This is a genomic window from Parabacteroides faecalis (genome assembly GCF_022809355.1).
Classification (GTDB): Bacteria; Bacteroidota; Bacteroidia; order Bacteroidales; family Tannerellaceae; genus Parabacteroides; species Parabacteroides faecalis.
Genome location: NZ_JAKZMM010000009.1, coordinates 57,672 through 112,330, shown reverse-complemented (window position 1 = coordinate 112,330; position 54,659 = coordinate 57,672). Strand labels below are relative to the sequence as shown.

Here is a 54,659-nt window from a genome sequence, read left to right as displayed (position 1 = left end):
TAAAACGGACAATTTGAACTCAATACTGAATTTGCGATGACTGATTCCTTTCTTTCCCATTGCTTTCTCTTTTTTTGTTAAATGGGTGTAAAGTAAATCTGTAGCATGACAAACTATTCCATACCAGGGTTCTGTATAATAGCTGTATTTCGATTAATTTCATCTCGCTTAATAGGCGCAAAATATAACTTGTCAGTCCATTTCCGGGATTCACGATAAGTCAAATCTGTAACAAAGTACTGATAGTCCCATGTCTCTGCATCCTGAACATATGGAGCTGAAGCTGTTTTTCCCGGTTTTAGACGAGCTACCACAGCTATACCTGTCAATGGTTTTGACATTACTTGAGGAGCAATCATCCAACGACGGATATCATAATAACGAGAATCTTCGTAAGCCAATTCCGAACGACGTTCCAACCGCAAAAACTCACGCAAATTAGCTTGATTGAAAGCTTGATTACGTACAGTCAGTGTAGCTTTGGTATCCGGACGTCCGATACGTGCACGTAATGCATCCAAGTAGTGTACTGCTTCGTCCAATCTGTTCAGTTCAATACAAGCCTCTGCTGCAACTAAGTACATTTCCGCTAAACGAATAAACGGATACGGACAGGTCTGGAACATCGATTCAGATGCTTCAAAAGAAGTATCAATCAATTTCTTTTCCAGATAACCTGTAAAAGATCCATTCCAATCCTCAACAGCTGAACGACGTGTATCAACCCCATTGACTCCCGTAAATGCAATACTTTTAATTGGATTACCAGCAGCATCAAAGGCAACCTGAGCTTCTACCGGACTACCACCGCTTGACAACTCATAGAATCCCATCTGTAAGGTTCCTAGAGGAGTCGGATCAAATACTTGTGAATCTGACGGACGAGGTCTTCCCCATTCAGCGCCATCATAACCAATCGTGGCATAAAAACGTGGCTCACGGTTTAAGTAAGGATTTACGGTGGCTGTTTCACCCGGATTTAACAATGTAGTGTTAAGAGAACCGTCTTCCATTTCAAAAGACATCACCAAATCATTTGAAGGTGTAACACCAGCCCAATTATGATATCCATTTGGCCCATGACAAAGTGCAGCTCTGTTTCTGACATTATTATCTGCATTCTGAGACTTATTAACAAACTGTTTTGCAAAGATCAATTCCGCATTGTTAGTCGTTGCAATTTCATGGAATTTATCTGCTATTTCTTTGACTGTTCCGGCATTACAATCAATTAAGGAATAAACACCGCTATTAATAACTTCTTTTGCATAATTCAATGCAGATTCATACAAAGCATTCCGATCTCCATCATACTGATTACAAGCCAATGTATTGACTGTTCGATCAGCATACAACGGACTAGCTAGATGTAAACACATACGTGCTTTCAATGCAATAGCAGCTCCTTTGGTTGCCCGACCAAGATCAGCCGAAGATACAGTTTCAGGTAACAATGCAATAGCCTGATCCAAATCCGACAAAATAAATTCCAAACATTCTTTCACACTACTTCGCGGCAACGACAAGGTAGAAGCATCTTCAATCGTATAAACTTTGTCAACAATAGGAACACCGCCAAAACCTCTTACCAACTCAGAATACATATAAGCCCTTAAAAAATAAGTTTCTCCCTTCAACATATTCAAGTCGTATCCTACTTTTTCGGGAACATTATCAATATTCTGCAAAATTAAGTTCGCACGATATATTCCTTTATAACTGTTTGTCCATTTAAAAGGACAGTTATCATCATCATACCATTGCAAGTCACTACCAGAAATTGCAGATTCATTGATTGCCTTCACTCCGTAGTTGTGTGTAAAATAAGCATCATCAGTCAAAGCCGTAGTGCTTACTTCATCTGCACCATGTTTAATATAAGCATAAACATCGTTCACAACAGCCTGAACAAGCCCTGCATCAGACCATACAGTTGCTTCATCATATTGATCCTCAGGTGTTAGATCCATAAAATCAGAACAAGAGGTCATTGCAACAGACATGATGAAGCCTAATGAAAGGGTACTGTATATTTTTTTTACTAACTTTCTCATAAATATTATGTATTAGAATGTTGCTTGAATACCAAAATTAATAATTCGTCTCAAAGGATATGCTTCCAAATTGATGTCTCGCTGTTCTGGATCGGCATCTTTTACACCATCAATACAGAACACATTGGTTGCATTTGAATAAATTCTCAATTTACTCAATCCTATTTTTTGCAATACATTATTATGGAATGTATAACCCAATTCAATGTTCTTCAAACGCAAATAATTAGCGTTACGCAAGAAATATGTATTTCGGTTGGTAATCCAATATTGGTTCTCTCGTTCGTAAGTACGAGGACCTGTTGCGTCTGGATTTTCCGGAGTCCAACGTTCATCATAATAGCTTTTCAAGAAATTACCGATCGTACCAGACCAAGTCTGAATATAGACCTGACCACCTGTTGCTCCTTGGAACAAAGCCATCAAATCCCAACCTTTCCAATTCAAACCTAAAGTTAAACCTCCAACAAACCGAGGTTCTTGATTCTTGTCTGAACGAATACGGTCATCAGCATCGATCTTTCCATCGCTATTCACATCCTTAAAGCGGATATCACCTGGCTGTGCACCTTCCCAATGCGGATAAGCATCTACTTCAGCCTGATCACGGAAAATGCCATCAGCAATATAATACAATTCTGTATCAACCGGCATTCCTGTAGAAACTTGATAAGAGGGAACACCTGGGGTTTCATCCCAGAATAAAATTTCATTCTTAGCATACGTCATATTGAATGAAGCAGAATATTCCACTTCACCAATTTTATCATTCCAACCCAATAACATTTCAAAACCACGGTTTTTCATCTTACCAATATTCTCACGAGGCAACGTAATACCCGTAATTTCCGGCAAAGAAGCGTTTCTTGAAATCAACATATTGGTACGTTTATGATAAAATACGTCCCCCTCCAAACTCAAACGATTATCAAGGAATTTAAAATCCAAACCAACATCATAGGTTGTTCCAACCTCCCATGTAATGTCAGGATTTGGAGTACGAGTTGGGTACAAACGTTTATATTCCACGCCTCCGAAAACATTTCCCGCAGTATTAAAACCATAAGTATTCAAATACTGGATAGAACGGTCATAATTACCATCTGCATCCAACAAAGCGTCATTACCTGTCTGAGAAACGGAACCTCTTAATTTAAAATATTCGATAAAACCAATATTGTCTTTCCACCAATTTTCTTCAGATACACGCCATGCAGCCGATACTCCCGGGAAGAAACCGTAACGTTTGTTTTTCGGGAAACGATATGAACCATCAACACGCCATACAAATTCGAATAAGTAACGTTCCAGGTAGTTGTATGATAAACGGCCAAAGTAATTCAAGCGAGATTCATTCCAAGAATAACCATTAGCCTGTATTCCTTCTTCACCTCCCAAATTCAGTTCAGGCTTTGTATCAGAAATGAAACCTTTACGGAAGGCATAAGTCTCTTCATAATGTTTCTTTTGAGCTTCAATACCGAATGTTACGCCAAAAGTATGTTTGTCAAATGTACGGTTATAATCTATCATTAAGTTGGTCATCCAGTCTGTTTGTTCAATATGTTTACGCTCGAGTTGAGGAGATTCCAACCAACGCTTAGCTCCACTCAAACCAGAACTGTCATAGTGTACACCATCCCATGAATACAGATAAACCGGACGCTCAAATTTATGCCGATTCTGGAAATGGACATCATACGAAGCATTACCACGTAAAGAAAGTCCTTCAACCCATGGAATTTTGATATTGACAGATGCATTATTTTGCACATAATAGTCTTTATAATGATCTTTACCTGCCAAGTCTGTACAAGTTACGGCCGGGTTATCTCCACGCTCCAAATCCGGTCCTGGTTCCCCAGTCGGCCAAAATGCCACCTGAGTTGGTTTACCACGACGGATACCTGAGAAAATACTGGACGCCGCCTTCGCTGGATAATTTGTATTCTCAAAGCGAGCCGTTGATCCAATTTGGAAGTTTACATACTGACTGGTCTTGATATCTAAATTGGTTCGGATACTATATTGATCATAACGGTTCTGTGAATTTTTATATAATCCATCTTCACCATTGGCCGCCAGATTCACATAATATTTAACGATATCGGTACCACCGCTCACACCAACATCTGCTCTATAAACAGGAGAAGCATTTTTTAATACGGTATCAAACCAATCTGTATCAGGATGTCCCCATGGATCTTCACCGGTCTGGAATAATCTTAAATCTTCATCAGACCAAGTTCCTGGATTTATTTCATTGACCATGGTCGCATATTCATAAGCATTACACATTTCTGGCAAACGACTCGGTTGAGAGAAACCTGCACTTGCATTAAATGAAACTGTTGGCTTTCCTTCTTTTCCTCGCTTGGTTGTAATCAAGATTACACCATTCGCGGCACGAGCACCGTAAATGGCAGCAGAGGCATCTTTCAATACAGACATGGATTCAATTTCATTCGGGTTCAAACGGTTCATACCACCCCCTCTATCCGGAATACCATCAATAACGATCAACGGATCTTTACTTCCTAATGAGTTAGTACCACGAATGCGAATGGTAGTACCACCCCCTCCTGGTTCATCAGCTGTTTGGAAACCAATGACACCTGGCATACGACCCACCATCGCATTCGTTAAGTTTGAAGTTGGCGAAGCTTTCAATTCTTCTCCGGTTACACTTGCCACAGAACCTGTTACTGTGACTTTCTTCTGCACGCCATAACCAACTACGACAACTTCTTCTAGTTTTTCAGAATCTTCCGATAAAGTAATGTTGAATTCTGTTTTTGTGCCAACTGGCATCTCTATGGATTTATAACCTATATATGAGATTTGTAATATAGCATCAGCTGGAACATCAGGAATGGTAAACTTACCATCCATATCCGTAATGGATCCCAATGTTGTTCCTTTGATGATTACATTTGCCCCAATAATAGGCATACCTGTCTGATCAACAATTACACCAGAAATCATCTTTCCTTGTTGAGTAATTCCGGTCATAGTCCTATCAGAACTAAATCCACCAGCCTGTACACTGACCACTGACAGAGCCGGTAGTAATAGGCATAAGGTAGAAATCTTTGCAATTTTACCTGAATAGAATAAAGGTTGACATTTGTTTTTCATATAATACTATTTATTAGAATAAGGAAAATAATATTAAGAACACACTCCTCATTTTTTAATTTTAGCATTAGCAATAGTTAACAGTTTACTCGTTCTGAGTTAATCCTCATTTTACTTCCCAAAAAGACTTAACATCTTCACTTTTTAAATCCTTTCTATTTCACACTCTTTTAATTTCCACTGAAATACAGATTTATTTCATTTTACTCAACCTCTCGAAACTTTAAAATGAGAAATATCACATCAGTTCTGTTATTCACATCCATCAAATGCTACATTGAGTGCAATTATATGGATATTTTTTCACATTTCAAAAGATTTTTATCACTTTATACAAAAATATTTTTACAACAAAAATTTACGACTTCCACAAATATTATTTACCTAATATTATACAATTGATAATCAGTGTATAAAACGCACATATTATTCTTTTCCATGTAAATGATAAAAAAGCTGACGTATTTTGATGAAAGGCTAGACATGAATTTACCAAAAGGCCAGCATCTTTTTCTACAAAATAAGTGAGAATCGTTAACGATCCTCTTTGAATTTGCATCCGATCCTCGTTTATTTCAGTTACAATCTTCAACCAGATTTATTATAACAATCTTCACCCTCATCACCACTGTCTTTTCACTCTGCCCTTCTCCTCTTAATCCTATTGATAATCTTTAGTCTCCTTTCCAAACAGTTGATAAGGGCTTGTCCCTTTTGAATCTTGAAACAACAATTCACAAACGGATTGACAAATAGACTTCTCCACATAGTGAAGTTTGTTTTTAAATTATTTCATTTAAATAGTAGTGTGCGCACAATAATAAGTTCAAATTAAAAAAGCTAAACGATTTGATAACAAACCATCTCATTACATATCAGCCTTCTTGACATTTTCAGATTAAGAGATCTGCTTAACATTGTGAATAAAGCGCCAGTATACCCATCAAAGATTGAGAAATTAAAAACGAGTGTGAAGATTTTTTCGTACTTTTGCCCTATAAAATCCTAACAATGCGAAAAATTCATTTGATTTCAATCACGGATCCCCTGGTTTTAGAGCTAGCCCATGCTATCCACGACAAAGGATATGAGGTCAGTGTCTCCGGTACCGAAGTTTCTTCGGAACTGGAAGAAGAGTTGGAACAGGATGAAATTACCTGCTTTGGTAACGGATGGTTCCCGGAGAAATTGGCAAAGAATACATATTCGGTGGTACTAGGGAGTAAAGTAACACAAGATAATCCGGAATTTCAGCGCGCGAAAGAGTTGGGGCTGTTAATCCAATCAATACCGGAATTCATATATCAGCGCACAAAGTCAAAAACAAGAGTGGTCATTGCCGGAAGTCGGGGACGAAAGATTATCATCGCTATGATAGCAGCTGCACTGCGCAAGCAAAAAATGGCTTTCGACTATGCTACTACCAGCGAAATACCGGGTTTAGACAAACATCTGCATTTCAGTTATGAAGCTCGTATCGCTCTTATTGAAGGAGATGAACACATCACGTCGGTAATCGAGAAACGCTCTCAATTGGAATTTTATCGTCCGCATATCGCCATCATGACGAACTTGAATTGGGATTCATCTCAAGATCATGACTCTCCGGAAGCTTATATGTCCACTTACCGTTGTTTTTCCACTTCTATTGAACGAGAAGGGAAATTAATTTACTACGGAGGTGACCCTGTCATCGGAGAATTAGTTCAGGATATCCGGAATGACATCACAGCAATCCCGTTTGAAGGACATCCGATCGTTGAAGAAGAAGGGCAGGTTTATCTGGACACCCGGTATGGAAAGTATCCCATCCGGATATTAAATCATCATTTTCTGATCAACATCAATGCTGCCCGTCTGGCATGTCGGCAACTGGGCATCAAAGATGCTGATTTCTATCAGGCTGTATCAGAGTTTACTTTAGCATTATCACTATGATTATTGCCAGACAAAAAAGAAAAGAAAATATATGCGAATACCTGCTGTACATGTGGCAGGTAGAAGATTTGATCCGTGCCAATCATTTTGATATGGACGAAATACGGGATAAAGTCATTGCCCGTTATAACCAGCCGGACGAAGTGAAAGAAGAAATAGCCCGCTGGTATGAAGAACTGATTGAAATGATGCGAAGCGAAGGTGTCAAAGAATCTGGTCACATTCAATTGAACAAGAATGTTATCATAACGCTGACGGATCTGCATTTGCGTCTCCTGAAATCTCCGAAAGAAATGATTTATGGAGCGGCCTATTACAAAACGCTTCCTTATATCGTACAGTTGCGTGCCAAGTCAGGCGGAAACGACATTCCGGAACTGGAAACATGCTTTACTGCCGTATATGGATACCTGATGCTGCGGATGCAAGGAAAGGAAATCAGCGCTGAGACATTGGATGGGATAAAACAAATCAGTTCATTCCTCGCTTTGCTGGCAGAGAAATACAGAGCTGATATGAACGGAGAACTTGAATTAGAAGATGAATAAAGATATGAAAACAGTATTGGTTACCGGAGCAAACGGACAATTGGGAACTTCTATCCGTTGTCTTTCCGGAGCATATAACCGCTTTCAGTTTCTCTTTACAGATGTAGATACATTAGACATCTGCAAAGAAGAAAGTGTGGATGCCTTTATCCAAACGCATCCGGTAGATTACATCCTGAACTGTGCCGCTTATACTGCAGTCGACAAGGCTGAAGAGAACCTGGAACTTTGCGAACAGATCAACCGGGATGCGGTAGCCAATCTGGCTCGGGCCGCCCAAAAGTGCCAGGCGAAAGTTATTCACGTATCAACCGATTATGTATTCGACGGTACATCTTGTATTCCTTACCGGGAAACAGACACGACAAATCCCCAATCGGTATATGGCTCTACCAAAAGAGCCGGAGAAGAGGTTCTGCAGGAGATTTGCCCGGATGCCGTCATTGTCCGGACAGCCTGGTTATATTCCGAGTACGGAAATAATTTTGTCAAGACCATGCTTCGTTTGGGAGCTGAACGTGAGGAGATCCGGGTAGTATTTGATCAGGTGGGAAGTCCTACTTACGCAACCGACTTGGCCATTGCCTTATTATCCATCCTGGAACAAGCCGAACAAGGACAATATCAACCGGGAATCTATCACTTCTCGGATGAAGGTGTTTGTAGCTGGTACGATTTTACAGTCAAGATCATCTCGCTGGCTGGTCTGAAGGCCCGGGTAGTCCCGATCGAATCGAAAGATTATCCAACGAAAGCTGTTCGTCCGCATTTCAGCGTACTGAACAAACAGAAAATCAAATCTTCCTATGGCTTAACAATTCCTCACTGGGAAGAAAGCCTTCGGAAATGTATGGAAAATATGAATGTAATCAAGAAATAAGAAGCACAAAAAGAAATGGGTCAATACTCCGAAGAAATTGAAAGAAGAAGAACATTTGCGATTATCAGTCACCCGGATGCCGGTAAGACAACCCTGACCGAGAAGCTGTTGCTTTTCGGAGGTGCCATTCATGTGGCAGGGGCAGTAAAATCGAACAAGATCAAAAAGACGGCAACGTCCGACTGGATGGAAATCGAGAAACAGCGTGGTATCTCTGTAGCTACCTCTGTCATGGCATTCGATTATGCCGACCATAAGATTAACATTCTGGATACACCGGGTCACCAGGATTTCGCCGAGGATACATTCCGAACACTGACTGCCGTAGATAGTGTCATCATCGTGATTGACGTAGCGAAAGGTGTCGAGGCTCAGACGCGTAAACTGATGGAAGTATGCCGTATGCGGAAAACTCCGGTGATCGTGTTTGTCAACAAAATGGACCGCGACGGTAAAGATCCTTTTGATCTGCTTGATGAAATCGAGGAAGAACTGCATATCAAGGTCCGTCCGTTGAGTTGGCCGATCGATATGGGACAGCGTTTCCGCGGAGTGTATAACATTTACGAACAGAAGCTGAACTTATATACGCCCAGTAAGCAATACGTAACCGAGAATGTCGAATTCAAAGATATCAACAGTCCGGAGCTGGAAAATTACATTGATCCGGCACAGGCAGAGAAATTACGTATGGATCTGGAACTGGTGGAAGGAGTTTATCCAGAATTTGATGTAAACACCTATCTTTCGGGTGATATCGCTCCTGTTTTCTTTGGTTCCGCACTGAATAACTTCGGCGTGAAAGAATTGCTGGATTGCTTCATTCAGATAGCCCCGTCTCCTCGTCCAGTACAAGCAATCGAACGAGTGGTAGATCCTAATGAAGAAGCATTCACTGGATTCGTATTTAAGATCCATGCCAACATGGACCCCAATCACCGCAGTTGTATTGCCTTTGTTAAGATCTGCTCCGGTAAATTCGAACGGAATGTCAACTACAAGCACGTCCGTTTCGGAAAGATGATGCGTTTCAGCAGTCCGACAGCATTCATGGCACAAAAGAAAGAGGTCGTAGATGAAGCATACGCCGGTGATATCGTTGGTCTTCCGGATACCGGTAACTTTAAGATCGGTGATACCCTGACTGCCGGAGAAGACCTGCATTTCAAAGGTCTGCCCAGCTTCTCGCCAGAAATGTTCAAATACATTGAAAATGCAGATCCGATGAAAGCCAAACAGCTGAACAAAGGAATCGAGCAACTGATGGACGAAGGTGTTGCCCAGTTGTTTACCAACCAGTTCAACGGTCGGAAGATTATCGGTACTGTAGGACAGCTGCAATTCGAGGTAATCCAATATCGTCTGTTACACGAATACGGAGCACAATGCCGCTGGGAACCTATCAGTCTGTATAAAGCCTGTTGGATTGAAAGTGACAACGCTGCCATGTTAGAGAACTTCAAGAAACGTAAAGCCCAATATATGGCTTTGGATAAAGAAGGGCGTGATGTTTATCTGGCCGATTCTAATTATGTCTTGATGATGGCACAACAAGACTTTCCGGATATCAAATTCCATTTCACTTCAGAGTTTTAACGACGCATGAAACAGATAACATTAGTAGCGATAAGCCTGTTGGCACTTCTATTGGGAAGCTGCCAGCAGGTTTCTCAATCTTATTACACATATAGCGGTCGGCTGCATACTCCGTATCATATCAAGTATCAATATGACAAGCCGCTCGACAACGAAATCAAGGCAGAACTGGATCGTTTTTATTACCTCTTCAATGCCTTTGATTCCACCTCTATTGTCTCTCAGATCAACCGGAATGAACTGACTCAGGTAGAAGACAGTACTTTCCGTTCGCTTTTTCGTACAGCCATGTTGGTCTCTGCCTATACGAACGGAGCCTACGATATAACCTGTGCCCCGTTGATCAACCTTTGGGGATTCGGTTTCAGTAAACAGGACAGTATTACTCCACAACATATCGACAGTATCAAACAGTTTGTCGGTTATCAGAAAGTTCAGCTTAAAGGCAAGGAGATCGTAAAGGAAGATCCCCGTTTAATCCTGAATTGTTCTTCGCTGGCCGATGGAACGGTATGCGACATGATTGCCGATCTGTTCGACAAAAAAGGTATTCAGAACTACATGATTGAATTTGGAGGCGAGATCGTTACCAAAGGAATCAATCAGCGGGGTGAATACTGGAAACTGGGAATTACCCGTCCGGTAGACGACAGCACAGGCCTGAGTCAGGACTTACAGGCAACAATTCATCTGTGGCCCAAAGGACAAACGGCCGAAACAGCCCGTAACAACGGACGCCGGGGTATGGCTACATCAGGCAATTACCGGAACTTCTACATCAAAGACGGAAAGAAATATGCCCATACCATTGATCCTCGGGAAGGATGTCCGGTACAAAGGGATGTGTTAAGTGCGACAGTAATTGCTCCGACAGCGATGTTGGCTGATGCCTGTGCTACGGCTTGCATGGTATTAGGTTCAAAAGGAGCTGAAGAATTGAAGCAGAAATTGCCCGAAATCGAATATTTCCTGATCTGTTCGGGTGATTCCACCGGATACAATATCATGGAATCGTCCGGTTTTTCGAAGTATTTGATTTCCATGAATCCATAATCGAAAATAACCCGGTATGGGTCCTCTACACAAAAGAGACGAATACCGGGTTATATATATTTCCATACGGAATTAAGACCAGGTTAAGGTTCCATCTTCAGAAGCTCCAAGACTTCATACACACCATCATATTCAGCCGCAAAACCTTCATCCGATTTACCCAAATACTTGACCTTCATCTCTACCCGCACAGGTGTATAGTTTTTCATTCCATCAGGAACAACCCGTTCATACTCCTGCTGAACAGTACCGGAACGGTCAATAAACCAATATTCCACCGAATCCCCATCCATAACGAAAGAACGGACTTCATGCCCGATAACTAACTTTCCTGTAACGACTGAGATTGAATCGTCTGTTGTAATCGTCTCTTCAGTCAATACATCTTTTACTGGATAATCAAGACCTTGTACAGTTTTCCCTTGTTCCCGATTTGTACAGGCTATACAGGTGGCGAATATCACCATCCATCCAAAACTTTTCTTTACCATAACACACACTCTCCTTTTTAATAAACATTTGTCTAGCCGGCATAGCAAATAAATAAATACTTTCTCTCTTTGCTTTCATTATAATGAACAATTGCAAATATAGAAAAATATTTTATCGCGACCTTTACTTCCACAAAAAATTACAGGTAAATGAAAAAAGGTGCGATAAATCCTCATCGAAAAGGAGTTTATCGCACCTAGCTACATTTATCTGACCAGATGAACTACTTAATTTCCCAAGTCTCACCACTTCTCAGGAACTGATCCAGTGTGCGGCTTGGCATCTTTTCCTGTACTTCCTTCAACTGTTCGTGAACGGCTTCATCGTATGTAGGAGCGTCCACATCACGAATAATACCCAAAGCTACCGGCATATCACCACCCATCATAGCCAACATCATGTGCAGGGTATTGTCTTTACAGTGGGCATCATGAACCAGCACATCATCCAATGTATAACCATCCTGACCGATAGTAACTGATTTCAGTTTCAGTCCATCCAAAACGATACCTTTATCGTTGTTGGCTCCGTAGATCATCTTTTCACCGTGACGCAAGAAGATCGTCCGATCTGCCCGGAATTCCTTATCGGTGATCTGCTTGTGGATACCGTTGTTGAAGATCACACAATTGACCAATACTTCCGTTACAGAAGCTCCTTTATGACGAGCCGAAGCCGCCAGGATCTCTGTCGTATTCTTCAAATCCACATCGATGGCACGGGCAAAGAAGTTACCCCGTGCGCCCAAAGCCAGTTCTGCCGGGATAAACGGATCTTCTACCGTTCCGTAAGGAGAACTCTTAGAAACGAATCCACGATCGGATGTAGGAGAATATTGCCCTTTCGTCAGTCCGTAAATCTTATTGTTGAACAAAACGATATTCAAGTCGATATTACGACGTACAGCATGGATGAAGTGGTTACCACCAATTGCCAGACAGTCGCCATCACCGGTAATCAACCATACGCTCAAGTCCGGACGAGCCGTCTTAACACCTGTAGCGATTGCCGCTCCACGACCGTGAATGGTATGGAATCCATATGTATTCATGTAGTAAGGCAGACGGGATGAACAGCCAATACCTGAAATGACAGCCATATTGTGTGGCGCAACACCTACCTCTGCCATCGCTTTATGTAAACAATTTAATACGGCATGGTCACCACATCCCGGACACCAGCGAACGTACTGATCGCTTTTATAATCTTTCGGTTGATATTTTATTTCTTCTGTTGCCATTATCTTATGCCTCCAATATTTTAGTAAATTCTTCTACCAGACGAGATACAATGAACGGCTGACCTTTGATACGGTCGAACTTATACGGATTGAAATCGTCTACTTTACTTCTCAGATAGTTGGCAAACTGTCCGTTGTTCTGCTCAGCTACCACGACTTTCTTATACTTCTTCAATACCTCAGCTGTATTCTTCGGCAGCGGATTGATAAACTTGAAGTGTGCCAATGCCACTTTCTTGCCTTGCTCTTGCATCGTTTCCATGGCTTCATACAAATGACCGTATGTTCCGCCCCAGCCTACGATCAGCAGATCAGCATCCTCATCTCCTACAACTTCCAGTTCAGGGATATAATCAGCGATCTTATCGATCTTAGCCTGACGTGCCTTCACCATACGCTGGTGGTTCATCGGATCTGTAGAAATGGCACTTGTGTCATAGTCTTTTTCCAGACCACCCAAACGATGGGTAAATCCTTCTGTACCTGGGATAGCCCAATAACGAACCAAGCTTTCCGGATCGCGGCGATAAGGTTTCCATGGCTTATCTTCGTGATAATTGGTAATATAATTCGGTTTGATTTCCGGATATTTATCCAATTCCGGCAAACGCCATGCAGAAGAGCCGTTGGCAATAAAGGCATCTGTCAGCAAGATAACCGGTGTCATATGTTCAACAGCCAGCTTTCCTGCCCAGAATGCAGCATCGAAACAGTCGGTCGGTGTGCAAGCTGCCAAAACAACAGCCGGACATTCACCGTTACGTCCATACAATGCCTGCATCAAGTCGGTCTGTTCTGACTTCGTCGGCATACCTGTTGACGGACCACCACGCTGTACATCAATTACAACCAGAGGAACCTCTGCTATCACTGCCAGACCAATTGCCTCACTCTTCAAGGCCAGACCCGGACCTGAAGTAGAAGTTGCAGCCAAGCAACCGGCAAAGCTGGCTCCGATAGCCGTACAAACACCGGCGATCTCATCTTCTGCCTGTACCGTAATTACACCTAAATCCTTACGTTTGGATAATTCATGCAAAATATCCGTAGCCGGAGTGATCGGATAACTACCCAAGAAAAGACGTAACCCGGCTTTTTCTGCAGCAGCAATCAATCCGTATGAAGTAGCCTTGTTTCCATTGACATCCATATATGTACCCGGAAGCGCTTTCTTGCTTTCAATACGATAGGTTGAAACACTGGCGTGGATATTATGTCCGTAGTTGTAACCGTCGGTCAACGCCTTGATATTAGCCTGGGCAATCACCGGTTTCTTAGCGAACTTGTTCTGAAGCATGTGCATAGCTTCGTCGAGTGGGCGTTCGAACAACCAGCATACCAGACCCAAAGCGAACATATTCTTGCAGCGCAATGCTGATTTATTGTCTAAACCGAAATCAGTCAGGCCATCACGCACCATGGTAGAAATAGGTGCTGCTACTACCTGTACTTGAGTCAATCCTAATTCTTTAAACGGATCATCGGTCGTGTAAAGGGCTTTTTCCAGGTCGCTTTTCTGGAACGAATCCGTATCAATCAAGACAATGGCGTTAGGTTTGATGTGCTTCACATTAACCTTCAAAGCTGCCGGATTCATCGCAACCAATACGTCAGCTTTTTCACCAGGGGTAAAGATTTTCTTAGATCCCAAATGTACCTGGAACCCAGAAACACCGCTCAATGTTCCTTGCGGAGCTCTCACTTCTGCCGGATAATCGGGGAATGTAGAGATTTCATTTCCGAATACAGCCGACAGATTTGAAAAGATAGTACCTGTCAACTGCATTCCGTCTCCTGAATCACCAGAGAAACGTACCACTACCTTTTCTAATGTCGTTACTTTTGTTTGTTCTGTCATGATATTTTTCACTTAATCGCTGTTATCAATTAAAGACCTACAAAGAAAATAAGAAAGAATGAAATTTCCTAAAAAGCGGTCAAATAGATATCAATATTATTTGATCGGAGATTAAAATGATTGGATATGTAATCATTTACCGGCTTTCCGGAATATAGATAAATTCCCTGTTTGACTCCGGGATGATACTGGATCAAGGCCTTCAGACTTCCCATATCTCCTATTTCCGTCAGCAAGGGAACAAGTAGGTTGCTGAATGCCATCGACGCAGTCCGGGCCACATAGTTACTGATAAAGGGCTTGCAGAAATGCAAGACTCCGTGCTGCTCAAAGATTTCCGGATCAACAGCCGACAAACAGCAGGTTGTTTCAAAACAACCACCCTGATTCATCCTGAGGTCAATGATCAAAGCTCCTTTCTTCATGGTCTCGATCAATCCTTCTGCTATCACATAGCGGTGTTGTGGATGGTCGTTGTGCAATGCCCCGATCACAACATCGGCACTCTGAAAAGCATTCCTCAACACATTCGGATGAAAATTGGAAGTAAACAAAGAAGCTCCCAGCGTACGCTGAATCTGACGTAAGCGCTGGATATTATTGTCGAACACTTTCACCGACGCACCTAATGCCAGAGCAGCCCGAGCCGCATTAGTTCCGGCATTCCCGGCTCCGATAATGACAACCTCAGTGGGCGACACACCAGCAACACCTCCCAACAAGATTCCCTTGCCTCCATGATTATTGCTCAACAGATCGGATGCAATACTGATCGATGCATAGCCTTCAATTTCGGCCATGGCACTCATGATGGGCTGATAGAGCAGCTTTTCATCCTTCAGAAAATCGTATGCCAAGGCCGTAATCCGTTTATTCATCAGTACCTGATAAGTTTCTGCTGTCAGTTGCCGGAGCGGAACAAACGAAAAGACGCTGCTCCGTGGACGCATCAAAAGGGCTTCTTCGGGCAATAAAGGTAGGATTTTGACGATCAGATCAGCCTGAAAGATTTCTGCGGGTGTCGCTACAATCTCTGCTCCCGCTTCCGAATAATGGTTGTCTGAATAATTAATTCCCAATCCGGCTCCGCTTTCTACATAAACGTGATGACCATAGCTTGTCAGAATCTCTACTGATTCGGGCGTGAGGGCTACCCGTTTTTCTCCCCGGTTCCGTTCCTTGGGAACCCCAATGACCAGCGTATTCTTCATTTTACCCAATTCCTGTAATAATTCCTGGGGAATGTAGAATTGTTGCGACGGGTTGTCTGTTGTGTTTTTCATATCCAACGGATTTATAATAATTCCACCAATTTATCGGTGATTGTCTGTATATCCTGCTCTGTCATCATCTGTTCGGCATCAAAGACAATCTGTGCTTGCTCATAGAAAGGACGACGGTTCTCCAAGCTGTCAGCAATAAACTGTTTCAGTTCTTCACCGCTCCGGTTCTGGAGGACCGGACGGGTCTGCTTGCAGACTTCCAACCGATTGGCAAGCTCATCAACTGATACTTTCAGATAGACGGTTGTTCCCGCATCGTTCATAAACTCCATGTTGTCGAAGAAGCAAGGAGTTCCACCACCGGTCGATACCAATACATCTTCGAATGAGGCAACTTCGTGCAGCATCCGCCGTTCTATATCGCGGAATGCATCTTCACCTCTTTCTGCAAATAGCTGGCGTATTTCTTTATGATAACGCCCTTCGATATAGTAGTCCAGGTCAATAAATGAGAGATTCAGTTGCTTCGACAGCTTCTTTCCAACAGTTGTCTTACCGGCTCCCATATATCCCATTAGAAAAATACGTTTCATTTTGTTGTCCTTTGAATTTATGCAAAAATAGATTTTTTTTCCAATAGCCTCAAAGTTTATTCGTCCGAATTTGACAAACTTAGCCGTGATGTCTTTCCTGGCTTTCGAATCGGTTTGTGTATCTGGTAAAATTTTAGTAACATTGCAATCATTTCGTTTTCATAATATATGAGCTATGAAGAAGCATTTCTGTCAAACTGCGCTCCTGTCGGTTGTCTTTTTGCTATTCGATCATCCTTTATCGATAGCAGAAGAGGCTGATAGACCGGTAATCATAACGGCTAAACTTTTTGTAAAGGAAGAATACAAAGAGGCTTTTAAGCAAAGGGTTAAGCCCTTAATTGAAGCAACCCGAAAAGAAGAAGGTTGCCTCAGATACGAATTTTATCAGGATGCTTCTGATCCAACGATTTTTTTCTTTTATGAAGTCTATAAAAATCCGGAGGCACAGACTTTTCACGGGAGACAGACCTATCTGGAAGAATTCAAACAGGATCGTAAAGTCATGCTGAAACAACCTCCTGTAACAACGATCTACGACGCGACTCAACGAAAATAGGCTATGGGAAAAACAAGGAAATATTATGTGGTCTGGCAAGGTCTACATCCGGGTGTGTACAACAACTGGGAAGACTGTAAAGAACAGGTAGAAGGACAGTCGGGTGCCAAATACAAGGCCTTTGAAAGTCGGGAGGCTGCCGAAGAAGCATTTGCCAATGGATACGAGAGTTATATCCAAAAGAATCCGACTCCGAAGATGGTCTTTGAAAAGATGATGAAAGAGAAAACACCGGTCATCGGACGACCTATCAATAACAGTCTTGCCGTGGATGCCGCCTGTAGCGGAAATCCGGGAGATATGGAATACCGCGGTGTCTATACGGCTACCGGACAGGAAATTTTCCGGGTCGGACCAATGCCGAAAGGGACAAATAACGTTGGTGAATTTCTGGCCCTCGTCCACGGATTGGCTTTGCTCAAACAAAGAAATTGTTCCATCCCGATCTATTCGGACAGCCGGAACGCGATCTCTTGGGTAAAGAACAAGAAATGCAAGACCTTGCTGGAACGTTTGCCCGAAAACGAACCGATATTCGATCTGATTGCCCGTGCCGAAAAATGGCTACAGGAAAATACATATACAACCCCTATCTACAAATGGGAAACGTCTGCTTGGGGAGAAATCCCAGCCGACTTCGGAAGGAAATAAAGATAAATAATTGACTTATAATTTCAATCGTCAATTGTTCATTATCCATTAATAAAAATCCCCGCTATCCGAAATAGAATAGCAGGGATTCCACACTTTTGAGATTCCACGTTTACCCTTCACAAGGTTACTGGTAGAACATAAACTTTATATTACACTATTATTAATACTAACGCCACCTGTTCGCCTTCGCAGGGTACTTGGCCTTTTCCTTTGATTCTTCGCCCTGAAGGACGAAGCTTTGGATGGCTTGCGTGGACTATTAACTTTTTATATTAATCTATTTATTAACGCCACTTTCGCTCTCACGAGGTACTTATTCTACCGGCTGACTAGTGCCGGAGGTGACCAATTAATTTTATTATATCTTACATTGCGATGGGATTTCTCCCACCGCAATTTTATGAATTGTCAATTGTTAATCTTCAATTGTCAATTATTTTACTACTACCTTGAAGCTTTCGCCGTCAACTGATACTACTACGATACCAGCCGGAGCAGCGATTGTAGCGTTGTCTGAAGAAACTACTTCGTTAGCAACTACCTTACCTAAGATTGTGCTTACGATTACGTTCTTACCTTCAGCACCCTTAACTACTACAGCTCCGTCAACACCTGCAACTACTACGCTTGAAGTAGAGATTTCTTCGTTAGCTGTAGCGGCATTTTCAGTTTCTGACATACCAAAAATTGTAGCTTGGTTCAAACCTTCGTGAATTGGTTCTCCTTCTAAGTTGTTGTGATCGCCATTGTTAGTATAGTTCTTGCGTAATACAGGAATGTTACCATCCAAGCCTACCCAAGCACCTTCGAAACCACCAATCTTAGCTTTTCCATCTTTTCCATCTTCATTATCAAAAGATTCCATCAAGAAGTCTTCATGACCAAATTCAGTACCTTCAGTTGGACCTGTAATATCATCTTCAGTATAACGGAATGACCATACAAAGTTACGATGCTTACTATCCAAGAATTTAACATCAATCAAGTTCTTATCGATAGCTTCTTTCAACTTCTTAGGATTAATATATCCATGACCTTCGTCACCTTGTCCTTTAACGTTAGTGCTAATATCACGAATATCATCCAATGTTATACTATGAAGAACATATACAACTTCAGTATCTTCAGTCGGAACTGATCCTGCAAAATACTTATCAGCACCTTCTTTAGCCAATTCTTCTTTTGTAAAGTTCATATGAACACCTTCAACAAAGCCCAAACGTACACGATTATTATATTTGAATTTGCTAGCTTCGTCCAATTTATTCAACCCGTTATATTTAGCTACAGAGTCGTTGAAGTTAACCAACATACGGCCTGATACATAACCATTGTAATATACAAAGTGATCCATATCATCTTTTTCAGCAGCATCTTTATCTGCGAAATAACCATGACCCGGCATTTCCAGATAATCTTCACAATAGAAACCATCAGCTACTGAGTCATTAGCAACCCACAACATGTACTGAGGCATTGGTATTGGTGATACTGGAGAAGTAACAACACCATCAGCATACATGGCAGTTGTCTTACCTGCTGCCGGCTTGATACCTTCTGAAGTCATACCCAAATAGTTTACATCCTTGCGCCAAGTCAGAGAAGTAGCAGTTGTATACTGGTTCTTTGACATTTCAAACAGTTTCTGCTTAACATCACCCATACCATCACGCTTGTAAATATCGATATTACCATTTACATCACGCACTTCTTCTACTGGTTTGTAAAGCGGACGGATATTAGTTTCCAATGTAAATGCTGTGAAGTCTTTATTCCACTGGTTATCCATGTCATAAGCATACAACTTATCCGGATCATTTACCATTTCCAAAATCTGCCAACCGTTTTCAATGAATTTACGACCATCCCAAAGTTTTGTGCCTTTAACATCTACCAAGTCTGAAATTTCAGTATCCAAGATATTCGGCTGATAGAAAATATCATTATTCAAATTAACTGCATTAGCTGCCTTATCTCCCTTCACATTATCCAAACCACGAGCATCAACCAAGATGTAGGCTTCTTTTGTGCGATCAACATTCACTTCATTTGATTTCAGATAGAATTCTGCGATCTTCACCTTCTGACCATCAACTTGATCCAGCGTACGAACAGCATAACGTTGATTGTTTGTATTATCATCAATTACACAAACATATTTACGGTTGTTATCCACTGTATTGTTGTCGCGAACTTTCAATGCATAAACAGTTCTTACCAACTGCGGTAATTTCTTACCATCTGCATATGTAACATCTTTACCATAGCCATATTCATCAGTAGCGATCTTTTCAATCTCGAACAAGCTCTGTGTTTCATTACCTGAAATGTTATCCGGATTTGTTACGGCCAAATATTTATCAGGATTTTCGAACAAATATTTGAATGTATTTGTCTGTTCTTCATCAGATGTCTTATCATTATAACGCAAGTAATAAGGATGTTCTGCAGAATAAGCTAAAAATTCTGTCGTATCCTTCATTTCATACATACCCAATTCTGCATAGCCATGGAACTGGTCTGTCAAAGCAGCTTCATTTTCAACAGCTTTAACAACCAAAGTATCACCACAAGAGAATGCATTCTTTGTGAACTTACCATCCGTTTTAGCTACATTGTAGTAATCACGATGATTGATCAAGTAAACTGCACCATCCTCTGTTGTGTATAATTGACCTTGGAATACAGGAGCACCCTCTACACCATATTCACGGTTATAAATAGCCACTTCCGGAGTTTTGTTTACATTTACTTCGCCATCAGTTACTTGGCAACGAATTTGCTTAACAACCCATTGAGTTGCAGGCATATTGTTGAAGTCCTGATTTTCATTTTCTGCTGTATAAATCAAACGACCAACATGGTTGTATGCCAAATAAGAACCGTTTTTACGAGCAGCATTACCTGTATATGTCTTATTTGTCTTCAAGTTGATGAAGTACAAGCCATCAGCCACAGTTGTACGTGCCAAATAGTCTGGAGTATAGTTGTACGCCAAACGCAACCACTGCGTACCATCATTTGCCTTGAAATCTGCCAAGATACCTTCATACAGTCCATTGTATGTCAAAGTAGTAGCACTAATATTAACATCCGACGGTACATATTGAGCAGTCATAACAGAATATTTGCTGTAATTGGCATCGGCACCGTTGGTTACATAAGCAGGATTATCACCAGCTACACGCCATTGATTTGTACCTGCGTCCGATCCGTTCCACATCAATCTTTCTGCCAAATCTGGCTCTGTAAATGTTGGATAGCCAAGTGCAGTCATATCAAACTTAGGAGCAGCAGCATATTTATTGTCAGAAATATTCAAAGCGTTCGGACTACCAACTGTCAAGTAAGCTTGTACATCAGCAGCTGCCGGACCAATATTCTGTGCATACAAAGCAACCGGAACTCCTGCAGCTTTATTATATGCCTGAGCTTGTGATGAACTTGGTGTTCCAGTAAATGCAGTTCCCTTATTTACAGTGTTAAAATAATATGCAGGTGAGTTTACTAACATATCATTTTCGTAAGTACTGCGTGAAGCATTTAACGGTTCGAATACCAAACTATCATTTGTTGCATAATAAGTAACCTTCCAGTGGTAACGAGCTATATCTGCATCCATAGCACCCTCATAATTTTCCAAATCATCGTAAGGGTAACCTGCTACGACCAAAGAATTATAGTTTCCTCCTTGTCCTGCTTCATACAATTTGGTCCAAACTTTCAAATAAGTATCTGTTGCTGCATCCATGTTCTTAAACAAGATGTTGTAACCAGCATATGCATTCGCATTAGAACCTGTTGTTGGACCAAAATTTGCAGTTGCAGTTGTTGCTGCAATTGTCTTTTTAGTTGGATCGAAATTGCGACGGTCTAACACATCAAAAGGACTTTCTACAGCCAACCAAGTTGAATCGAATGGATTGTTGTAAACAGTCAACGCTTCATCAGAGTTATGTTTGAAAATTGTATATTTAAAACCCTTCTTATTTTCAACATTTTCTCTTTTATAACCTGGAGTAGTTGATTGAGCTGTAAAATCTAATGTTCCTTTTCCATCCAATACTGAATTCACCTCAGCTGCAGTTAAAACCTTAGCACCTGCAACAACCGGACGAATGTGTAATAATGAAAGATTTCTTTCATTATCAAACAAAGCTGCGTCCTGAAAATCTTTAGCAGAAGCTTTAATCGTCCTTACATAAAGTTGATCATGATCATAAGCAGCAGCAGAAGGTAATTTAACCATAGCTAAAGCCATGATTGAATCTTGAGCTGCAGCCTTGTTTCCAGCGTGGAAATGTGTATAAAGTAATTTATGTTTGAACCGATCTGTAGTTTGTTCTTCATACGAATTCCAAGACCACTGAGTAGCACAACCTCTCACTACTGTAGGATCAAGATCGAATTTTTCATTCGATAAATAACGTAACATTCCAGCTTGGAACTCTGTTGTATTTACATTATTATCTAAATTGCGAAGTTGATCAGCAGTCAATACTTGAGCATCAGTATGGTCTAAAGTCAGCGTATAACCTGTTTCCTTGTTTGTAAATTGGTAATAACCACCATTTACATCTTGACCAGTACGTTCAATTTTCCACAAAGAATGAGACAAAGTAGCATCCTGGATTGGCTTAACTGCTAAATACAAACGACCTGTTGAATAATCACGTTCTTGAGTCAACACATAAGTAACGGAGTTAGCAGCAGCATCATTACCCATATTAACGGTCAACTGATACCACTTATCGCTCTCTATGTTCTTTACACCAAAAATACCCTGGTCCAAAGAAGCACTCTTCACGAACTGCGAACGATAAGGAATCTCACCATTGCCGCTATGAGCATTCTGAGCCACTACCGGGAATGAGCCAGCCAGCAAAGCGGCGGCCATCAAAGTAGAAAACTTTTTGTTCATAATGAATAAAATTAATTGTTAATAAAATAGAGTTTAAATTTCCAACAACTAATTTTACGAAGGGTCCAACAACCCCCGCGAATCATTATGAACGAGCATAAAAAAACGCGGGCTAGTTGTCTATTATCAAACTGAAGGCATCTGGAAATCGCCTATGTACCGATAATAAAACAATAGCCCGCGCTTATACGATATAATACAGTCTGTCCATCTAAGATGGCAAACACATTTTTATATACGTAGTCAGCGCAAGCATTTACTGTCTATTATTCCGGTACATGTAAAAATTTTCCAGATTTTTCAGTTTGGAATAATCTTCGTAAAATGCTTACATCATATGTATGAAACCGCACTCTGCGAACCGCTGTTCGCTACGGAATCACTGCAAAGATAAAGAGGTTTTCTGAATCAACAAGAAAAAACTTGCATTATTTTCCAAAATATATGGATTATAGGACGAAACAAGGTTGTTTCATGTATGTAATCCCCATTTTCTTGAATAAACCTCTATAACAGTAATCTCTATCAAGAGATAGAAGTCATATCTCATTGGAGGCGCAGCACGCTGCACCTCTACTCACATTCCTTTTATAAATTCTCGATTTCCTCGTCAGATAAACCCGTACATAATTTAATTTGCTCAAAAGAAATACCGTTCTGTTTCATCAGGCGGGCGGTTATTAATATACCTTCTGCTCTTCCTTCTGCTCGGCCTTTTTCCAAGCCTCGCTTTTCACCGATTTGGATTCCTTCTCTCCTTGCCGTCGTAACAACATTCTCATTATCCCGGTATATTTTCAAGGCAGCCTCGTATTCTGCCCGTTCCTTCTTGTTCATATTGGCGATGCGTGCCAATTCCTCCAAGCGAACAAACAACGCTTTCTGACCTTTGAATGATAAATGTTCCAACTGTTCCATATGTTTTAAATTATATAACCAGTAATCCAAGGGCGTCTCGCATTCGGCCTCTGTCTTGTTGAATAAGGGGAATTCGATGAAGATTTCCCGAAAGATTTTCTTCAAAACAAGCCTTGCGACAGTAGAGGCGCAGCGTGCTGCGCCTCCAGCAGTCATTGTATCCGATAAGTGACGGAAAAATATAGAACAACATTGTATTAACCCGATATTAAAAAGATTTGTTCCTCCATTTTTCCGCCATTATTTCCTATCCAGTTAGCCGGAGGCGCAGCACGCTACGCCTCTACTATCTTCCTTTCAATCCACAAACGGATTGATAAATACACTCTTTTTCATAGAAAAGGTTCTTAAAATGTTTTGTCCCAATAGCAGGATATGCAAATTTAGGAATAAATAAAAAATGAGCAAGTAAAAGCAAGAATTCATTGTCACAAAACACCCGATTTCAAGTATCACTCAAAAGCCGGCGTAAATTGATAAATTCCCGGCGTGTTTTGATAAAAAGGTAGGCATGAAATAATGAAAACATAGGCATGAATTTTGGAAAAGATACCGACCTTTTTCTGCATCGTAAACAAGAGGCATCAACAACCTTCGTTGGATTAATTTCCGAATCTCGTTTATATCCGACAAGATTTTCTACCTTATTATATAATATACCCCCTATCCGATTTTCTTTTACACCCTTCACACACGCCCCTATTTAGCTCATATTCTGCCATTTCCTGTGAAGGGTGTGAAGACACCTCCTTTACACCAGCTGGAGGCGCAGCACGCTGCACCTCTACTCATATTCCTTTTATAAATTCTCGATTTCTTCGTTAGATAAGCCAGTACCCAATTTCATTTGTTCAAAAGAAAAACCATTCTGTTTCATCAGATGGGCAACTTCCAATAAGCCTTCCTTCCGGCCTTCCATTCGACCTTTCTTCAAGCCTCTTTCTTCTCCAATCAGGATTCCTTCTTCTCTTGCCGAAGTAACAGCGTAGTTCATTACATTTTCATTGTCCCGATATACCTTGAGTCAGGCTTCATATTCAGCACGTTCTTTTTTGTTGGCATCAACTATCTTCTCCAATTCGTTCAGCCTTGCCAAAAGTTTGTTTTGTCCTTCAAATAATTCCTCATCCTTTTTCGGTTCAAACAAAGGATCTTTGAGCCGCCTCAAATAAAGCGCATGCGAATAACAATCACGAAATATATCCCAACCTCGTTCAAATTCTTTTCGCTCCTTTTCATTACTCATGACAATCGGCTCCAACTCCTTAAGCCGAGCCCGGAGTTTACTTTGTCCTGCAAATTCTATTTTCTTCATAAGTGTAACAAATAGATATATTACAAATTCCGTATTTCCTCGTCAGACAGACACGTAACCAATTTAATTTGTTCAAAAGAAAAGCCATTTTGTTTCATCAGATGGGCAGCTTCTAATAGACCTTCTACCCGACCTTCCATTCGGCCTTTCTTCAAGCCTTTTTCTTCTCCAATCAGGATTCCTTCCTCCCTTGCCAAAGCAGCAGCATATTCCATTACTTTCTTATTGTCATGATATGCTTTCAGGCTGGCTTCATACTCAGCCCGTTCATCCTTGCTCAGGTTGTCTATACGCGCCACCTCCTCCAAACGGGTAAACACCGTGTTCTGTTCTTGTTCCGACTGTTCCATATTCCTCAAATTATATAGCCAATAATACAATGATTTCTTACACTCCGATTCGCTCTTATTAAATTTCGCCTTTCTTACCTTGTGAAGTGATCGTGCGACAAAGATAATACAATGCCCGTTCATAAAAATAATCCTGACGGGCATTTTATATAACAGTTATCGCTTTATTTTGACTGTCTCTGTTTGTGTACCGGAAATAATCCGCAGGAAATACATTCCGGCTGACTGAGGTAATGCATATTCACCTTCTCCTTCCAGCAGTCTCATCCGTTTTACCTCCTTTCCAAGCACAGTATATACAATCAATTCTCCTGTCTGGGAGTTCTGTATGTGGATCTTCCCAGCCCGGATGGTATATTGAATTTTACAAGAAGGTTTTATTGCCTGGGTTATCGACGGACTTCCGGGTTCTTTTCCCTGATAAGGAAGCGCCGCATGCTGCAAGATCACTGAAGAAGCCGTATCTTCCTTTCTCTGAAAGAGTAATTCTGTATCCTGAACGGCTTTGACAAAAAAGGCTGATCCTGTAGGAATCGCGTAATCACTGTCAATCGGATAGGCTTCATAATCCTGTCCATTATATAAATAAACATAACCATCCAAATCCGGGTTGGGAAGGATTTCCTGTAAGGACACAGCCGAAGGATAAGGATTTCCACAGAGAATCCATCCATTATTTGCCTCGTCACCGCCTTGCAACGTGTTCGCCTCTAAAGGGACGGATAGGGTTTCCCGAAAAGTCTGGGAGTTATTTGCTGGAGAAGAAAAAGACAAGGTTTGGATATCGGCGGTTTCATCGATAGCCATCAGATATCCTTTTCCCTTTTCCAAAAGGATATCTTCCGGAGAGAAAGCATCCGCAGACAGGACCGTCCAATTCCCATCCGAACGATTATCCTCTGCCCTTCTTCTGCCATCGTAGGTCTGAATATAAAGAATATTATTAACCGGTTCGGTTGTCACGGTTGAGGCATCACCCAATTGGAACCGGCTATCAATTCCTGCCAAAGAAACATCATGCGGGAAAGAGACAAAATACCATTTCCCCTTTTCTGCAAAGGTGTGTAAGGTAGTCATTTGCCGGGTATGCAGCACTCCTTCGGGTTGTATCCGAATCTCTTTCTGATTATTAATCAGATGCAAACATTCGGCTGCCTGGTTGATCTGGACATCTGCATCGATCAACGCGACTCGACGGAGACTCGTATAATCATGCGACCATAAAGAATGATCATGCCAGGTACCTGATTGCTGTAATAAAGAATATTGTTCTATGTTTCCTACCAGGAATAAACTGTCTATGCAGTAATAACCATCACTTGCCGAAGTCGGTTTTGTAACTTTGATTTGAAGTCGGTAGGGAGCAGACCTTCTACCTCTGTAAAAACATTGTCTGCCAGCATATACTTCCCTGAAATACCGGGAGCAGTCATTGCTGATCACCGTGTAGGGATGAGCATCAACTTCCGTATTTCCCGAATAGAAGTAGGTTGTAAAATAGATATCTTCTTCTTTGTTGACATGCTGGAATGCAAAAGGAATATGTATTTCAGCCATTTTCAATGCCGGATAGATCAAGGTATCAATCGTCAATGTACTTCCGGGATAAAGCCGAATCGCCCGACTGTCGGATGCTCCTTGGATGCCTTCTTCCCGTGGATAAAAGAAATCATACTGGCCGGAAACCATATAGTTAATGGAAAGCGGATTGTCTGAATCAAAACTCTGATATAATACGGTATCTCTGATAATCAGATTTTTCTGCGGATCTTGCACCAGCGATTTCCATTGAAGAGGAGAAAGCCACTCGGATTGTGCGATCATCGGGCTGTTGAAAACCCATTGCACGATAGCTATCAAAATAGCTTGAAAAGGAATATTCTTTTTCATAGTCAATTGATTTTAGTTGTATCATTTGGTGATACCTGATTTATAATTCGCCCTAAAGATAAAGAAAATAATTGAAATGATTATCTTTGTGGCATGAAAGAATTTATCATTAGCGAAGCACAATCAGAAAAAGCCGTTCTGGTAGGATTGATTACACCGCAGCAGAACGAACAGAAGGTAAAGGAATACCTGGATGAACTGGCATTCCTGGCCGATACAGCCGGAGTAGAAGCCGTCAAATGTTTTTATCAGAAACTGGACGGACCGAATTCCGTTACATTCGTTGGTACAGGGAAACTACAGGAAATCAAAGAGTATGTGGTTGAGAATGAAATCGGAACTGTCATATTCGATGATGAGCTTTCTGCCAAGCAGCTCCGAAATATCGAAAAGGAATTGCAGGTGAAGATTCTGGACCGTACCAACCTGATTCTGGATATCTTTGCCCGCCGTGCGCAGACTGCCCATGCCAAAACGCAGGTAGAATTAGCCCAATACCGGTATATGTTACCCCGACTCACCCGTTTGTGGACTCACTTGGAACGTCAGCGCGGAGGTGTTGGTATGCGTGGTCCGGGTGAAACTCAGCTGGAAACAGATAAACGTTTGATTCTAGATAAAATATCCCGGTTGAAGAAGGAACTGGTGGATATCGACAAGCAGAAGAGTGTCCAGCGAAAGAATCGCGGGAAGATGGTGCGTGTCGCGTTGGTGGGTTATACCAACGTCGGAAAATCGACTTTGATGAATCTGTTGAGCAAGAGTGATGTCTTTGCCGAAAACAAACTCTTTGCCACACTGGATACCACCGTACGGAAAGTCATCATTGAGAACCTGCCGTTTTTGCTTTCAGATACCGTCGGGTTTATCCGTAAGTTGCCCACCGAACTGGTAGAATCGTTTAAATCAACCTTGGATGAGGTTCGGGAAGCCGACTTGCTGGTTCATGTGGTAGATATCTCACACCCGACATTCGAAGAGCAGATTGAAGTTGTCAACAAAACACTGGCTGAAATAGATGACCGGGAAAAGCCGATGATCATGGTCTTCAACAAAGTGGATGCTTTCACTTTTGTCCCGAAAGATGAAGATGACTTGACTCCGAGAAAACGGGAGAACATCGATCTGGATGAACTGAAACGTACCTGGATGGCGAAGATGCAGGATAATTGTATCTTTATCTCTGCGAAAGAGAAAACAAATATCGAGGAATTAAAAGCTCTGCTGTATGAACGGGTGAAACAGATTCACATTACCCGTTTCCCGTACAACGACTTCCTTTTCCAACAGTACGAGGAAGAATAAACAGTGAAGGTAAATTCTTCTATTTTTCAAGTTTAAATGGCGCATATGAGTTTCAGCGAATCTTGTTATCGAATCTTTGAACAGGCCACCGAGGCTTATCATACAACAGATAATATCAATGCCACGGTGCATAACCCGTATCCGGTCAATAGCTTTGAATTCTATTTGTATCTGAAGCATTGGGTAGACGCGGTTCAGTGGCATTTGCTGAATATCATTCACCAACCGGATCAGGAAGCGGGGAAAGTACTGGAGGTCGTCAGTCGCATCGAGAAGATGAATCAAGAGCGTGTGGACCTGGTAGAACTGATCGACAGCTTGCTGCAAGACCGGTATAAAGGGGTAAAGCCTTTGCCGCAGGCAACGTTGAATACCGAAAGTCCAGCATGGGCCATCGACCGCTTGTCCATCTTGGAATTGAAGATTTACCATACCCGGAAGGAAACGGAGCGGACCGATGCTTCGGATGTTTACCTCGCCCGCTTCCGGAAGAAGCTGGAAATTCTGGAAGAACAGCGAAAAGATTTGTCAACTGCCATTGATCAGTTGTTGCTGGATATCCGGCAAGGCAAAAAACACTTGAAAGTGTATAAACAAATGAAATTATATCGCCCCTGAATCAAAATGAAAACAAATAGGAAATGGTGGGGCCTCATCGTGGCCCTTTTCTGTAGTATATCGGTCTTACAGGCCGAAGAATGGTGGGAAAAACGGGAATTTCTTACCTATTCACCCCGTTATTTTGGTCCGAATGCCTTTCCTTTCCCCGAATTGATGGGCGGGAAACTGCCTTCACGCTGGGAGGTGGAAGTCAGAGGCGAATATCATACCATGCCGGGAGATCAGACACAGGATGTCTTTGCCCGCGTTTATATCCCGATTGCGAAAGGAAAAGCCGGTATCATGGCGAACTGGACCATCGCCGAATGGTACAAGACGTCGGAAGCAGTGCGTGACGAGCGTTCGGCTGTCGAAACCGAACCAGCCATTCCCTGTCATGGTGATATTGTGCTGAATTTCTTCTACCAAGTTCTCCGGAATGAGAAATGGGCCGATATCAGTGTGAGTGCCAACTTAAAGACAGCCAGCGGAAACCGTCTGTGTGATGCCCGTTATACGGATGCCGCCTCTTATTGGTTTGATGTCAATATTGGACGTGACCTCTGGAAGAATCCGGCATACAATTCGTTTGTCCGCATCGAAGGCTTGGCAGGGTTTTATTGTTGGATGACCAATCTGGACGATAACCGCCAGAACGACGCCGTATGTTATGGTGGGGCTGTCAGTGGTGCCTGGAAGAATCTTTCAGCCCGTTGTGATCTGGTGGGTTTCCGCGGATACTTGAATAACGGCGACCGTCCGTTGCTTCTTCGCACAAAACTGGAATACGAGATCAAGAAGAATATCATCTCTTTCCGGTATCGCCACGGTTTACACGATTTCCTATACGACTCTTATTCGCTGGCTTATATCCGGTGTTTTTGACTTTCCTTCTTTCCTAGAATAGGGGTTTTCCGGTATTTCTTGTCTTAGGGATAAAAGAGAACTTTAAAAGACAAGAAATATGAAAAAGAGTTGGATGATTGGAGTGATGTTATTGGGTGCTTTAACAGCCCAAGCACAATGGAAAATTACCCCGGAAGCGGGCTTTAACGTAACGAAATATACAAACTCACCGGCCAAGATAGGATATAAAGTCGGAGCTGCCGTAAGTTACGATTTCAGGGAAAGCGGATTTGCCTTGCAAAGCGGATTATATTATGTGCAGAGAGGAAATGGAAGTTATGATTATGCGTCCATGTATGGAAAAAGCATCGATGAGAATGGGAATGAAATTTCAATGTATTATTCTATCGACAAGGATAGAACTTATACATATTCCTATCCTGAAGAAGGATATTATGCTGGCTATGCTGAAAACAGCCTTGTAAATTCAGGACAACCAATAGATTGGCAAGAAGTGACTTTTGTCCATAAGAATGCCTCCCGATATGGATTCGTACAACTACCAGTCTTGGCCCGTTATACCTGGACTGTCAAACCGAACATCCGGATTCATGTGGCTTTAGGTCCTTATATAGCCATTGGAGTAAACGGAAAGAAGTCTTTGCACGCAAAAATATTTGATCTGAAAAAATCTTCCGAATCAATATATGAGAATAAATCTAATCCCTTTGACTACGGGAATCGCTTCGACTGGGGCGTAGCTGCTGAAACCGGAGTGGAAATCAACCGTTTCTCTGCCAAGTTCAGTTATGATATGGGATTAAGCGATGATTACGGACGGAACAATATAGGTATTGAATATCACACAGCCAGTTTTACGATAGGTTATTCTTTCTAAGTAGAAAATGAGTGTCTAGTCCTAAACAGAGATCTGATCGTTTTAGGACTAGACAAATCATCAGCTTTTATTGTTCGTTCCAATAGCGGAGCCAGCCGTCATATCCATCTTGCAGGTTGTACACCATAAAACCCTTTGCCAGCAATTGCTTCGCTGCGATCCGGCTACGGACACCACCTTTACAATAAACTGCTACCGGCTTGCTTTTATCCAATAGAGAATCGGCCAACGCCAGGAATGAATCTTTCTTGACATCTATATTCTGCGCTGAAGCGATATGGCCTTTGGCATATTCTTCGGCACTTCGTACATCTACCAGTTGTGCTCCGGGATAAGCTGCCAAGCATTGATTGAATGCTGCAGCTGTATAGGTCGTAAAATTCGGATCTTTATCCAAAACTTGTAACGAGTCGGGAATAACGACCGACGAAGCAGCCTTGTTTTGTCCGCTAGCCATGCCGGCAGTATACAGCAAAGTCAATATCATTAGAAACTGTTTCATATCTATCTTTCGTTTAATCAAATTATAAATCCACACCATCGGTTTGCCTGTTGCCCTTATTAACACACCTGCTTATAAACTCAGGAACATATATTTCCATAATGCAGCTGCATGCAGAGACTGACGAATCTGATCCGTACGCAACAAATCGAGTACTTCTTCCCGCGTAAGCAAATGAATAGAAAGGTCTTCTGTGGCTTCCTGATGCGGAGCGGAAATCGGTTCGACATCCGTTGCCAGGAAGGTATAAGTCAGATTATTCATCGTACTGGGATTGGCAGACATAACCATAAACGGCGACCAATGGCCATTTCCGTAACCGGTCTCTTCCCATAATTCACGGCGGGCCGACTCCAGCGGAGAAGCATCTTCCTTGTCGCAGACACCGGCACACAATTCATAACGAACTTCTTCTATCCCATGGCGATACTGGCGGACGAAGATAAACTTCTGGTCTTTGGTAATGGCTATCGTATTGACCCAGTTCGGATATTCCAGGATGTAATAGTTCGGGATAATATTTCCGTTAGGTAATTGTACCCGGTCTTTCCGGGCTGTCAGCCAGGCATCCCGATAGAGATAAGTCCGGTCCAACACCTTCCACAATCGGCTTTTCTCTTTATAATCTTGTTCCATACACCACTGCTATTGTAAAAATTCGACAGCTTAAAAAAGGATCGATAAAAGACAAGAGTTCCGTTTTCAAATCAAATGAGTTTTGAAAACGAAACTCCCGAGTATTGAATTAAAGACAAAGCCTTTTTAGATCCGTTCCAAGACATGCTTGATCAGTTCCCAGGTATGTGCTACAGACTGAATGCTCACCCGTTCGTCCGGAGAGTGCGGATGTTCCAGATCCGGACCAATAGAGATCATGTCCATTTCCGGATAAGCTCCTTGGATAATACCACATTCCAGACCGGCGTGCATCACCTTCACAGCTGCTTCCTTTCCGAATAAGTCGAAGTAGGTTTGTTTCATCAAATCCAGAATCGGCGAATGGATATTGGGTTGCCAACCGTTATAGCCGTTGGTTTCTTCCACCTTGGCTCCTGCCAGGGCAAAGATACTTTCCAGACTGGAGCAGAGAGCTTCTTTCCGGCTTTCTGAAGAGCTTCTTACCAACAGTTTGACTTCGATCAGTTCGTTAGACGATTTGACAATGGCCAGGTTGGACGAAGATTCAACTGTTCCCGGGAAATCATGCAACATGGTGATCACCCCATTCTGACATCCTTCAATGGCATTGATCAGGTCGTCCTGTATTTCTTCCGGGATCAATGTCGCCGGCAGATCCGTCATCTCTGCCGTAAAGCGGATATTCTCTTCGATTCCGGCAAACTCTTCCTGATACATTTCCTGATAATCGGATACCAATTCCCACAAAGCCTCCACATTATCACCCGGAATGGTCACAATCGCAACCGCTTCGCGTGGAATGGCATTCCGCAAATTACCGCCTTCGATAGAAGACAGACGAGCGCCATAATCGCAAACCGCTTCTTTCAGGAAACGGAACATCAGCTTATTGGCATTGGCTCTGCCCAAGTGGATATCCACGCCCGAATGTCCGCCTTTCAATCCCGACAGATGCAGACGAACAGCCACATCACCTTCAGGAATATACGTATCTTCTTTGAACTGGAAAGAGATATTCATATCGGCACCGCCGGCACATCCCACAAACAGTTCACCTTCTTTTTCCGAATCACAATTCAACAGGATATCCCCTTTCAGGAAACCCGGTTTCAGACCGAATGCACCGACCATGCCTTCCTCTTCATCCACGGTAAAGAGAGCTTCCACCGGTCCGTGCTTCAACGAATTATCCGCCAGCACAGCCATCGCCAACGAAGCCCCGATCCCATTATCGGCACCCAAGGTTGTTTCACGGGCCTTAACCCAGTCACCGTCAATCCAGGCATCAATCGGATCTGTCAGGAAATTATGGCTGACCGATGAGTTTTTCTGCGGAACCATATCCAAATGAGCCTGCAAAGTAACCGTCTTCCGATCTTCCATTCCCGGAGTAGCCGGTTTACGGATCAGCACATTGCCTACTTTATCCTGCAAAGTCTCAAGACCCAACTGCTTTCCAAAAGCTACGATATGACGGCTTACTGCCTCAACATGCCCTGTCGGGCGAGGAATCTGGGTGAGCTCATAAAAATAACCCCACACCTGTTTGGGGGATAGTTCCTTAATCTCTGCTGACATAATGTTATTAGTTAGTTAGTTGTTAAGTTGTCGGATTCATGGTTCTTATTTGTGAGCGGCAAAGCAACAACGCCTACCAGACCACAAATACCGGTCCAGGCCGTTTGTACCGTATGTACCACCAAGGCAAAAGCGGCAGCGTCGTTTTCATTGACACCGAAGCAGACCAGCGTGGATATAACCATGAAATGCCACGGACCAATTCCACCCTGCACCGGCACTGCTACACCGATACTGCTCATCGTGAAGGCTATCAAACCTACCGATATGCCCAGATCGCGTGTGAAATCAAACGCATAAAAGGTGATATAGAAATAGAAGAAATAACCAACCCAGATCAACAAGGTCTGTATCAGAAACAATCCTTTGCGTTTCATGACCCAAACGCTCCGGATACCTGTCCAGATATTCTTCAAAACTCCTTTCGCCTTTTGGACCAGCGTAAAGTTACTCAAATATTTGAATACAAACCAAACGGCAAAGACAATAATTACCAAAAAAGCATAAATCCAGATCGAATGGAACATCGACTGGAAACCCACGATCAAATCCGGATTACGACGGAAGAAACTGATGAAAAACTCGATGTTGAAGATAAAGATTGACAAGGTGATCAATCCAACCATGATGGTATCACTCACCCGGTCGATCAGAAGTGTACCCAGTAACTTCGGGAAAGAGATTTTCTCATACTTCGTGATCATACCGCAACGCCATACTTCGCCGACACGCGGAAGAACCAGATTGACGGCATAATTTCCCAATACGGCATAAACAACATTGCTCATCCTGAACTTTTCGTCAAGAGAATGGATCAACAATCCCCAGCGAAACCCGCGGACCGTATTGGCAAACAGCCCGAACAACAGGGAAAAAAGAATGATCCGGTAATCAACCCCTGTCTTGATGACTTGCCAGATCTCTGATATATCCATGTTCCGATACAGGAACCAAAGTAACAAACAACCCAGCAAAAGCGGGAGAAACACCTTAATTATCGTGTGAAATGTGCTTTTTAGATTCATCAGACACTTCTATTCGTTAAATTATTTGTACTTTTGTATCAGGCAAAGATAAGCAATTTTTAATATAAACCCATTACACCTCGAAGTGAATGAGATTCGTTAAACCGAAAAAAGCATTGGGGCAACATTTCCTGAAGGATCTGCAGATTGCCCATCGGATAGCAGACACCCTTGCCGAGTATAAAGGAACACCTGTCCTCGAAATCGGTCCGGGTATGGGTGTACTCACCCAATTCCTGTTGGAAGCCGAACATGATTTGAAAGTCGTAGAACTCGACCAGGAGTCGGTCGCCTATCTGGATCAGAATTTTCCTGACTTGAAAGGACGTATCATTCCCGCTGATTTCCTGAAGCTGGACTTGTCGTCTCTTTATCCAGGACCGTTCTGTGTGATCGGGAACTATCCGTACAACATATCCAGCCAGATATTCTTCAAGGTGCTCGACTACAAGGATCAGATTCCCTGCTGTTCGGGAATGATCCAGAAAGAAGTGGCCGAGCGGCTCGCAGGGAAGCCCGGCAGTAAGGCATACGGTATCATCAGTGTCCTGCTCCAGGCATGGTACGATATCGAATATCTGTTTACCGTGAGTGAATATGTGTTCGATCCGCCTCCAAAGGTAAAGAGTGCCGTTATCAAGATGACCCGTAACCAGCGGACCGAATTAGGCTGCGACGAGAAACTGTTCAAGACAGTCGTCAAGACGACGTTTAACCAGCGCCGGAAGACGTTACGCAACTCTATCAAACCTATTTTGGGAAAAGACTTTCCCGACTATGCGTTACCGGTCTTCGACAAACGTCCGGAACAACTCTCTGTCGAACAATTCATCGAATTGACGTTGCTGGTGGATAACTGGTTGAAATCAGCCAACCGACAGCCGGAAGAATAAAGCTTAGGTAATCTGACAGCCGCTGAAACTGGCGGCTGCCTAACGACAACACTAAAAACGGAGCAGCCATGACAGAACTGACGAAAGAATACATAGACAATCTGAAGAAAATCATCGAAGAGAAAGATGATGTCAAGGCAAGGGAACTGCTGAAAGATCTTTATCCGGCAGATATAGCCGAAATTTATCAGAAACTCGACTTGCAGGAAGCCATTTACCTGTACATGCTGATGGATGGCGAACAGGCAGCCGACGTTTTGATGGAACTGGATGAAGAGGACCGTCATAAATTATTGAAGGAACTTCCGAATGAGTTGATCGCCAAACGTTTCGTGGACAACATGGAGACGGACGATGCGGTTGACCTGATGCGTGAATTGGACGAAGATACGCAGGAAGAAATTCTTTCGCACATCGAAGACGTAGAACAGGCGGGAGATATCGTCGATCTGTTGAAGTACGACGAAGATACGGCCGGTGGTTTGATGGGTACGGAAATGATCGTGGTAAACGAGAATTGGAGTATGCCCAAATGTATTGACGAGATGCGCAAGCAGGCCGAAGAGGTGGACGAGATCCATTATGTCTATGTAGTGGACGACGACGAACGTCTGCGTGGGGTTCTTCCGTTGAAGAAGCTGATCACCAATCCGTCGGTATCGAAAATCAAGCATGTGATGAAGAAAGATCCGATTGCCGTGCGCGACAGTGACAGTATTGAAGAGGTGACACAAACCATCGAGAAATATGACCTGGTGGCTGTTCCCGTTATCGATAGTATCGGACGTCTGGTAGGACGTATCACGATCGACGACGTCATGGATGAGGTACGCGAACAGCACGAACGTGATTATCAGTTGGCTTCCGGTATCTCGCAGGATGTGGAAACATCGGATAATGTCTTTACCCAAACGGCAGCCCGTCTGCCTTGGTTGCTGATCGGAATGATTGGCGGACTCAGTAATTCCATCATTCTGGGAGGATTTGAAAACAGCTTTGCCTCCAATCCCAAAACAGCTCTCTTTATTCCGCTGATTGGTGGAACAGGTGGAAATGTCGGGATTCAGTCGTCTGCAATCGTGGTACAGGGCTTGGCCAACAATACCCTGAAAGAGGGAAATATCTTCTCACAGATTCTGAAGGAAAGCGTCGTATCGGTGATCAATGCCAGTACGATCAGTCTGATTGTATTCATCTATAACTTTTTCATGCTAGGCGACCGGGCTATCACGAGTGCCGTATCACTCAGTCTGTTTACGGTAGTAATCTTCGCCAGTATTTTCGGCACAATCGTTCCTTTGTTACTCGATAAGATGAAAATAGATCCGGCCTTGGCGACCGGACCTTTTATCACGATTTCGAATGACATCATCGGAATGCTGATCTATATGTTCATGGTTTCAGCATTGACCTAAGTTGTCTTTTCGCTTATTTCTGCAATATATCATTTGCCGGATCGAATCCGCCTTCGAACTGATTATCCTCAATGGTGGCATTCGTTACCCGTTCCAACAAGACACGGTGTTTGTTCCAGTGGAAGGGCGGATATGCCTCATTCTGATGAATGGTATTGTGGCGGAACACCAGTCCGTCAACCGATTTGGCATAAAGGATCGGGGCATCGAAGGTTTCAAACTCATTATCCTCGATCACAATACCACTGTGGAAATACTTTTCCTGATGTTCCAGATCTGGTATTTCCGGATAAATGGAAATAACGGCATTGGTAAACTGGAACATATTGGTCAGGGCGTTGATAAAGGTATTATGCCGGATCACGATATCCCGACAAGCGCCGGTCTCATACCAGCCGTTACAGTCTCCACAAAGCAGGATGGCCGTACCAGATGTATAATCGAATAGATTGTTTTCTACCACGGTCTTCTTGGGTGTACTGAACAAACTGCCGCGGGCACGGTTATGACGGATGGTATTATGGGCAAAAACGACTTCCGGAGTCCAGGTCAGGTTCTCTACTCCGATGGATTGTTCGGGAGTAACTTCGGCCGGCAAAGCCTGGGTAAAGGCTATCCGGAACACTTTGGCTCCACATACCGAATTCTGATCTTCCGGACGGATCGAAGCAATCTGATAAGTGCCATCGAGCAGTTCCATCGTCTTGGAACGGATAAACTGAACCGTATCTCCGGCAAATCCCCAGTCAAATCCATACGACTGGGCATGTTCGAACGAGGCCAACAGCGTCTTTTCGTCTATTCGCTGCTGTACCTTTAAATACACTCCATGCACATTGATGGCATCGTCCATCATATTCTCATACAGTCCGTTTTCCGACAGAATCAGTCCCTTGCAGTTGGAGAAATGGGTGGCGTCGGCCTGTGTCGTGAAATAACGTGGATCTTCTTTCCCCTTCAGGCAGACCGAAAAACTGTCTAAGCGGATGTTATCGCATACTTGTGCCAACAAGCCCATGCCTTCCGCATAATGTACCTGTATATTCTTCAGGACAGTATTTGTATTATGCGACAGGAAAACACCGGGAGCCGGTCGTTGCCAGGTACGCATGGCGAGTACCGTACCGGGAACCAGCAACGGATTCTTCCATCCTTCAGCCAACACTTTCCGTCCGCCCAGATCTTTCACTTTCGAGAGGACCATCCGCACATCACTGCTGTTATACACCAGACGGCGGGTTTCGGGCTCGAACGCAATACAAGAGGAAGGACAATGGCGCCAGCCTTCTCCTTTTACATATAAGGTATCGCCCGCAATCTCATACTGAACCCAGGGAGCCAGTTCCAAGGTGATTTGTCCGGCCTTGGTATCATTGGTAACCACCGAAGCCTGGGTGATATGCGGCTGTTCGAAATCGATGGAGAAGTTCTTCAGGGTGCAGTTTTTACTGCGTAACAAAGACACCGGAAGCATCCGGCCGTGAAAGACCAGTTCGGCATCCTGTCCATCGAAAGTAATTCCTTCCATGTCTTCCAATGCCACACCAACTGCCTTGGGATTCGGCTGATCGTGATTGGAGACAAAATAAGTACGGGAAGTTGCCTGATCCGGATAAAAGTCATATCGTCCGGCTGGCAGGAGAATCGTTATTTCCTGTCCTTCGGGTACTTCCTGCCGAATATCCTGAATCGCTTTCGCGATCAGCGGAGAGATATTCTCCTTCGTATCCGGACAGATTCCGTAATCCGCCAGGTTATACACCGTTTTACCGGTGGATTTGCCTGCACACGAAGCCAACAGGAACAGGCAACAGACCAACGGCCAAAGAAAAATAGTTTGTTTCTTCATGATGATTTCTGTTTTAAGATTTATTATATCGAAAATACTTGACAAACCCCTTGACAAAGTCTATCTTTGCACTGTGGTTTTTTCATAATAGTATTAGATTTAAGGTTAACAAAGTTGATTAGGGGTTGTCGTGAGACAGCCTTTAATTGTTTATAGGCCTCTCTTTCCTTTACTTAGAGACTGAAATCCCACAGGAAAAAGGATATTTCAGGTTTTCGGAAGACTGATAATAGACTTCCGCAGCTCCAATCTTCAGCTTGGCACGGATCTTGATGGGAATATGATTTTCATCATCGCCGATCCATACTTCTCCCGCAGCCTTGCTTTGGGTGAATGCCTCATCATACACATCCACATAGAAATGGCGTGTCCGATATTTTACGCCTTCCCGTTCGATGACTTGCTGACCTTCATAACGGAAAGCGGCATGAACGACATCCCGCCCTACGGCTATCAGAAACGGCCGTTCATCTCCCATCTGCAACCGGCTCCAGTCCAACGAACGCAAATACATCGTGGCTGAAAGCATATCGTGTACATTTCCTTCTACAATCAGAGTCGTATCAATTTTGGTACGCGTCGGCGTATAACGTTTGGAATGGATATGCGCCTTATCGTTCTGATAAGCAAAAGTCAGCTCATCCACCGAATAATAATCGCCTTCATCCGAATGTTTGCTACTATACTGCAATAATCCTTTATCGTATGTATAAAAGCACGCCATCGTATCCCGCATCCGGTAGATCCGCTCGAAAATTCCATTCGTCCGGAAAAGCAGGGAATACTGCCACGCCGGCTGGTTCTGGAAGGAAGCCTTGTCTACGGTGAGAGACGCTTCTCCGGCCTTGGCCATGATGAGTCCCCACTTGAAATAAAGCTGATAATTCACCTTTTCTCCCGGCTGGAATCTCGACACCGGAATATCCTGTGCCACCAGCGAGACGCAGCCTAGCAGGCAGCACAGCAGGATCTTCATCCTTCTAGAGAGAAAAACCGCCCAGTCCATTGGATGATGATGATTGTTTGTTACGTCCTTCCTCCCGATAGTCACGCTTCTTCTTGGTCGTTTCTTTCGGTTTGTTCTTGGTGATATCCAGCGGTTTCTGCTTCAACCACGGTGTTTCGCGGATATTCCAGGTCTCTTCTACCTGGAAGTTCTGCATGATGGTGTACATCTTCGGACAGTAAAAGACTTCTTCCGGCTGACGTTTCTCGGCGTAGTTGCCGGTGTCCCAGATTCCGTTTCCGTTGGCATCCAATACCAGACGGGCATAATATTTGTCGGGCTTCAAATCCATGAACAAGACACCGCCGTTCTTGACCGTGGCTTTCCGTACCGGTTCGTCTTTCGTATTCAACAATTCGACATACGCCGGCACCGTATCATTACCCAGGATGTTGATATACAAGTGCCCGTAACTGTCTTCCGGCTTGATCTTGAACTTCGCCTGGAATTTATCGTTCCATTTCCCGTACAAGCTGTAAATGACTGCCGAATCGACACTCAGCTGATACGATTCTCCATATTTCCATTTCCGTTGGATATAATAGCCCAATGAATTGACCGAATCCTGATAGAAGTCGAAATCAACCACTGTCCAGACAGAATCAATCTCCTGTTCCAGACGAAAGACTTCTTTCTTCAGGTCAATGGCGGGTTCGTCGAAGACGACCGAAACCGTATCAAACAGGTCCATATCGCTGGGCGCGTCGATGGTCATATTCAGGAAAACGATCTCCGGCTCATCGCCCTTTTTCTTCTTACGCTTCTGTTCGCCTTTCCGCCGTAAGACGGTCTGGATCGTATCGGTCTGAGGCTGCAAAATTCCCAGAGAATCGCTTTTCGGATAAGTGATTTCCATCTGCAAGGTATCCCGCTTCCAGACGGTCGAGTCGGTTAACCAGAAGGTCACATTCTTGCCACCGTCGGTGGGCTGTTCCATATACCAGTCGGCTTGTTCCGGCTCAAAGTTCAGGGGTTTGGGAACAGGGATGGTATCAACCGGAATATTGAAGTGCAGGATAAACCGGTGTTCGTCCGGACGTTCGGGACGAGTCATGTACTGGCGCTCGAATTTCTCCTTGAACAAACGCAACTCGATGTTATCGGGCAAGAAACGGGTATAAGCAATCGCCTTGATGGTGTCGATCGTCAATGAATCGACCCACGTCGTATCCATCCGCGTGGCCGGCTCAAATGTCGGTACGACTACGGAGTCGAGAAAGGCGATGTCTTCGCCCGGCTGGTCGAACTTATAATCGCGGTTCACGTCATTCAGGGCATAAACCCGATAAGTACCGGGTTTGATGTTGCGCACCGTAAAACGTCCCCGGTCGTTGGTACGTGAAGTCCGGTCGAAAGGCAGTTTCCGGAAAGCCGAGTCGGCCAGGTTGCTGTGCAGACCGATCGAAATACCCGGCATCGGCTCCAGGTTCTCGGCATTCAGCACATACCCCGAAATCTCCAGCGAGTCGATCACATCTCCTGTCGAGAAGGCAAACGAGAAGTTTTCCAATACGTTCTTCTCGTTGTTGTCGGCAATCGAATTGGTGAAGTCGATGGTGTATGTCGTGTTCTCCTTCAGCGTATCCAGCAGTTCCACCTGAATCTTCCGTCCGGCACTCCGGATAATGGGCAGTTCCCGTTGCGGAGGCGTGATGATCACATTCTCCGACGGATTATCGATCTGAATGAGTTCGTCGAACAACAATTCCACTTTCTGTCCCTTGAAATTGGTCGTATTAGGCAATGGCATACTGCCGATAAACTTAGGCGGATCTTCATCATACGGTCCGCCGTTGGGCGAAGCCATATTGGCACAAGCGCACAAGACAAGCAGCAGGCACACGCTTGTCCATCCCAGAAGCCGTTGATAGAAACTGTATCTCATTCTCATTGTCTGTAATAATGTGGGGCAAAAATAGGGAAAAATACTGTGATTCCCACTATCCTGCCTCATAAACCCTCGGAAGAAGAGCGTTTCAGTAACTGAAAGCCCAACCGGCAGTACAGGCATTTCTTCGGTTCGCAGTAGTTCCGTTTCAGCTGGATCAGCGCCTGCGTATCTCCGGCATGGCGGGGAATCATCCCGACCTGACTGAACAACGAGACGATGGCGTTCCGCTCCGGAGGAATACATTCCAGCAGCCGTAAGGCTCGGGCCTTGTGTTCGTCCATCCGGTGATAGACGCCATAGGCAAACATCACGGGAACAACGGTGTTGATCAGCAGGATATGGAGGGCATTCTCGCCCAGCTGCTTCTTCTGCGGCGGGGAAGAACGGACGAAGTTATAATGTGTATCCCAGAACTCTGATGCCTGTACCCGGAAGAAGTCCTTGACCTCACGGGGCGTGCGGGCTGACAGAATGGACGAAAACAGGGTATCGTGCCGGATCCAGATGGCTGCGAGCTGGACGAGCTTGATGTGGGGTGTGGCATTCGGCCGGAGGCGCAGGTTCCGAAAGATATGGGGCTCGAGTGGCTGTAGTCCGTATTTCTTCCGGAGGAATACGTATTCCTGCTGCAAAAGTCGGTAATAATGATGACGATTCTCGTTGGAATCGTTCAGCAAACCTGCTTGTCCGAGGAAGAGGGCTTCGACCTGCGAAACGCTGGGGCGCTGCTTCAGGATGCACTTGAAGGGCAGGCTGCGGGCGAGGCGTTCGAAGGCATCGCTGTTGACACCGAAGCCGAAGTTGCGGCACAGCAAGATGTAGAACACTTCGTTCCAGTCTTTCTGATACTGTTCCAGCCAGTGCAGGATATCGTCCGTCTTCCGTTCCAGCCGTTCGGCCAGCAGGGCATCCGTCCATTGCACGCGAAAGACGGGATCGATGGCGGGCAGGCGTTCCAGACAGGCAATGGGACTGTCGCGGGTCAGGAGCCATTCCATGTTGCTGATCACGGTTTCGGGTACCGGAAGCACCAGCTGGGGTATTTCTTCCTGGTTCCGGCGGAAAATGGTTCCGTCATCCTGTTCCACCACATGCAGGATAACATTGTCATACGCCTTGTCGGCCGAGTGTCTGTGCTGCCACCAGTCGGATGCTTTCCGGTGTATCTCCACGCTGCCCGCCCAGACGGTTCCGTTCAGTTTGATTTTCGCATTGAAGAAGTCGGGTCCGGCATCTGTATTCTCAATACCCGGATCCAGAATTTCGAGTGCATCGCCCCGGGTTGTAACCAGACCGGAAGACCGATAGAGGCGATATTTCCAAAGATAGTGAAGTAGCTGTTCCATTATATCCACAGTTAAGGAATTGTACGTAAGGCAAAGGTAAGGAAAGAAATCGGGATTTTTGGTTACCTTTGCGAAAATATTCATCGCCTATGGATTTATTGAACGAGTGGATTAGCAGTATCAACGACGTCTTGTGGTCGTATATCCTGGTGACGCTGTTGCTGGGATGTGCTTTTTGGTTTACCATCCGCAGCCGTTTTGTGCAGTTTCGGATGATGGGTGAAATGGTTCGCCTGCTGGGTGACTCACCGAAAAAGGCGGGCTCGCACGAAAAGCATATCTCGTCGTTCCAGGCGTTTGCCGTTTCGCTGGCCAGCCGTGTCGGAACGGGTAACCTGGCGGGTGTGGCGACGGCGATCACGGTAGGCGGACCGGGAGCGGTCTTCTGGATGTGGCTCATTGCCCTGCTGGGTTCGTCGAGTGCCTTTGTCGAATCTACGTTGGCTCAGTTATATAAGCGGAAAGGGAAAGACTCGTTTGTGGGTGGTCCGGCGTATTACATGGAAAAAGGACTGAAAGCGCGCTGGATGGGTATTCTCTTTGCCATCCTGATTTCCATCACCTTTGGTTTTGCCTTCAACTCCGTGCAGAGCAATACGATCTGTGCGGCGTGGGAAAAGGCTTTCGGCATTAATCATGTCTGGATGGGGATTGTCCTGACGGCCGTAACGCTACTGATCATCTTCGGCGGTATCCACCGGATTGCCCGGGTGAGCGGTGTGATCGTTCCGGTCATGGCGTTGGGCTATATCGTCCTGGCGTTGGGTGTCGTCTTGTTCAACCTCGGGAAACTGCCGGATGTGATCCACCTGATCGTATCGAATGCCTTCGGCTGGGAACAGGCCTTGGGCGGCGGTATCGGGGCAACGCTGATGCAGGGCATCAAACGGGGTTTGTTCAGCAACGAAGCCGGTATGGGTTCGGCGCCGAACGTGGCGGCCACGGCTCATGTCACGCATCCGGTGAAACAGGGACTGATCCAGGCGCTGGGCGTATTTACCGATACGCTGATCATCTGTACCTGCACGGCTTTCATCATCCTGTTCAGTGGCGTGTCTACCCAGACCAGCCTGAACGGAATCCAGCTGACTCAGGAAGCCCTGACAGCCGAAGTCGGATCGGCGGGCGGTATCTTTATCGCACTGGCCATCCTGCTTTTTGCCTTCAGCAGCATCATCGGGAATTATTACTACGGCGAAGCCAACATCCTCTTCATCACCCGCCGCAAACCGGTTCTCGTCGCATACCGGCTACTGGTATCGGCCATGGTATTGTGCGGCTCGCTCATGAGCCTCGATCTGGCCTGGAGCCTGGCCGACATCATGATGGGACTGATGACCATCTGCAACCTGATTGCCATTGCGATCCTGAGCCGCCAGGCATTCCTGCTGCTCGATCATTACCTGGCCCAGAAACGGAAAGGCATCTCCAGTCCGGTCTTCCGCAAAGAAGACATCCCGGAGCTGGAAGAAGAAGCCGAGTGCTGGTAAGGCATCAGTCGTACATCAGGGTAAACAGCCGGTCGGGATCGAACAGCTCGTTGGCTACCTGCCAGATGCTTTCGGCTGTGACTTCCTGAATCTGCTCAAACACCTCGTCCATCGAATCAAAACGGTTGTAGTGCAGGAAGCTTTTCCCCAGGTTGAGGAAGAGGCTTTCGCGGTTATCTACCGATACACCCAGTTGCCCCAGGGCTTGTTTCTTGGCGGCTTCCAGCTGGCGCTCGCTCAGCTTTTCCGCACGGAACTTGTCGAGCTCGCGGTGCACCAGGTTCATCGCCCGCTTCTTGTTCTTCGGGTCGGTTCCGAAGTAGACGCTGAACACACCCGTATCCGTATAAGAAGCCAGATTCGACTCTACGTTATATACCAGTCCGTTGTGCTCGCGCAGCGACAGGTTGAGGCGGTTGTTCATGCCGGGTCCGCCCAGGATATTGTTCAACAGGAACAAAGAGATACGACGGTCGTCGAACATACTGTATGCCCGGCTGCCGATCATCACATGCGCCTGATGCGTGTCTTTCGACAGCAACCGCGATTCGGGCATCGCCGGTCCCGGTTTTTCGCGGGATAACCGATGGGTCGAAGCCGGGATGTCGCTCATCAGCCCTTCCGCCCATTTCACGATCTTGCCGAAAGGAATATTCCCCATCGAGAAAAAGACCATATTGTCCGGCGTATAGAAACGACGCATGAACGACCGGCCGCTTTCCGGACCGAAGGCCGACAGGCATTCCTCATCACCCAGGATATTATGCCCCAAGGCATGACCCTGAAACAGCAGATTCTCGAAGTCGTCGAAGATCAGCTCCGACGGACTGTCTTCATACGAACTGATCTCATCCCGGATCACATCCGTCTCTTTGGCAATCTGCACCTCCGGAAACGTAGAATGAAATACCAGATCGACCAGCAGGTCGAAGGCACGCTGGAAATGCTCGCGCATGAAGAGCGAATAGACAAACGTCTCTTCCTTCGTTGTATAGGCATTCAGTTCGCCACCCACCGTCTCCATCCGGTTCAGGATATAGTTCGCACGATGGCGCTCGGTACCTTTAAAAATCATGTGTTCCACGAAATGCGCCAGTCCATATTCCGAAGGCTGCTCGTCGCGGGCCCCGGCATTGACGGCAAATCCGCAATACGCCACCGGCGATTCGGATGGCAAATGCACCATCCGCAGTCCGTTGGCCAAGGTATGTGTTGTATATTCCATAAATCTCGTTTTCTTTTTCCGGCGCAAAGGTAGTATAAATATTATTTGATATTTATATCACGGAGATACGCATCCTATATATCGGGAACAATAAAAAACGCAGAAATATTCATCTTGTCTTCGCCGGGAATAAGATTTTCAGAAAAATGTTTTCTAGTTATACAACACCATCTTGCGGCATCGTCCTTGTCGATACGAAAGATGCAGAAAGCGTTTCCGCTTATAGACAATAGCCTGATCAAAAGGCAAGCCGCTGTCGAGTAAGACTTGCAACAAGTGTTCCGGACCCGATGCACAGTAACAGTCGGCGGCTTCACCCTTGGTGTGCTGACTGGTGGGAACGCCGCCCACCAAACGGTTTACTTCCTGATTCCGAAAACCGCTGGTAATGGCAATGGCTTCGCCTACTCGTTCCCGGAGCGGCTGTAATAAATGATCTACTAACTGCTGAATGGCCTCGCGCTGTTCGGCATCGGGTTCATTCAAAATACCCCGTTCGATAGCCATTTGGCTATGGGTAAATTCTGCCAACGTAAAGTTGGGAGATAATGACTGATTGAATATAGTGTTATTAAACATATAAAAAGATTTTCTAAAATTAAACAATTGGTTTATCTTTGTGCATGAAAAGAAATTGAAGACGAATTTAGAAAAGTACAGAAGAATTTTTTTTCATAGTTAAGGTTTTGATAAAAGAGGGAAATCGTTGCGAAATGAGTTCCCTCTTGTTTTTTATATACCATTCTAATTTTCTATTTTCCGCTTATATTTATAATCCACCCCGAATAAAGCACCTGCAAAAGTAGAGGTTTCGCCAAAAGCAACCAATACCGAAGGATCAATCTCGCCTTGTGGCGGTATCCAGAAGCCCAAGAACAGCAAAGTTATTCCTGATAAACATAACAGGGTGGCAATTATTAATTGCAACTTCATATCATTATTTTTGTTTTATCCTCATAATCAAATACTTCATTCAATAGAGAATTGATAATTGAAAATACAGAATAAGAATAATTTATCTACAAAACAAGCCTCTACTCTTATCCCTAATTTTCAATTCTCAATTCTCCATTTTCAATTTCCTAAGGTTCTCCTAAATAACGAAAAACTAACTCTACCTGACGTGGCGTAAACACTCGCTGCCCTTCCATGTATCCGGTTTCAGTCAATTCGTTTTTCAAGGATTCGTTCCGGTCAATCCAACGCTTTAGATGCGTAGTAGCAGCCTTCGGCGTGCTGTTCGCAAAGTACATGGCTGCTAATTCTTTTGTGTATAATGCTTGTGCTTTCATATACACAAATATAATCATTATCAATAAATTAAACAAAATTATCCAGCGTTTTTTATCTGCCTGGCGATTTGTTTTTTATCCAGATCCAGCCGAAAAATAAGAGAAGACTCACCCCAAAAACAGTACCGATTATTGGCCCTTTCCAACCCACATCACGCTCCTGGTGCACCACTTGGTTTTGTCGTTCCTGCTGCCATTGGTTGATCTGGTTCTCATACTGATACACCAATTGCATCAGACTGTCGCAACGGGATTCGACAAACAGAGTGTCGTGTACCAACCGGACAGAAACATTGGCCTGTCCGCTACTATGGTGAAAAACGGCTGCCGGCGGCAAATCGTGCAAAGCCGTTATCGGGATGGCCAAATTCGCTTCGCTCATCGGAACAACCTGCGTCTGCAAGGTTTCCCGAAAAGACAACTGCCCCCAATCCGCTTTTTCTTGGTTTACTACGGTTTCTTTACTAGCGCCACACGCCATCAGCGTAAATGCGCACATCCAAATGGAAATCATATTCGTTTTCATCATGCTATTAATTATGAATTGTTGTTTGATGCAAAGGTAAAATACCGGATTTTGGCATTGTGGATGTATGTGGATCAGTGTGGATCAATGTGGACGAATGGGGATGAAAAGGGATGTATGTGGATCAATGTGGATGATTCTTCAAAAATTTCCTGCCTACCTTTTCTCCAAAATACGCCGGCTTTTTATCAAAATACGCCGGGAAATCGTCAAAATACGCCGGCTTTTCTTTACCTTATTTTATTTAATGTATAAACACGGTATTAACTAAATGAATTTAAATTGAGAAAAACTAACTTTAGTCTTAAAATAATATAAAATGAAAGTAAATCGCTAATTTATATGTTATTTTGTTTGGTATTTAGAAAAGTAATATTTATATTTGTAGTGTTGACAAAGAGATGATGATCTAGAATATTATTAATTTATTTATTTTTAATTTATACAACTAGTATGAAAAGAACGAAAGAAAACAACGCCTTGGCGTTACAGTCTATGGAAAATTTACAGAGTGCCTTGAATCTGTCTGTTGCAACAAACGCAGAACTGAAGAAGCGAGGAGAAGATCTTTTGAAAAACGTAAATGGTGCAGCCAAATCCGAGAAGAAAGAATTTGCGGTTGATTTATCCGAATTCGTACAGGATTGTAAAGGTGAGGTTGCCCGGATGCGCTCGTCCAGAAAACCGATCACCGATCGGCTGATGGCCTTACTGAAAAACTTTACGTCGCTGGAAAACGAGATTGATCCGCTCAAACCAGGTTCAATCGGTGATGTCTGCCAAAACTGTTTACGTGAATTGCTACGTCAGGAATGGGAAGAGAACAAACAGGTAAAAGAACAATTAAGGACGAATTACGAACGCCAGTTGAAGCGGATTGACAAGCGGAAAGTTTCGGACGAAAAGAAAGAAGAAGCCCGGTTGAATGCCCGTAAGAAATTACTGGAAGAAGAACGGAAGCTTTCTAATATTCAGATTCAGAAGCTATCGGTGCCGAACGATCCGTTGGGATTTATCGAACTCTTCAAATTCTGGTGGGAACAAAAAGGACAGTATTTGCCTCAGGATGACATGGAGCGTTTCTTTAAACTTCCGCTTACCTTCGCTCGCCAACAAGCACAAAAAGGAGTTTTTATTGATAGTCAATATGTTGAATACCAAGAAGAACCGCTGTTGCTCAATTGAAAATTGAGAATTGCCTGTTCTTTTCTCTTGAAAGAAAAGAACCAAAAGTTCAAGGCTGCGTCTGCTGAGCTACTCCGTCACTGCGTTTCGCTGTGCGCGCCGCAAACTCGCCTTCGGCTCAGACAGCGACGCTCCGGCCGCTCCACTTCGTTCCTCCGCTTAACGCTCACCAGAACGAGGCCGGGCCCTCAATTGATAATTGAGAATTGACAATGGACAATTTCTTCAATCGGCATATTCAAAAACAAATTTCGTGAAATTCGTACTTAATGAATTGTCAATCGTCCATTGTCAATTGTCCATTGATTTGGCCTAACGGAGAAGGCGTTAAGCGGTCGACCGAGCGGAGCGTTAAAAAATCTCGGCTGTCTGAGCCGAAGGCGAGTTTTCCGAGATTTTAGCGTAGCAACCGAGACCGTAGCCTTCGGAGTGTGAGCCTTGACCTTTTGGTTCTTTTGGGTCAAGCCAAAAGAACGAATACGATCTTGACTTCTTTGGTTCTTTCTGGGTCAAGCCAGAAAGAACGGACAATCACTTATAGCAAACCAAAAAATGAAAAATATACAAAAACAAATTTCTATGATTACAGAAAAGAAATTCATGCTGATCTCCATACGAGATAACAAATTGAAAGTCAAAGTAGATCAGTACAATCCGGAAAACAACGACGCCTTTCAAAACACCTATATGAATGACGCCCCCATCCATGAAGAACTAGGTCTTGCCATGCAAAACTTACTTTTCCATGTAGAACAACTCACCCATAGCAAAATACCAGGCTTATATGTGGACGGGTTTTACCGCCAGCCAAGCGGCAATTCGGAAATTATTAACATCTATGCCGGTTTGCGTACCGACACCACGTGCCCGATCAATCTGGCTGTACGTGTCAACACCGGCAAGGATACGTATGAATGGCTGGAACGCCTGATGGACGACCTCTCATTCTGCGAACGCGAAGCCCTTCTGTATATCACGGAAGGCAAACGGTTTGAATCGGATTCGTTTATTAACGTACTGGCAAATTGAACAGGTGCGAAGTGTATGAATAAAAACACAGAGGCACAAAGCCACAGAGGAATTTATTGGTTTTGAACAAAATAAAAACTCTGTATCTCCGTGCTCTGTGTTTGATACAACATTCAAAACAGTACAAAAAATTGAAAATCTATGGACGACGAGGTTAGAGACCGGATAATGCCCGGTTGTTTGATTGGTACGGCAGCAGCCAGCTGCTTCTTCGATTTGGTGGACGGCGAACGTGGTTCGCGGCGTTATCAGTACAATTCCAAGCAAAACGAATTCGGCTATTTTTATGAGTCATGGCAAGACCGATGGGTTGTTTTCGACAACCGCATGGGAGCACTTTTTGTCACGACCTGTAAAACAGTCGATGAAGCAACTGATTATTTGATCGATGGAGAAGAACTTTTCGCCCCTTGAACGGGAAATCTATAACCTGACAGGTTTGGAAACCAAGCGTGAATACCGCTTTCACCCGACGCGCGAATGGCGTTTTGACTTTGCCATACCGGCAGTCCGCGTGGCGATCGAAGTGGAAGGCGGCGTTTGGAATGGCGGTCGCCATTTCCGGCCCGAAGGTTATTTGCGGGATATGGAAAAGTATAACGAGGCAGCCGCTTGCGGCTGGCTTGTTATACGAACCATTCCGTCCGAATTATTGCGGGTGAAGACGATTCAGCAAATAGTACGGGCATGCAGAAAGAAATTGACAACTTCATCAATTGAAAATTGAGAATTGACAATTGACAATTAATTTGGCACGGATTTCACGGATTACACGGAATTTATTCGTTGAACATACCCAATGCGAGTAGAGGCGCAGCGTGCTGCGCCTCCAGCCAACGCGACAGGATAAAACGACAAATAACACAATAAATTCATTCATTATTTTATTGATTGTCATTTGTTTGCATGAAACGCCGTTTTGAGGCGCAGCACGCTGCACCTCTACAGTCGCGGGGTAAGTTCTATGGATAAATGGAAGAAAAAAACAAACAATAAAAAATTAACAATCTAACAAAAAGAAAAATATGGCAAGACCTATAAAATTGGGATTAGATTATTTCCCAACAGACACCGATATTCTGAAAAACATAAAAATCAGAAAATTAATACGTAAATACAGAGAATTGGGATTTGTTTTATATCTGCAACTCCTGACGGACATTTATCGTAATTCCTACTTCATCGAGTTGAGCGATGAATACATCTTTGACTTGGCGGATCAGTTTCACAAACGAGACAAAACCATCCTGGAAATGATAGACTTTATGGTGGAAGTTGATCTCTTTAACAAAAATTTGCGAAACTCACTCATTTTGACATCGCCTTCTATCCAAAAGCGATATTTTACGGTTAAAGGCAATAGCTACAAGGGATTAGAAAAAGACTTATTGTATATTTTAATCCCATTATCGACCGAAAAACCCCCAGTTATTTCGGAAGAAATGCCACAAAGTAAAGTAAAGGAAAGAAAAGGAAAGGAAAGTAAAGAAAATGAAAGTATAAATTTAATTGAGAGAGAGAGTAACGCGCGTGCGCGCGAGAACGATCAATCGTTAAAAGCTGAATGGGATCAATGGAAAATGGAATTACTGAATGACGAAGACTGGTGCGCTACTTTGATCCGCATTAGCGGAAAAGGATTGTCTTTATTGGATAAAACGCATCAAGCTATGAATTGTTTTGACGATATCAATGTGTTGCGCGCCCTTCAAAACACGGTTCAGACTAAAAAAGAGTACCAATCAGGATTTATCGCCTGGTGGCGCCACAATAATTGGGAAACAGATATGCAAATTTTAAGTGGCGCGAAGTCTGCTAAAAACATGGCGCCGCCACGCACGGAATATAAAAAACCGGCGGCGCGCAAATCGAGATACGAAGAAATGATGGAAGTGGCGGCAGAAGCGAAATTATTAACCAAAAAAATGTACGAAAACAATGGCTTTGGATACACGATTGAAAATAGCCTTGAGGCAACCACCGATTATACAGCTTGACAGTGAGTTTGTAACCGGCAGAATGATTGATCTGTTGTTGGAAACCTACGTATTGTTGGGATTCAAAACGCCAGTGAAGGAAGATGTTTCCGTCTTGGCCGCGAAATTGGTGAGCGATATATACGAGAATTGTGGTTTCTTACGCCTGGAAGAAATCTCAATTTGCTTCGAACTGGGCGCACAAGAACAGTTTGGCGATTACATCGGTTTGAATTACCGGACCTTTCATAAATGGCTGAAAGGCTACAAAAACAGTGACTTGCGCTATCGGGTGATCAAACAGATAGAACAGGAAAAGGAAGTCAAAGCCTTGCCGGCGGTGAGCCGCGAATACAATGAGGAAAAGATGAACCTGCTGATCATCAGACGGTTTCACGAATACAAGAATTGCCCGGACTTGGAAATTCCGTTGGCAAGTATTCTGTATAAAGACTTGCAAAGCCGCGGTTTTATCCGTAACAGCCTGGAAGAAAAACTCAACGCGATGGCACAGTTTTCCCGTTGGCGGCCACAAAACACGCTGCACATCAGCGAAGATGATCGTCAGGCCATGATCAAGCTCAAAGCCCAGGAATGGTTATTGAAACAGTATTTCAATTCATTGGTGCGCTTGCCGTTTGAAAGTTGACAAATACCTACCATTTTGCTAACGTTAGCAAAATGGTAGAATTGGCAAAAGATTCTCAGCATGAGATGAATGACTATAAACAGCGATAATGGGAAATGACTGTAGAGGCGCAGCGCTGCTGCGCCTCTTGCGGGCGGTTTTGGGAGAAATTAGTAGATTTTACAAAAGGCAATGGAAAAGATCAATAAAACTTGATGAGCATAACAAAATCAACTATTTTTGTACAAATTAGAAGATATTTCAATGAACTATAATATAACAGACTATCAGGCAAAATATATTGCAAACCTACTAACAAGAAGACTTCCAGCCAATGACTTAAATAAGTTAACGGCTTCATTACAGGATGCACAGGTAGATCTGACACCGCATCAGGTGGAAGCGGCTCTATTTGCATTTAAGTCTCCCTTGTCTAATGGCGCAATCCTTGCTGACGAAGTTGGATTAGGTAAGACCATAGAAGCCGGTATTATCTTGTCTCAGCACTGGTCTGAACACAAAAGAAGATTACTGGTAATATGTCCGGCCAATTTGCGTAAACAATGGTCAAGCGAATTGTTGGACAAATTCTATCTTCCGTCTGTTATAATGGAATCAAAGTCTTTTAGTTTAGCCGTAGAAGAAGGTTGTTTTAATCCATTCGATACAGAAAATATCGTTATCTGTTCTTTGCAATTTGCAAAGACAAAGGCTGCATATATAAAGCGCACCAATTGGGATTTGGTCATTATAGATGAAGCTCACAGACTTCGAAATGTATATAAACCGCAGAATAAAACAGCGAATGCCATAAAAGCAGCCATAGCTTCAAAGAAGAAAATTCTGATGACTGCTACGCCATTACAAAATTCCATTCTGGAGTTATATGGTTTGGTTTCCATTATCGACGATTATGTATTTGGAGACCTAAAGAGTTTTAAAAGTCAGTTTGGTCATAATTTGACTGAAGCAGAGTTTCATGAGCTAAGAAGAAGATTACAACCTGTATGTAAAAGAACTTTAAGAAGACAAGTTCTCGAATATATCAAATATACCAAACGCATTGCAATTGTTGAAGAGTTTTATCCGACAGAAAATGAACAACGATTGTATGATATGGTTACAGAGTATTTAAGCAAACCTCAACTTTATGCTCTTCCAAATAGTCAGAGGCAATTGATGACACTGATACTTCGCAAACTATTGGCTTCTTCTACATATGCGATTTATGGAACATTCTGTTCACTTATCAATCGTCTACAAGAAATATTGGCTCAAGCTGATTCTTTGTATTCATTAGAGAATGAAGTTATAGCAGAATATGAAGAAGACAATGACCAATGGGTAGATAGAGAGGAAACAGAAATTGAAGAAACAGAAGAGCTTCATCCTGATGATATCGAAGGAATAAAAAAAGAGATTGAGGAACTGAAACAGTTTAGAGACCTGGCTGAGAAAATTAAAAAGAACAGCAAGGCTGAGCATCTGTTTGTTGCGCTTGATAAAGGGTTTGAGCAATTAAAGAACTTAGGAGCTGCGCAGAAAGCTCTAATCTTTACAGAATCTAAACGTACACAGGAATTTCTCTATGAGCTGTTAGAAAAGAGAGGTTTTAAGGGAAAAGTTGTACGCTTTAACGGGACCAATGCTGATAAAGAATCAACAGCTATCTATAATGATTGGCTGACCGTACACAAAGGAACATCCAAAGTAACTGGATCACCAACGGCAGACAGAAGAGCAGCTTTAGTAGATTATTTTAGAAATGAGGCTACAATTATGATTGCAACCGAAGCTGCTGCTGAAGGTATAAATCTTCAGTTCTGTTCGTTAATAGTAAACTATGATATGCCCTGGAATCCACAAAGGATAGAACAGCGAATAGGAAGATGTCATCGTTACGGACAAAAGTTTGATGTTGTGGTTATCAATTTCTTAAACAAAGGCAATGCTGCGGATAAACGTGTATATCAATTGCTTGATGAGAAATTCCAACTGTTTAATGGAGTTTTTGGAGCAAGTGATGAGGTATTAGGAAGTATCGGAAATGGTGTTGATTTTGAGAAACGAATAGCCCAAATTTATAACGAATGTCGGACAACAGAAGAAATTGAAAAGGCTTTTGATACTTTACAAGCAGAATTGCAAGAGCAAATATCAGAAAAGATGATAAAAGCCCGTTCTGCACTGTTGGAAAACTTTGATGAATCGGTTAAAGAAAAACTAAGGGACAATTTGGCCCAAAGCAAAAAAAATCTGAGTCTGTTCGAAAAAAATCTGTGGTTGCTAGTACAA

The 54,659-nt window shown here is 43.6% G+C and carries 47 protein-coding genes (1 of these 47 only partly in view); 21 read left to right on the top strand and 26 right to left on the bottom strand.

The window, feature by feature from the left end; genetic code table 11:
* Positions 1-113: 113 nt before the first annotated feature.
* On the bottom strand, positions 114-2,054 hold the full coding sequence (locus tag MUN53_RS05315; protein WP_243323730.1) for a RagB/SusD family nutrient uptake outer membrane protein: 1,941 nt from the start codon (positions 2,052-2,054) through the stop codon (positions 114-116).
* Between the two features lie 12 nt (positions 2,055-2,066).
* The gene (locus MUN53_RS05310) at positions 2,067-5,192 is read right to left on the bottom strand and encodes a SusC/RagA family TonB-linked outer membrane protein (RefSeq protein ID WP_243323727.1); all 3,126 of its coding nucleotides are present in this window, start codon (positions 5,190-5,192) and stop codon (positions 2,067-2,069) included.
* A gap of 1,011 nt (positions 5,193-6,203) precedes the next feature.
* Here MUN53_RS05310 and MUN53_RS05305 point away from each other — a divergent pair.
* The 5 genes from MUN53_RS05305 to MUN53_RS05285 are packed head-to-tail and all read left to right on the top strand — an operon-like array spanning position 6,204 to position 11,207.
* Positions 6,204-7,130: a Mur ligase family protein gene (locus MUN53_RS05305; RefSeq protein ID WP_022455099.1), complete on the top strand. Its 927-nt coding sequence runs from the start codon at positions 6,204-6,206 to the stop codon at positions 7,128-7,130.
* On the top strand, positions 7,127-7,678 hold the full coding sequence (locus MUN53_RS05300; protein ID WP_243323725.1) for a DUF4924 family protein: 552 nt from the start codon (positions 7,127-7,129) through the stop codon (positions 7,676-7,678). Before MUN53_RS05305 ends, MUN53_RS05300 begins: the two co-directional genes overlap by 4 nt.
* A 4-nt stretch (positions 7,679-7,682) precedes the next feature.
* The gene (rfbD, locus tag MUN53_RS05295; protein ID WP_243323724.1) at positions 7,683-8,558 is read left to right on the top strand and encodes a dTDP-4-dehydrorhamnose reductase; all 876 of its coding nucleotides are present in this window, start codon (positions 7,683-7,685) and stop codon (positions 8,556-8,558) included.
* A 15-nt stretch (positions 8,559-8,573) separates the two neighbouring features.
* Positions 8,574-10,154 carry a peptide chain release factor 3 gene (locus MUN53_RS05290; protein WP_022455102.1) on the top strand — a complete coding sequence of 527 codons (1,581 nt, stop codon included), beginning with the start codon at positions 8,574-8,576 and terminating at the stop codon, positions 10,152-10,154.
* 6 nt (positions 10,155-10,160) lie between these two features.
* Positions 10,161-11,207 carry an FAD:protein FMN transferase gene (locus MUN53_RS05285; protein WP_243323723.1) on the top strand — a complete coding sequence of 349 codons (1,047 nt, stop codon included), beginning with the start codon at positions 10,161-10,163 and terminating at the stop codon, positions 11,205-11,207.
* Positions 11,208-11,290: 83 nt separating this feature from the next.
* Here the strand turns inward: MUN53_RS05285 and MUN53_RS05280 are convergent, their stop codons facing one another.
* From MUN53_RS05280 to MUN53_RS05260, 5 genes are all read right to left on the bottom strand, one after another.
* The gene (locus tag MUN53_RS05280; protein WP_022455104.1) at positions 11,291-11,698 is read right to left on the bottom strand and encodes a hypothetical protein; all 408 of its coding nucleotides are present in this window, start codon (positions 11,696-11,698) and stop codon (positions 11,291-11,293) included.
* A gap of 224 nt (positions 11,699-11,922) precedes the next feature.
* Complete coding sequence (locus MUN53_RS05275) at positions 11,923-12,939, bottom strand: 2-oxoacid:ferredoxin oxidoreductase subunit beta (protein WP_022455105.1); 1,017 nt, start codon at positions 12,937-12,939, stop codon at positions 11,923-11,925.
* A gap of 4 nt (positions 12,940-12,943) precedes the next feature.
* Positions 12,944-14,797, bottom strand: a complete 1,854-nt coding sequence (locus MUN53_RS05270; RefSeq protein WP_243323722.1) for a 2-oxoacid:acceptor oxidoreductase subunit alpha — start codon at positions 14,795-14,797, stop codon at positions 12,944-12,946.
* 68 nt (positions 14,798-14,865) lie between these two features.
* Positions 14,866-16,080, bottom strand: a complete 1,215-nt coding sequence (locus MUN53_RS05265; RefSeq protein ID WP_022455107.1) for an alanine dehydrogenase — start codon at positions 16,078-16,080, stop codon at positions 14,866-14,868.
* An 11-nt stretch (positions 16,081-16,091) separates the two neighbouring features.
* Positions 16,092-16,613 carry a shikimate kinase gene (locus MUN53_RS05260; protein ID WP_243323721.1) on the bottom strand — a complete coding sequence of 174 codons (522 nt, stop codon included), beginning with the start codon at positions 16,611-16,613 and terminating at the stop codon, positions 16,092-16,094.
* Between the two features lie 175 nt (positions 16,614-16,788).
* Here MUN53_RS05260 and MUN53_RS05255 point away from each other — a divergent pair, with 175 nt between their 5' ends.
* Positions 16,789-17,172, top strand: coding sequence for a putative quinol monooxygenase (locus MUN53_RS05255; protein ID WP_243323720.1), 384 nt, complete (start codon positions 16,789-16,791; stop codon positions 17,170-17,172).
* 3 nt (positions 17,173-17,175) lie between these two features.
* Positions 17,176-17,823, top strand: coding sequence for a ribonuclease H1 domain-containing protein (locus MUN53_RS05250; RefSeq protein ID WP_243323715.1), 648 nt, complete (start codon positions 17,176-17,178; stop codon positions 17,821-17,823).
* A gap of 436 nt (positions 17,824-18,259) precedes the next feature.
* On the opposite strand, the gene MUN53_RS05245 is transcribed toward MUN53_RS05250, so the two are convergent.
* The 6 genes from MUN53_RS05245 to MUN53_RS05220 form a co-directional block, all read right to left on the bottom strand.
* On the bottom strand, positions 18,260-22,747 hold the full coding sequence (locus MUN53_RS05245; RefSeq protein WP_243323714.1) for a DUF6383 domain-containing protein: 4,488 nt from the start codon (positions 22,745-22,747) through the stop codon (positions 18,260-18,262).
* Between the two features lie 588 nt (positions 22,748-23,335).
* Positions 23,336-23,821, bottom strand: a complete 486-nt coding sequence (locus tag MUN53_RS05240; RefSeq protein ID WP_243323713.1) for a PD-(D/E)XK nuclease family transposase — start codon at positions 23,819-23,821, stop codon at positions 23,336-23,338.
* A gap of 643 nt (positions 23,822-24,464) precedes the next feature.
* Complete coding sequence (locus tag MUN53_RS05235) at positions 24,465-24,659, bottom strand: hypothetical protein (protein ID WP_243323712.1); 195 nt, start codon at positions 24,657-24,659, stop codon at positions 24,465-24,467.
* Positions 24,660-24,689: 30 nt separating this feature from the next.
* On the bottom strand, positions 24,690-24,980 hold the full coding sequence (locus tag MUN53_RS05230; RefSeq protein WP_243323711.1) for a hypothetical protein: 291 nt from the start codon (positions 24,978-24,980) through the stop codon (positions 24,690-24,692).
* Positions 24,981-25,000: 20 nt separating this feature from the next.
* Positions 25,001-25,453, bottom strand: coding sequence for an Rpn family recombination-promoting nuclease/putative transposase (locus MUN53_RS05225; protein WP_243323709.1), 453 nt, complete (start codon positions 25,451-25,453; stop codon positions 25,001-25,003).
* Between the two features lie 33 nt (positions 25,454-25,486).
* Complete coding sequence (locus MUN53_RS05220) at positions 25,487-27,220, bottom strand: T9SS type A sorting domain-containing protein (RefSeq protein WP_243323708.1); 1,734 nt, start codon at positions 27,218-27,220, stop codon at positions 25,487-25,489.
* 93 nt (positions 27,221-27,313) lie between these two features.
* Here MUN53_RS05220 and hflX point away from each other — a divergent pair, with 93 nt between their 5' ends.
* The 4 genes from hflX (at position 27,314) to MUN53_RS05200 (ending at position 30,869) form a co-directional block, all read left to right on the top strand.
* Positions 27,314-28,525 carry a GTPase HflX gene (gene hflX / locus MUN53_RS05215; protein ID WP_243323707.1) on the top strand — a complete coding sequence of 404 codons (1,212 nt, stop codon included), beginning with the start codon at positions 27,314-27,316 and terminating at the stop codon, positions 28,523-28,525.
* 45 nt (positions 28,526-28,570) lie between these two features.
* Complete coding sequence (locus tag MUN53_RS05210) at positions 28,571-29,143, top strand: DUF4254 domain-containing protein (protein WP_243323706.1); 573 nt, start codon at positions 28,571-28,573, stop codon at positions 29,141-29,143.
* Between the two features lie 6 nt (positions 29,144-29,149).
* Positions 29,150-30,010 (top strand): hypothetical protein, encoded by an 861-nt coding sequence (locus MUN53_RS05205; RefSeq protein ID WP_243323705.1) that lies wholly within the window; start codon positions 29,150-29,152, stop codon positions 30,008-30,010.
* 79 nt (positions 30,011-30,089) lie between these two features.
* The gene (locus tag MUN53_RS05200; protein WP_243323704.1) at positions 30,090-30,869 is read left to right on the top strand and encodes a porin family protein; all 780 of its coding nucleotides are present in this window, start codon (positions 30,090-30,092) and stop codon (positions 30,867-30,869) included.
* Between the two features lie 67 nt (positions 30,870-30,936).
* Here MUN53_RS05200 and MUN53_RS05195 read toward each other — a convergent pair whose 3' ends face one another.
* The 4 genes from MUN53_RS05195 to MUN53_RS05180 form a co-directional block, all read right to left on the bottom strand.
* The gene (locus tag MUN53_RS05195) at positions 30,937-31,371 is read right to left on the bottom strand and encodes a rhodanese-like domain-containing protein (RefSeq protein ID WP_243323703.1); all 435 of its coding nucleotides are present in this window, start codon (positions 31,369-31,371) and stop codon (positions 30,937-30,939) included.
* Between the two features lie 72 nt (positions 31,372-31,443).
* Entirely contained in the window at positions 31,444-32,007 is a 564-nt protein-coding gene (locus MUN53_RS05190; protein WP_243323702.1) for an NUDIX hydrolase, read from the bottom strand.
* A 126-nt stretch (positions 32,008-32,133) separates the two neighbouring features.
* Positions 32,134-33,588, bottom strand: coding sequence for an aminoacyl-histidine dipeptidase (locus MUN53_RS05185; protein WP_243323701.1), 1,455 nt, complete (start codon positions 33,586-33,588; stop codon positions 32,134-32,136).
* A gap of 11 nt (positions 33,589-33,599) precedes the next feature.
* Positions 33,600-34,613 (bottom strand): lysylphosphatidylglycerol synthase transmembrane domain-containing protein, encoded by a 1,014-nt coding sequence (locus MUN53_RS05180; protein ID WP_243323700.1) that lies wholly within the window; start codon positions 34,611-34,613, stop codon positions 33,600-33,602.
* Between the two features lie 89 nt (positions 34,614-34,702).
* Between MUN53_RS05180 and rsmA the strand changes: the two genes are divergently transcribed.
* Positions 34,703-35,506 (top strand): 16S rRNA (adenine(1518)-N(6)/adenine(1519)-N(6))-dimethyltransferase RsmA, encoded by an 804-nt coding sequence (gene rsmA, locus MUN53_RS05175; protein ID WP_022455123.1) that lies wholly within the window; start codon positions 34,703-34,705, stop codon positions 35,504-35,506.
* 68 nt (positions 35,507-35,574) lie between these two features.
* Positions 35,575-36,921 carry a magnesium transporter gene (mgtE, locus tag MUN53_RS05170; protein ID WP_022455124.1) on the top strand — a complete coding sequence of 449 codons (1,347 nt, stop codon included), beginning with the start codon at positions 35,575-35,577 and terminating at the stop codon, positions 36,919-36,921.
* Positions 36,922-36,934: 13 nt separating this feature from the next.
* Here the strand turns inward: mgtE and MUN53_RS05165 are convergent, their stop codons facing one another.
* The 4 genes from MUN53_RS05165 to MUN53_RS05150 form a co-directional block, all read right to left on the bottom strand.
* A complete protein-coding gene (locus MUN53_RS05165; protein ID WP_243323699.1) occupies positions 36,935-38,770 on the bottom strand; it encodes an alpha-1,3-galactosidase-related protein in 1,836 nt (611 codons plus the stop codon).
* A gap of 169 nt (positions 38,771-38,939) precedes the next feature.
* Positions 38,940-39,746 carry a DUF3108 domain-containing protein gene (locus MUN53_RS05160; protein ID WP_243323698.1) on the bottom strand — a complete coding sequence of 269 codons (807 nt, stop codon included), beginning with the start codon at positions 39,744-39,746 and terminating at the stop codon, positions 38,940-38,942.
* A 4-nt stretch (positions 39,747-39,750) separates the two neighbouring features.
* On the bottom strand, positions 39,751-41,667 hold the full coding sequence (locus MUN53_RS05155) for an Ig-like domain-containing protein (protein WP_394803040.1): 1,917 nt from the start codon (positions 41,665-41,667) through the stop codon (positions 39,751-39,753).
* Positions 41,668-41,726: 59 nt separating this feature from the next.
* The gene (locus MUN53_RS05150; RefSeq protein WP_243323696.1) at positions 41,727-43,013 is read right to left on the bottom strand and encodes a DUF2851 family protein; all 1,287 of its coding nucleotides are present in this window, start codon (positions 43,011-43,013) and stop codon (positions 41,727-41,729) included.
* 89 nt (positions 43,014-43,102) lie between these two features.
* On the opposite strand from MUN53_RS05150, the gene MUN53_RS05145 reads away from it, so the two are divergent.
* Positions 43,103-44,503 (top strand): alanine/glycine:cation symporter family protein, encoded by a 1,401-nt coding sequence (locus MUN53_RS05145; protein WP_243323695.1) that lies wholly within the window; start codon positions 43,103-43,105, stop codon positions 44,501-44,503.
* A 4-nt stretch (positions 44,504-44,507) separates the two neighbouring features.
* On the opposite strand, the gene MUN53_RS05140 is transcribed toward MUN53_RS05145, so the two are convergent.
* The 5 genes from MUN53_RS05140 to MUN53_RS05120 form a co-directional block, all read right to left on the bottom strand.
* Positions 44,508-45,728 (bottom strand): M16 family metallopeptidase, encoded by a 1,221-nt coding sequence (locus tag MUN53_RS05140; RefSeq protein WP_022454766.1) that lies wholly within the window; start codon positions 45,726-45,728, stop codon positions 44,508-44,510.
* A gap of 153 nt (positions 45,729-45,881) precedes the next feature.
* Complete coding sequence (locus MUN53_RS05135) at positions 45,882-46,307, bottom strand: D-Ala-D-Ala carboxypeptidase family metallohydrolase (protein ID WP_243323692.1); 426 nt, start codon at positions 46,305-46,307, stop codon at positions 45,882-45,884.
* 165 nt (positions 46,308-46,472) lie between these two features.
* Positions 46,473-46,661: a hypothetical protein gene (locus tag MUN53_RS05130; protein WP_243323691.1), complete on the bottom strand. Its 189-nt coding sequence runs from the start codon at positions 46,659-46,661 to the stop codon at positions 46,473-46,475.
* Between the two features lie 149 nt (positions 46,662-46,810).
* Positions 46,811-47,020, bottom strand: coding sequence for a DUF4248 domain-containing protein (locus tag MUN53_RS05125; protein WP_243323689.1), 210 nt, complete (start codon positions 47,018-47,020; stop codon positions 46,811-46,813).
* 52 nt (positions 47,021-47,072) lie between these two features.
* On the bottom strand, positions 47,073-47,549 hold the full coding sequence (locus tag MUN53_RS05120) for a hypothetical protein (protein ID WP_243323687.1): 477 nt from the start codon (positions 47,547-47,549) through the stop codon (positions 47,073-47,075).
* 450 nt (positions 47,550-47,999) lie between these two features.
* On the opposite strand from MUN53_RS05120, the gene MUN53_RS05115 reads away from it, so the two are divergent.
* The 7 genes from MUN53_RS05115 to MUN53_RS05085 form a co-directional block, all read left to right on the top strand.
* A complete protein-coding gene (locus MUN53_RS05115) occupies positions 48,000-48,731 on the top strand; it encodes a hypothetical protein (protein WP_243323686.1) in 732 nt (243 codons plus the stop codon).
* Between the two features lie 579 nt (positions 48,732-49,310).
* Complete coding sequence (locus MUN53_RS05110; RefSeq protein WP_243323685.1) at positions 49,311-49,760, top strand: hypothetical protein; 450 nt, start codon at positions 49,311-49,313, stop codon at positions 49,758-49,760.
* Positions 49,761-49,901: 141 nt separating this feature from the next.
* On the top strand, positions 49,902-50,174 hold the full coding sequence (locus tag MUN53_RS05105; RefSeq protein WP_243323684.1) for a hypothetical protein: 273 nt from the start codon (positions 49,902-49,904) through the stop codon (positions 50,172-50,174).
* Positions 50,149-50,487, top strand: a complete 339-nt coding sequence (locus MUN53_RS05100) for an endonuclease domain-containing protein (RefSeq protein ID WP_243323683.1) — start codon at positions 50,149-50,151, stop codon at positions 50,485-50,487. Before MUN53_RS05105 ends, MUN53_RS05100 begins: the two co-directional genes overlap by 26 nt.
* 298 nt (positions 50,488-50,785) lie before the next feature.
* Positions 50,786-51,757, top strand: coding sequence for a DUF4373 domain-containing protein (locus MUN53_RS05095; RefSeq protein WP_243323682.1), 972 nt, complete (start codon positions 50,786-50,788; stop codon positions 51,755-51,757).
* Entirely contained in the window at positions 51,699-52,385 is a 687-nt protein-coding gene (locus MUN53_RS05090; RefSeq protein WP_243323681.1) for a hypothetical protein, read from the top strand. The genes MUN53_RS05095 and MUN53_RS05090 overlap by 59 nt, the downstream gene beginning before the upstream one ends.
* 219 nt (positions 52,386-52,604) lie before the next feature.
* Positions 52,605-54,659 carry the 5' portion of an SNF2-related protein gene (locus MUN53_RS05085; protein WP_243323680.1) on the top strand. Its footprint extends 831 nt past the window's final position, so the window shows 2,055 of its 2,886 coding nt (coding positions 1-2,055); the start codon lies at positions 52,605-52,607; its stop codon lies beyond the right edge, outside the window.

Coding starts and splice junctions, on each gene's coding strand:
- MUN53_RS05165 (WP_243323699.1), bottom strand. CDS start 38,770: ATGAAGAAACAAACTATTTTTCTTTGGCCGTTGGTCTGTTGCCTGTTC.
- MUN53_RS05315 (WP_243323730.1), bottom strand. CDS start 2,054: ATGAGAAAGTTAGTAAAAAAAATATACAGTACCCTTTCATTAGGCTTC.
- rsmA (WP_022455123.1), top strand. CDS start 34,703: ATGAGATTCGTTAAACCGAAAAAAGCATTGGGGCAACATTTCCTGAAG.
- MUN53_RS05235 (WP_243323712.1), bottom strand. CDS start 24,659: ATGAACTACGCTGTTACTTCGGCAAGAGAAGAAGGAATCCTGATTGGA.
- MUN53_RS05145 (WP_243323695.1), top strand. CDS start 43,103: ATGGATTTATTGAACGAGTGGATTAGCAGTATCAACGACGTCTTGTGG.
- MUN53_RS05110 (WP_243323685.1), top strand. CDS start 49,311: ATGATTACAGAAAAGAAATTCATGCTGATCTCCATACGAGATAACAAA.
- MUN53_RS05155 (WP_394803040.1), bottom strand. CDS start 41,667: ATGAGAATGAGATACAGTTTCTATCAACGGCTTCTGGGATGGACAAGC.
- MUN53_RS05100 (WP_243323683.1), top strand. CDS start 50,149: ATGGAGAAGAACTTTTCGCCCCTTGAACGGGAAATCTATAACCTGACA.
- MUN53_RS05245 (WP_243323714.1), bottom strand. CDS start 22,747: ATGAACAAAAAGTTTTCTACTTTGATGGCCGCCGCTTTGCTGGCTGGC.
- MUN53_RS05090 (WP_243323681.1), top strand. CDS start 51,699: ATGGCTTTGGATACACGATTGAAAATAGCCTTGAGGCAACCACCGATT.
- MUN53_RS05140 (WP_022454766.1), bottom strand. CDS start 45,728: ATGGAATATACAACACATACCTTGGCCAACGGACTGCGGATGGTGCAT.
- MUN53_RS05260 (WP_243323721.1), bottom strand. CDS start 16,613: ATGAAACGTATTTTTCTAATGGGATATATGGGAGCCGGTAAGACAACT.
- MUN53_RS05265 (WP_022455107.1), bottom strand. CDS start 16,080: ATGAAAAACACAACAGACAACCCGTCGCAACAATTCTACATTCCCCAG.
- hflX (WP_243323707.1), top strand. CDS start 27,314: ATGAAAGAATTTATCATTAGCGAAGCACAATCAGAAAAAGCCGTTCTG.
- MUN53_RS05205 (WP_243323705.1), top strand. CDS start 29,150: ATGAAAACAAATAGGAAATGGTGGGGCCTCATCGTGGCCCTTTTCTGT.
- MUN53_RS05230 (WP_243323711.1), bottom strand. CDS start 24,980: ATGAAGAAAATAGAATTTGCAGGACAAAGTAAACTCCGGGCTCGGCTT.
- MUN53_RS05275 (WP_022455105.1), bottom strand. CDS start 12,939: ATGGCAACAGAAGAAATAAAATATCAACCGAAAGATTATAAAAGCGAT.
- MUN53_RS05280 (WP_022455104.1), bottom strand. CDS start 11,698: ATGGTAAAGAAAAGTTTTGGATGGATGGTGATATTCGCCACCTGTATA.
- MUN53_RS05185 (WP_243323701.1), bottom strand. CDS start 33,588: ATGTCAGCAGAGATTAAGGAACTATCCCCCAAACAGGTGTGGGGTTAT.
- MUN53_RS05200 (WP_243323704.1), top strand. CDS start 30,090: ATGAAAAAGAGTTGGATGATTGGAGTGATGTTATTGGGTGCTTTAACA.
- MUN53_RS05285 (WP_243323723.1), top strand. CDS start 10,161: ATGAAACAGATAACATTAGTAGCGATAAGCCTGTTGGCACTTCTATTG.
- MUN53_RS05125 (WP_243323689.1), bottom strand. CDS start 47,020: ATGAAAGCACAAGCATTATACACAAAAGAATTAGCAGCCATGTACTTT.
- mgtE (WP_022455124.1), top strand. CDS start 35,575: ATGACAGAACTGACGAAAGAATACATAGACAATCTGAAGAAAATCATC.
- MUN53_RS05195 (WP_243323703.1), bottom strand. CDS start 31,371: ATGAAACAGTTTCTAATGATATTGACTTTGCTGTATACTGCCGGCATG.
- MUN53_RS05190 (WP_243323702.1), bottom strand. CDS start 32,007: ATGGAACAAGATTATAAAGAGAAAAGCCGATTGTGGAAGGTGTTGGAC.
- MUN53_RS05135 (WP_243323692.1), bottom strand. CDS start 46,307: ATGTTTAATAACACTATATTCAATCAGTCATTATCTCCCAACTTTACG.
- MUN53_RS05290 (WP_022455102.1), top strand. CDS start 8,574: ATGGGTCAATACTCCGAAGAAATTGAAAGAAGAAGAACATTTGCGATT.
- rfbD (WP_243323724.1), top strand. CDS start 7,683: ATGAAAACAGTATTGGTTACCGGAGCAAACGGACAATTGGGAACTTCT.
- MUN53_RS05225 (WP_243323709.1), bottom strand. CDS start 25,453: ATGAACGGGCATTGTATTATCTTTGTCGCACGATCACTTCACAAGGTA.
- MUN53_RS05270 (WP_243323722.1), bottom strand. CDS start 14,797: ATGACAGAACAAACAAAAGTAACGACATTAGAAAAGGTAGTGGTACGT.
- MUN53_RS05095 (WP_243323682.1), top strand. CDS start 50,786: ATGGCAAGACCTATAAAATTGGGATTAGATTATTTCCCAACAGACACC.
- MUN53_RS05240 (WP_243323713.1), bottom strand. CDS start 23,821: ATGACTGCTGGAGGCGCAGCACGCTGCGCCTCTACTGTCGCAAGGCTT.
- MUN53_RS05305 (WP_022455099.1), top strand. CDS start 6,204: ATGCGAAAAATTCATTTGATTTCAATCACGGATCCCCTGGTTTTAGAG.
- MUN53_RS05220 (WP_243323708.1), bottom strand. CDS start 27,220: ATGAAAAAGAATATTCCTTTTCAAGCTATTTTGATAGCTATCGTGCAA.
- MUN53_RS05105 (WP_243323684.1), top strand. CDS start 49,902: ATGGACGACGAGGTTAGAGACCGGATAATGCCCGGTTGTTTGATTGGT.
- MUN53_RS05115 (WP_243323686.1), top strand. CDS start 48,000: ATGAAAAGAACGAAAGAAAACAACGCCTTGGCGTTACAGTCTATGGAA.
- MUN53_RS05310 (WP_243323727.1), bottom strand. CDS start 5,192: ATGAAAAACAAATGTCAACCTTTATTCTATTCAGGTAAAATTGCAAAG.
- MUN53_RS05255 (WP_243323720.1), top strand. CDS start 16,789: ATGAAGAAGCATTTCTGTCAAACTGCGCTCCTGTCGGTTGTCTTTTTG.
- MUN53_RS05150 (WP_243323696.1), bottom strand. CDS start 43,013: ATGGAACAGCTACTTCACTATCTTTGGAAATATCGCCTCTATCGGTCT.
- MUN53_RS05180 (WP_243323700.1), bottom strand. CDS start 34,613: ATGAATCTAAAAAGCACATTTCACACGATAATTAAGGTGTTTCTCCCG.
- MUN53_RS05250 (WP_243323715.1), top strand. CDS start 17,176: ATGGGAAAAACAAGGAAATATTATGTGGTCTGGCAAGGTCTACATCCG.
- MUN53_RS05300 (WP_243323725.1), top strand. CDS start 7,127: ATGATTATTGCCAGACAAAAAAGAAAAGAAAATATATGCGAATACCTG.
- MUN53_RS05160 (WP_243323698.1), bottom strand. CDS start 39,746: ATGAAGATCCTGCTGTGCTGCCTGCTAGGCTGCGTCTCGCTGGTGGCA.
- MUN53_RS05210 (WP_243323706.1), top strand. CDS start 28,571: ATGAGTTTCAGCGAATCTTGTTATCGAATCTTTGAACAGGCCACCGAG.
- MUN53_RS05120 (WP_243323687.1), bottom strand. CDS start 47,549: ATGATGAAAACGAATATGATTTCCATTTGGATGTGCGCATTTACGCTG.
- MUN53_RS05130 (WP_243323691.1), bottom strand. CDS start 46,661: ATGAAGTTGCAATTAATAATTGCCACCCTGTTATGTTTATCAGGAATA.